Source organism: Burkholderia metallica (genome assembly GCF_902832845.1).
GTDB classification, from domain to species: domain Bacteria; phylum Pseudomonadota; class Gammaproteobacteria; order Burkholderiales; family Burkholderiaceae; genus Burkholderia; species Burkholderia metallica.
The window spans coordinates 285,786-342,660 of sequence record NZ_CADFDB010000009.1 but is presented as its reverse complement, the minus strand read 5'-3'; the positions used below and the strand labels follow the sequence as shown (position 1 = coordinate 342,660).

Genomic DNA, 56,875 nt, shown 5'->3' with positions numbered 1-56,875 from the left:
TCAGACGAGTCTGAAATCGAAAGCTGTTTTCAATGATGGCGTTTGATTGGCCCTATTCCACAGGCGGTATCATCGACGTCGGTCCAACCACGAGGCCGCGCGACGCGCGGCCGGAGATTGCTGATGAACATGAAGACATCGCGGGCGCGTCGCGTGCCCGGGTCCGTGCTGGCGGCCGTAGCCGCCGGTGCGCTGCTGCTGCTCGCGGGCTGCGAGAAGTCCGGTGCGCCGGCCACGCAACCCGATACGGCCGCGAGCGCGGCCGCCGATGCCGCGAACAACGCGGCCAAGGCGCTCGACCAGGTGGCGAGCACCGTCAACCAGCAAATCAACGCCGCGAAGGCCGGCATCGCGTCCGCGGCATCGGCCGTGCCGCCTTTGTCCGCGAGCGGCCTCGCGTCCGCCGCGCAGGCGCAGTTCGACGCGGCCGCTTCCGCGGTCGTCGCGCATGCGGCGTCCGAAGCCGGCGCGAAGATTGCCGAAGCCGGCAAGAAGCTCCAGCAGTGGAGCCAGCAGAATGCGTCGGGCGCCAAGCCTGCGAGCGGGGAGTGATGCGGGCTTGCATGATCCGCAAAATGTAATTATGATGGTTACACATGTCGCCGGCTGCGGGACGAGCCGGCGTCGTCAAGCGAGTGACGAATGAATACCAGCAGCCGGTTCGCGTTTGCCGTTCACGTGCTCGCCTTGCTGTCGATGCAGGAAGGCGTGCCGCTGTCGTCCGACATCATCGCGGGCAGCGTGAACACGAATCCGGCGCTGATCCGCCGGTTGTTGTCGATGCTGGCGGCCGCGGGCCTGACCACGTCGCAACTGGGCGCGGGCGGCGGTGCGCTGCTGGCGCGCGAGCCCGCCGCGATCACGCTGCTCGACGTGTATCGCGCGGTCGACGATGCGCAACTGTTCGCGCTGCACCGCGAGGCGCCGAATCCGGCCTGTCTCGTCGGGCGGCACATCCAGGGCGCGCTGACCGACTACATCGGCGACGCGCAGCGTGCGATGGAAGCGTCGCTCGCCACGCGCACGCTGGCCGACGTCACGGCCGACGTGCTGGATCTGGAGCAGCGCACGCAACAGGCGGCGCGCGCGAGCGGGTGAGGGTAGGCAGGGCAGGAAGCCGGACGGCGCGACGCGCGGCGACCGGCGCAACGGGGGCTTTGCCCCGTTTTTTTTCGGTCTTATATGTAATTAACTGTGTTACATATTTTCTTACTGGAGAATCGATATGACGCAACGTACTTTGAACATCGCACTGTTCGGCGCCACCGGCACGATCGGCTCGCGCATCGCCGCGGAAGCCGCACGACGCGGCCATCGCGTGACCGCGCTGTCGCGCAACCCCGCCGCGGCCGGTGACGGCATCACCGCGAAGGCGGCCGACCTGTTCGACGCGGCGAGCATCGCGGCCGCGCTGCCGGGCCACGACGTCGTCGCGAGCGCGTACGGTCCGAAGCAGGACGATGCGGCGAAGGTCGTCGCGGCCGCGAAGGCGCTCGTCGCCGGCACGCGTCAGGCGGGGCTCAAGCGGCTCGTGGTGGTGGGCGGCGCCGGCTCGCTCGAAGTCGCGCCCGGCAAGCAGCTCGTCGACAGCGAAGGTTTCCCGGAAGCGTACAAGGCGGTCGCGCTCGCGCACCGCGACGCGCTCGACTACCTGAAGACGGCAGGCGATCTCGACTGGACGTTCTTCGCGCCGGCCGCGCTGATCGCGCCGGGCGAGCGCACGGGCACGTTCCGCACGGGCGTCGGCAAGCTGATCGTGGACGCGCAGGGCAACAGCAAGATCTCGGCGGAAGACTACGCGATCGCGTTCGTCGATGCGCTCGAGCAAGACAGCTTCGTGCGCGAGATCGCGACGGTCGCGTATTGAGCGGCGCGCCGGCCGGCGGCGCGCATGCGCGGGGCCGGCCGCGACGTGCGTGAATTTCAGGCGATTCCACCCTGGCGGGCGGGATCGCCTGTTTCGTTTGGGAGCGGGCGCGGCCACGTGCCGGCGGATTCGCGCGTGCGGCGCGCACCGGATCGGTATTTATACCGGTCGACGCGGCGAAGCGGTTTTCATATTGTTCCCCGTTGGGCAGTTTGAATAGAATAAATTTCTATCTACGAGGGACTGGAGAAATGGACGCCATCGATCGCAAGCTGCTGGAGCTGCTGCAGGCGGACGCCACGCTGCCGATCGCGGAACTGGCGCAGCGCGTGAATCTGTCGCAAACGCCGTGCTGGAAGCGTGTGCAGCGGCTCAAGGAAACCGGCGCGATTCGCGCGCAGGTCGCGCTGTGCGATCCGCGCAAGCTCGGCGTCGGCACGACCGTGTTCGTCGCGATCCGCACGAACCAGCACACCGAGGAGTGGGCGCAGCATTTCACGCAGGTCGTGCGCGACATGCCTGAAGTGGTCGAGGTGTACCGGATGAGCGGCGAGACCGATTACCTGCTGCGCGTCGTCGTGGCCGGCATCGACGACTACGATCGCGTCTACAAGCAGCTGATTCGCGCGGTGCCGCTGTTCGACGTCAGCTCGTCGTTCGCGATGGAGCAGATCAAGTATTCGACCGCGCTACCGGTGCGCGATCTTGCCGAGCCGGCGTAGCGCGGCAACGAGCCGACACGACCCGACACGCGCGCGGATGGCGCCGCGGATTCAGCGGCCGCGCGCCAGGGCGCGCGCGCGTTCGTCGGCCAGCGCGTCGCGGCGCACGAAATCCGCGACGAACGGGCTGGCCGGATGGTGATGCAGCGCGTACGGCGTATCCCATTGCGCGAGCTGACCGTCCTTCATCACGCCGATCCGGTCGGCGATCGCGAACGCTTCGGCCTGGTTGTGCGTGACGAGAATCGCAGTGTGGCCCGTGCGCTTCAGGATGTCGCGCAGCTCGAACGCGAGCCGCTCGCGCGTATCGACGTCGAGATTCGAGAACGGCTCGTCGAGCAGCAGCAGTTCCGGCGACGGCGCGAGCGCACGCGCGAGTGCGACGCGCTGCTGCTGGCCGCCGGACAGTTCGTGCGGATACGCGCCACCGGAATCGGCGAGGCCGACGAGTTCGAGCATTTCCGCGACACGCATGCGCCGTTCGGCCTTCGGCATGCGCCGCAGGCCGAAGGCGACGTTGTCGGCCGCGCTCAGGTGCGGGAACAGCGCGTAATCCTGGAACATCATGCCGATGCGGCGCCGCTCCGGCGGCACGTCGAACGACGGCGCCGCGACCGGCGCGCCGTCCAGCACGATGCGCCCCATGCGCACCGGTTCGAAGCCGGCAATCGCGCGCAGCACGGTGGTCTTGCCGCAGCCCGACGCGCCGAGCAGGCAGCCGATGTCGCCGCGCGGCAGCGCGAGGCTCAGCCCGTCGACCACGGTGCGGCGGCCGTGCGGCGTGTCGTAGGCGAGGCAGAGGTCGTCGAGTTCGAGCAGGTTCACGGTGTCAGGCTCCGATCTTGTGGCGGGTGCGGGCGAGCAGGATCACGGGCACGAGCCCGGCCAGCACGATCGCGAGCGCGGCGACCGCGCCTTCTTCATAGGTGCCGCGTGCGGCTTCCGCATACAGCCAGGTCGCGAGCGTGTCGAAGTTCAGCGGACGCAGCAGCAGCGTTGCCGGCAATTCCTTCATCGTGTCGACGAACACCAGCAGCGCGCTCGTCGTGAGCGCGGGCCGCAGCAGCGGCAGGTGCACGCGGCGCAGCGTGCCGCCGGCCGTCTCGCCGAGCGAGCGCGCCGCCTGTTCGAGCGACGGCGGGATGCGTGCGAGGCCGGCCTCGATGCTGCCGGCCGGGATCGCGAGAAAGCGCACGGTGTACGCGATCACGAGTGCGGCTGCCGAGCCCATCAGCATCAGTCCGTCTCGGCCGAGCGCGGCGCCGAACAGCCGGTCGGCCGCGGCGAACGGCAGCAGCAGGCCGATCGCGAGCACGGTGCCCGGCACCGCATAGCCGAGGCTCGCGATTCGCGCGCAGACGCGGGCCGGGCCCGCACGGGCGCTGTCGCGTTGCGCGCGCGCGGCCCATGCGACGACGAGTCCGCACGCGAGCGTCGCGACGGTGGCGGCGGTGGCGATCGTCAGCGTGTTCGCGAGCCCGGTCATCAGTTGCGCGGACACGCCGCCGACGAGGTGCAGCCGCTTGGCCGTTTCGAGCGCGAGATACGCGGCCGGCGCGCCGAAGTCGAGCAGCACGGGCAGCCAGCCGAGCACGGCGGCGCCGAACGCGGCCGCGCCCGTCAGGCGGCGCGGCGCGATCGGCCGCATGCGGCGGCCGTGCGCGTAGCGCTGGCGGCGGCGCCCGTAGCGTTCGAGCACGATCATGCCGACGACGATCGCGAGCATCGCGAGCGCGATCTGCGCGGCGCCGGCGAGATCGGAGCGCGTGATCCACGTCGTGTAGACGGACACGGTCAGCGTCTGCACGCCGAGGAATTCCGACGCGCCGATGTCGTTCAGCGTTTCGAGCAGCGCGAGGCTCACGCCGACCGCGATCGCGGGCCGCGCGAGCGGCACGACGACGCGCCAGAACGTCGCGATGCGTCCCGCGCCGAGCGTGCGCGCGGCTTCGAGCAGGCTCGCGGACTGCGTGACGAACATCGCGCGCGTGCTCAGGTACACGTACGGATACAGCACGAAGCCGAGCACGAAGATCGCGCCGGGCAGCGAGCGCAGGTCGGGCAGGCGGAACTGGCGCGGGCTGTCGAAGCCGAGCAGCCAGCGGATCGCGCCCTGCACGGGGCCGATCGGGTGCAGCAGGTCGAGATACGCGAACGCGACGATGTAGGTGGGCACCGCGAGCGGCAGCAGCAGCGCCCACGTCAGTATCCGGCGGCCGGGAAAGTCGTAGGCGGTGACGAGCCACGCGCAGCCCGTGCCGACGATCGACACGATCGCGCCGACGCCCGCGAGCAGCCCCAGCGTATTGACGAGCGCCTGCGGCAGTACGAATTCGGCGAGATGGCGCCAGTGCGCGAGATCGGCGTCGAACGCGGCGGCCACGAGCACCGCGAGCGGCGCCGCGACCGCCGCGGCGATCGCCAGCGCCGCGAGCAGCCACAGGCTGCCCGCGCGCGGCAGCAGGCGCGGCCGGCCTCGCCGGTGGCGCGCGCCGGCGGCGGTTGCGTCAGTTGTCAAAACCGACCTTGTCGACGAGCTGGCTCGCCTGCTTGCGATGCTTCGCGATGTCAGCCAGCGGCAGCGGGTCGATCTTGAGCGTACCGAAGCTCGCGATCACCGGATCGAGCTTCACGTTCGCGCGCACCGGGTATTCGTAGTTCGCCTGCGCATACAGCGCCTGCGCTTCCGGCGACACGAGGTATTCGAGCAGCTTCACCGCGTTGGCCTTGTGCGGCGCGTGCTTCGCGACCGTCGCGCCGCTGATGTTCACGTGCGTGCCGCCGCTCTTCGCGTTCGCGAACGTCGGCCGGACGACCTTGATCGCGTCGCCCCACTTGCGCGCGTCGCTGCCGGCTTCCGCATGCTTCATGTGGCCGACGTAGTAAGCGTTCGCGAGGCCGACGTCGCAGATCCCGCCGAGGATGTCGCGCGCGACGTCGCGGTCGCCGCCCGTCGCCTTGCGCGCGAGGTTCGCCTTCACGCCGCGCAGCCACTTCTCGGTCGCCGCTTCCCCGTCGTGCGCGATCATCGCCGCGACGAGCGCCGTGTTGTACGGATGTTGGCCCGAGCGGATGCAGACCTTGCCCTTCCATTTCGGGTCGGCGAGATCCTCGTAGCGGAACGCATCGACCTTCAGGTCCTTCTCGACGTACAGCACGCGGTCGCGCAGCGATAGCGCGTACCAGTCGCCGTTCGCGCCGCGCAGGTTCGCGGGAATCGCGTCGTCGAGCGCCTTCGAGCGCACCGGCTGCGTGAGCCCACCGTCGACGAGATCGAGCAGGTTGCCGACGTCGACCGTCATCAGCACGTCGGCCGGCGACTGCGCGCCTTCCGCCTTCACGCGCTCGAGCAGGCCGTCCTTCACGAACACCGTGTTGACCTTCACGCCGCTCTGCTGGGTGAATGCGTCGATGAGCGGCTGGATCAGCTTCGGCTCGCGGGTGGTGTACAGGTTCACTTCCTCGGCAGCGTGGGCGAGCGGCGCGAATGCGGCGGCGGCAACGGCGAGGGCGCCGGCGAGCGGCAGCAGGCGGATGCGCGGTTTCGACATGAAGACTCCGGATGGGCAGGTGGACGATGGAAACGTTCCGGGGGGCGCGCCTGCCGGCCGAGCGTCCCGAAACATTACAAAATGAAAGACTTCGGATTCTAGATCGAAATGGGAACGATTATCAAATGAAAGCTTGCGGCGGACGGTGGGGCAGTGAGGCGCGGGGATCGGAAACGGGGCGTCGCGGCGGTGGCGCAAGCGCGTAGAATGCCCGCTTCGACGAATTTGACCGGAGACGTACCGACCATGAACGATCAGCGCAAGAAGAACCCTGTCCGCAACGTGAGCATCCTGATCGTCGTGGCCGTGCTGCTCGTGATCGGTACGATCCTGTACAACGCGATTTCGCAGAAGCGCGCTTACGACGAGGCCCATCCGGCCGAGGCCGCGAGCGCGGCGTCGCACTGACGTGCCGATGCGCGGCCCGGTGGGCCGCGCATGCGATGGGAAGGTGAGAGGGAGAATCCTCCGGCCGGCGGCGCGGCAGAGGTCGTGCGCGGCGGGAGTCGAAGCGGGCGCCGGAACCGGCGCGCCGCATACGCAGATCAGCCGTGCGTCAACGTGACGCAGGGGCGAATTTCGGGCGGATCCGTGCGTAGAACACGGCCGCGAGCAGCGCGAGCCAGGCCGCGCCGACATACAGCGCGACGCGCGTGTCCTCGAACCAGCCGAGCATCACGATCACGAAACCCATGAACGCGATCGTCAGTGCCGGCGCGACCGGCCACAACGGCACCTTGAACTTCAGCGCCGCGACTTCGGCGCCCGACAGCCGGCGGCGCATCGCGACTTGCGACAGCAGGATCATCAGCCAGACCCACACGGTCGCGAACGTCGCGATCGCCGCGACCATCAGGAACACGTCCTTCGGCATCAGGTAGTTGAGCAGCACGCCGACGAGCAGCGCACCCGCCATCACGAGCACCGTGACCCACGGCACGCCGTGGCGCGACGTCGTCATCAGCACGCGCGGCGCCTGGCCCTGGCGCGCCATCCCGAACATCATCCGGCCCGCGCCGAAGATGTCGCTGTTGATCGCGGAGATCGCCGCGCTGATCACCACCAGGTTGAGGATCGTCGCGGCCGATTTCACGCCGAGCGCCGAGAAGATCTGCACGAACGGGCTGCCGTCGCTGCCGACACCCGTCCACGGGCTGATCGACATCAGCACGACCATCGTCAGCACGTAGAACAGCAGGATGCGCGCGGGCACCGCGTTGATCGCGCGCGGAATCACGCGTTCCGGGTCCTTCGCCTCGCCGGCGCTCATCCCGATCACCTCGATCCCGCCGTACGCGAAGATCACGACCGACAGCGACGCGATCAGCCCGCCGACGCCGTTCGGCAGGAAGCCACCGTGGTTCCACAGGTTCGCGAACGTCGGCGCGTCGGCCGAGTGGCCGAAGTGCATGCCGGTCAGCAGGATCGCGACGCCGCCGCCGATCATCGCGACGATCGCACCGACCTTGATGATCGACAGCCAGAACTCGAGCTCGCCGAACACCTTCACGTGGCACAGGTTCAGCCCGCAGATGATCGCGACGACGCCGAGCACCCAGATCCATTGCGGGACATCCGGAAACCAGAAGGCCATGTAGATGCCGAACGCGGTGATGTCGGCGATCGCGACGATCACCATTTCGAGCGTGTAGGTCCAGCCGGTGACGAAGCCGGCGAACGGGCCGAGGTTTTCGGTCGCGTAATGGCCGAACGAGCCTGCGACGGGTTCGCGCACGGCCATCTCGCCGAGTGCGCGCATCACCATGTAGACGGCCGCGCCGCCCAGGATGTACGCGAGGATCACGGCCGGGCCCGCGAGCTGGATCGCGGACGCCGAACCATAGAACAGGCCCGTGCCGATCGCCGAACCCAGCGCGAGAAAGCGGATGTGCCGCGCGCTCAGGTGGCGCTGCAAGTTTTTCATCGTGTCTCCGATATTCGTTTTGCGACGGACCGGGCAAGCGGAGCCGGTCCGATTGGCTCAAGTTGTCTATACAACTTAAATGTGAACGAATGATAACAAGTCGGGGCGGGTAACCGGAATCGGGTATTCCCTGACTGGCGCGACGGGCGCAACAGCGGGTGGGGCGCGTGCGCAGCGACGGCGCAGGCCGGGTGAAACGGGCGCGTCATGCTTCGGAACATACGGAATCGGGGAACGTCGGGGCCGGTCCGCGGCATGCGCGGACCGGCCGCCGGCGGCGGCACACGGCGCGCGGATGTTCAGGCGGGCAGGCGGATCACGCTCGCGTCCTTGCGGATCAGCAGCGACGACGCGAGCATCTGCTTGCACTGGTGGGCGAGCACCTTCAGGTCGTGCGTGAGCTCGGCCCCCACCGCATCGGATTTCTCAGCGGACACGACCATCGCGTCGAGCTCGCGCGTGAGCTGCTTCGTCGCGTCGAGCTGGTCGGCGGGCGGCGGCTCGCCGGCCTCGGCCTTCTCGAGATTGTCGAGCACCGCGGCGAGGCCGCGATGCAGCGCGTCGTCGTGGAGGAGGTTGCCGTCGGCCGCGCAGGCCGTGCGGATCAGCGGCGCGGCGGCCGTGATCTGCGCGCCGAGCACGTGCGTCTGCACGAGCAGGTCGTTCAGTTCGGGCACGAAGCGCTGGTGCGCCTTCGGCTCGATCATCATGCGCTGGAACGCCTGCCCGAGATTCGCGAACGCGATGTGCACGTCCTTGCGCGCAAGGCGGTAGCGGTAGTCGTCGTCGAGGGCCGCGGCCGGCGCCTCGATGGCCGCGGCGACGACCGGCACGACGGCCGCGCCGTCGGCGGCCGGCACCGGCGGCGGCGACACGCCGCGCCCGGCGCGCCACACGGCCTCGAAATACTTGCGGGTGGCGGTCAGCATGTCGGCGACCTGCTTGCCCATCAGCCGGTACTCCCAGTACGGGAAAAGACGGCTCGCGGCGATCGCGATCATGCAGCCGACCACCGTGTCGATCGCGCGCTCGCCGATGATCCGCATGCTGCCCGGCGCGAGCAGGTGGAACATCAGCAGCACGTACGACGACGTGAACACGACGCTCGCCGCGTAGTTGAACAGCAGCAGGCTGTAGCTCATCACCATCGACGCGAACATGATCGCGATCAGCAGGTGCGGCTCCTTCACCGTGTAGATCAGCGCGATGCTCGCCGCGCAGCCGATCAGCGTGCCGATGATCCGCTGCGCGTTGCGCTGCTTGGTGAGCGAGTAGCCGGGCTTCAGGATGATGATGGTCGTCATCACGATCCAGTATGCGTTCGTGAGCGGCAGCAGCCGGCCGAGCCAGAATCCGACCGCCACCGCGATCGTCACGCGCAGCGCATGACGGAAGCTCGGCGAGCGCATGTTCAGGTTCGAGAAGATCAGCAGCGGCGACATCCGGCGGCGCTGCAGGAAGCGCGTGAGCGCCTTGTCGATCTTCAGTTCGGTCTGCTGCGGATCGGCGTGGCCCGACAGGTTGCGGCGCATCCGGTCGATCAGGCGCGTGGCGCTCCAGATGCGCCGGAACGTGGCCAGCACGGCCGCATACGCCTCCGCGTTGGTGGCCGCGAAGTTCTTCTTGCGCATCAGCTCGATCTCGTACTCGATCGCGCGCAGCTCGGCCTTCACGCTGACCCGCGAGTGCGGCGCGCGGTTCTCGAGCACCGCGAGCCCGATCTCCTCGAGATCGGCGGCCGCCTTGCGGATCAGGTCGCGGTAGAAAATGATCAGGTCGGAGCCGCCGAACGTGTTGCGCACCAGCGGGTAGTCGGTGTGCGCGCCGACGAACAGCTCGTGCAGGTCGACGCTGTTGATGAACAGGTTGTACATCGCCGTGCGGCCGGGGTCGAGCTTGCCGCGCCGCAGCTTCGGCAGGTTGCGCAGCACAATGTCGCGCGCGGTTTCCTGCGTTTCGACCGCCGTGATTTGCTTGGCGACGAGATTGCGGTAGCACTCGTCGAGATCGGCATCGAGATCGTAGAACTGCGCGCGCGCGAGCAGGTAGTCGGCGCACGCGAACAGGCTCTCCGCGAGCGCCTGCTGCTCGATCCGGCGCGCTTGCCAGCGCGACACGAGCGTGGCCCAGTACGTGTACCAGAGGCCGCCCGCGAGAATCCAGCCGGCGTTGACGAACGCCTGCAGCGGCGTGAATTTTTCCTCGAGCGTCATCACCATCATGAACAGCGTCGCGAAGCTGATCTGCGGCCAGCGGTTGCCGTAGACGACGATCAGCGACAGCACGAAGGTGAGCGGCACGATGGTGAGCCACAGCACGAAGATGTTCGGCGTGGCGAGGCCGGTGGCGAGCGCAGCCAGAAAACCGATCACGCTGCACGCGAGCATTTCGTTGTGCTTGTACTTGAGCGGGCCCGGCATGTCGACGACGCACGCGCCGAGCGCGCCCGTCGAGATCGTGAAGCCGAGCTCCCGGTTGTGAAACACGATCAGGCACAGCACGGCAGGCAGCGAGACGCCGACCGCGATCCGCAGGCCGCCGAAAAAATACTGGCTGTAGAAAAACTTTCTGATTTCGACCGAATAGCGCATCGATGGGCTGAATGGCAGACGAAGACGCCCGGGGGCGGCATCTTGACTGGCGACGAGTCTATCGTATTTCGCGGTCCGCAAAACCTGGCCATCCGGCCGATGCTCGCGGCGGCGGGCCATTTGCTATCCTTCGGGAACCTGTTCGCCCGCTCCGGCCGGCGCGAGAATCCGACCTGCCTCATGCTCCATCTGTTCTATTCGAATCGTCACGAAACGCTGGCCGACGCGCTGCTCGAGGATCTGGCCGCGTTCCCGGCCCGCAACGGCCCATGGGCGCCGCAACAGGTCATCGTGCCGAGCGCGGCGCTGCGCCGCCGTCTCGAGCTCGACATCGCCGCGCGCAACGGCGTGTGCGCGAACGTCGAGTTCACGTATCTCGCGCAGTGGCTGTGGGCGCAGATCGGCCGCGTGCTGCAGGTGCCCGAGCGCTCGCCGTTCGCGCCCGACCGTCTCGTATGGCGCTGCTACCGGCTGTTCGCGCGAGCGGCCGACGGCGCGCCGTGGCTCGCGTCGCCGCGGCTCGCCGCGTATCTGTCCGCGTCCGACGATGCGATGCGCTACGAGCTTGCCCACCGCGTCGCGACCGTGCTCGACCACTACCTGACCTATCGCCCCGAATGGCTGGCCGCATGGCAGGCCGGCGAATCCGTGCTCGCGGGCGACGCCGCGCCGCGCGGGATCAGCGACGCCGCACGCGACGACGAGCGCTGGCAGGCCGCGCTGTGGCGCGCGCTGCTCGCCGAGCTGAGCGACAGCGGCACGCCGCCCGCGCACCGCTTCCTCGTCGAAGCGCGCCATCTCGATCCCGACACCGTCGCGCGCGCGGACTGGCCCGAATCGGTCAGCGTGTTCGCGCTGCCCACGATGCCGCCGCTGCATGTCGCACTGCTGCGCGAGCTGTCGCGCTGGATCGACGTGCGCATCTATGCGCTGAACCCGTGCCGCGAATTCTGGTTCGACATCGTGACCGCCGCGCATGCCGAGGCGCTCGATGCGGCGGGGCGGCTCGACTACCAGGAAGTCGGCCATCCGCTGCTCGCCGAATGGGGCAGGCAGACGCAGGCGCAACTGCACATGCTGCACGAGCTGACCGAAAGCGCCGCGTCGGGCGATGCGTCGCGTTTCGTCGAGAATCCCGAGTCCACGTGGCTCGCGCGCGTGCAGAACGCGATCCTCGAACTGCAGCCGGAGGCCGAAACCGGCGGCACGCCGGCCGAGCGAGGAATCGAGGTGCACGTGTGCCACAGCCTCGCGCGCCAGCTCGAGGTGCTGCACGACCGGCTGCTTGCGTGGTTCGACGCCGACCCGAGCCTGCAGCCGTCCGACGTGCTCGTCGCGGTGGCCGATCTCGCCGCGGCCGGCCCGTTGATCGACGCGGTGTTCGGCACGGCCGGCGCAGGCGGCGCGCGCGTGCCTTACCGGATCACCGGCCTGCCGCCGTCGCAGGCGAACCCGGTGGCGCGCGTGCTGCTCGACTGGCTCGCGTTGCCGGAGCGGCAGGTCGGCGCGCCCGAGCTGGTCGAATGGCTGCGTGTCGACGCGGTGGCCGCGCGCTACGGCATCGATGCGGCCGCGCTCGAAACGGTGCAGACCTGGCTCGCGGCCGCCGGCGCGCGGCGCGGGCTGTCGCCGCGCGCGAGCGACGACGCGGCCGTGCCGGCGCCGCGCCATACGTTCTCCGATGCGCTCGCGCGGCTCTTTCTCGGCTATGCGATGCCGGAGGGCGCGGCACCGGTCGGCGCGTGGCTGCCGATCGAGGCGGCCACCGGCAGCGAGGCCGAACTGCTCGGCCGGCTCGCCCGTTTCACCGACGATCTCGACGGCTTCGCGCGGCGGCTGGCCGACGCGCATACGCCGCAAGGCTGGAGCGAACTGTTCGCCGACACGCTCGCGCGTTTCTTCGATTCGGGCGCCGCGTATGCGGATGCGCTCGCGGGCGTGCGCGATGCGCTCGACGCGATGCTGGCCGCGATGACCGAGGGCGCGCCCGACGAAGCGTTGCCGGCGGCCGTCGTCCGGGCGGGGCTGACCGCCGCGCTCGACGATCCGGCGCGCGGCGGGGTGCCGTGGGGCGGCGTCACGTTCTCGTCGCTGACCAGCCTGCGCGGCCTGCCGTATCGCGTCGTCTGTCTGCTCGGGATGGACGACGGCGTGCTGCCGAGTCTCGCGCGCGCGGACGAATTCGACCTGATGGCCGTGCTGCCGAAGCTCGGCGACCGGCAGCGCCGCGACGACGAGCGCAATCTGTTCCTCGACCTGCTGCTCGCCGCGCGCGACCGGCTGCTGATCTCCTACACGGGCCGCAGCATTCGCGACAACGCACCGTTGCCGCCCGCGGCACTCGTCGACGAGCTGCTCGATCATCTCGCGCTCGTCGCGGCCGGGCCCGACGCCGCGCCGGATGCCGTCGATGCCGCGCGGCGCGCGTTCGTCGTCGAGCATCCGCTGCAGCCGTTCGCGGCCGCGTATTTCCAGCCCGGCAGCGCACTCGTTTCGTATGACGCCGAGCGTGCGACGCTTGCGTCGCTGCTGGCCGCCGAGGCGTCGCGCGACGGGCCGCGCGAGCGGCCGTTCTTCGCGCAGCCGCTGCCGCCCGAACCGGTTGAGCCGGTCGCGTTCAGCGAATTCGAACGTTTCTGGCGGCATCCTGCGCGCGCGCTGCTGCGTGCGCGGCTCGGCATCGTGCTCGCCGACGCGCAGGCCGAGCTGCTCGACACCGAGCCGTTCGCGCTCGATTTCGCCGGCAGCGACGCGCTCGCCGAGCGCGTGCTGCCGTTGCTGATCGAATCGGACGGCGCCGGCATGCACGATCACGCGCTGCGCATTGCGGACGCGAGCCCCGAACTGCCGGGCGGCGCGACGGGTGCCGTATGGCGCGATCAGGCGCTCGGCTCGATGACGCAGCTCGCGTCGAACGTGCGCCGCGCACTGGCCGACGGCATCGAGCGGCGGCCGTTCTCGCTCACCGTCGTGCCCGCGTGGCCCGACACCGAGCAGGCGTTGTTCGGCGCGGACGATGCGCTGCTGTCGCGCGACGCGGTGAGCGCGCCGCTCGACCTGCACGGCACGCTGAACCGGCTCACGCCGGCCGGGCAGATCATCTACCGCTATGCGCGGCCGAGTGCGCGCGACTACCTTTCCGCGTGGCTCGCGCATCTCGTCTATTGCGCGATCGAACCCGACGGCCCGCGCCGCACGCTGTGGTTCGGCAGCGGCGGCGCGTTCGAGCTGACGCCCGTCGCGGCGCCGCTCGAGCAACTCGCGCCACTGGCTGCGCTGTTTCGCGCGGGGCGGCGCATGCCGCTGCGGTTTTTCCCGCGCAGCGCGTGGGCGCGGGTGTCCGACGGCGAGGCCAAGGCCGCGAGCGTCTGGATCAACGAGCGCGTCGTGAGCGAAGCCGACGATCCGGCCATCGCGATCGCGTGGCGCGGTGCGCATGCATCGCTCGACGAGCCGTTCGGCACACTGGCTCGGCTCGTGTTCGATCCGCTCGTCGAGCATCTGAAGGAGGTCGCATGAGCGCCGTGTCGCAGCCGCAGCACGCGCTCGAACTCGACGTGTTCGCGTGCCCGCTCGACGGCGTCAACCAGATCGAGGCGTCGGCCGGCACCGGCAAGACGTGGAACATCTGCGCACTGTACGTGCGCCTGTTGCTGGAGAAGGATCTCGGCGCGGACGAAATCCTCGTCGTGACCTTCACGAAAGCGGCGACCGCCGAGCTGCACGAGCGGATTCGCAGCCGGCTCGCGCAGCTTGCCCATGCGCTCGACACAGGCGACGACGGCGGCGACCCGTTCATCTCGCGCCTGCTCGAAACCACGCTCGGCGCAGCCGGCATGCTCGACCCCGACACGGCCGCGAAGCGGATCAGGCGCGCGTTGCGCGCATTCGACCAGGCCGCGATCCACACGATTCACGCGTTTTGCCAGCGTGCGCTTCAGGAAGCGCCGTTCGCGGCGGCGATGCCGTTCGCGTTCGACATGGAGGCCGACGATGCATCGCTGCGCTTCGAGTTGGCGGCGGATTTCTGGCGCACGCGCGTCGAACCGGCCGCCGCGCGCTGGCCGGGCTTCGCGACCTGGCTCGTCGAATCGGGCGCGGGCCCGGCCGCGCTCGATGCGCAGCTCGCGCGCCGGCTGAAGAAGCCGCTCGCCGCGCTGCGCTGGGACGGCGTGGCCGAGCCGGACGAATCGGCCGAAGCGGCCGCGGCGGAATGCTTCGCCGAGGCGGCGCGAATGTGGGCGGCCGAGCGCGATGCGATCGACGCGTTGCTGCGCGCCGCGCAGCCCGCGCTCAACCAGCGCTCGCACAAACCCGAAGCGGTTGCCGATGCACTCGCCGCGTGGGCCGCGCACTTCGCGCAGGGCGACGCGACGGCGGCGCTGCCGAAGGTCGCGCTCAAGCTCACGCAAACCGCGCTGGCGAAGGCGACGAAGAAGGGCGGCACGACACCCGAACACGCATTCTTCGACGTGGCCGACGCGCTCGAAGCGGCCGTGGCCTCGGCCGAGGCCACCCAGCGCGCGCGCTGGCTCGCGCTGATCGCCGCATGGCTCGACATGGCGCCGGGCGAACTGGCCGAGCGCAAGCGCACGCGGCGCGTCGTGTCGTTCGACGATCTGCTTGCCAACCTGTATCACGCGCTGCACGCGCACCCGTGGCTTGCCGACACGCTGCGCGCGCGCTATCCGGCCGCGCTGATCGACGAGTTCCAGGATACCGATCCGCTGCAGTTCGCGATCTTCGACCGGATCTTCGCGCCGGGCGGCCCGCTGTTCCTGGTCGGCGACCCGAAGCAGGCGATCTACAGTTTCCGCGCGGCCGATCTGCATACGTATCTGGCGGCACGCGCGCGTGCGAGCGCGTGCTATACGCTCGCGGTCAACCAGCGCTCGACGCCCGCGATCGTCGATGCGTGCAACCGCTTCTTCATGTCGAATCCGCGCGCCTTCGTGCTCGACGGGCTCGACTATTACGCGGTGCGCGCAGGCACGCGCGTGCGTGCGCCGTTCGTCGACGAAACCGATCCGGGCCCGGCCGGCGATTTCCGGGTGTGGGCGTTGCCGGGCGGCGAAGGTACGCTGCTCAAGCGCGACGCGCAGGCGCAGGCCGCCCAGGCCTGCGCGGCCGAGATCGCGCGGCTGATGCGCGGCGCGCGCGAAGGGCGCGTGCGGCTCGGCGCGACGCCGGTGTCGCCGGGCGATGTCGCGGTGCTCGTGCAGACGCACCGGCAGGGCAGTCTCGTGAAGCGCGTGCTGGCCACGTGGGGCATCGGCAGCGTCGAACTGGCCCAGGCATCGGTGTTCTCGACCGGCGACGCCGAGCAGCTCGAACGCGTGCTCGCGGCAATCGATGCGCCGGGCGACCTCCGGCGTCTGCGCGCCGCGCTCGCGTCCGACTGGTTCGGCCTCGATGCGGGTGCGCTGTGGCGAATGGAGCAGGGCGACGGCGACGGGCAACGCGATGCATCCGCTACTGACGGCGCCGACGCGATGAGCTGGGTCGAGCGCTTCTCGCGGTATCGGCTGCTGTGGCGCGAACGCGGCTTCGCGGTGATGTGGCGCACGTTCACGCGCGAACTGCGGATCGCCGAGCGGCTGATGGCCGGTGCGGACGGCGAGCGGCGCGTGACCGACATCAATCATCTGGCCGAGCTGACGCAGGCACGCGCATCGGCGCAGCCGGGCATCGCACCGACGCTGCGCTGGCTCGCCGCGCAACGGCTCGACGGCGGCGGCGAGGAAGCGCAGCTGCGGCTCGAATCGGATCGCAACCTCGTGCAGATCGTCACCGTGCACAAGTCGAAGGGCCTCGAATACGCGATCGTGTTCTGTCCGTTCCTGAACGACGGCGGGTTGCGCGAGCCGCCGCCGTCCGCGCTGCCCGATGCGCGCGAATATCACGACGAGGCGGGCGACGCGGTGCTGCATTACGGCTGCGACGACGAAGCCGCCGCGCATGCGGCGCGGCAGGCGCTGCGCGAGCAGGCCGCGGAACGCGCGCGGCTCGTCTACGTGGCGCTCACGCGCGCGGTCTATCGCTGCTATGTCGTCGCCGGGCCGTACCTGGCGTCGCGCTCGACGCGCGAAGCGCGGCGCAGCGTGCTCAACTGGCTCGTCGCGGGCGCCGGGCAGTCGTTCGATGCATGGCTCGACGAGCCGCCCGATGAAGCCGCGCTCGATACCGCATGGCATGCGCTTGCGGGCGGCCCCGTGAGCGTCGCGCCGTTGCCGGCGCCGGGGCGCCCGGAGCGGCTCGCGGCCGGGCACGACGCGTCGCAGACGCTCGCGGCGCGCCAGGCGACGCGCGTGCTGCGCGATGCGTGGCGGATGGCGAGCTTCAGCTCGCTGACCGCGTCGATGGCGCGCGAGGAGGCGGGCGTCGCGGCCGTGCCCGACGACGAACTGCGGCCCGATCACGATGCGCTGGCCGCGGTGGCGCCGGATGGCGAGTGGCTGTTGGCCGATCCGGTCGCGCCCGAACCGCCGGACGACGACATCCTCGTGTTCCCGCGCGGCGCGGCGGCCGGCGAGTGCCTGCACCGTCTGTTCGAACTCAGCCGCTTCACGGAGCCCGAGTCGTGGCCCCGGGCCGCGCTCGGCGCGCTGCACGACCGGCCGGTCGAGGCCACGCCCGAGCTGGCGACACGCCTGCCGGCGATGATGGTGCGGCTGGTCGACGACGTCGTGCACACCGAGCTCGTGCCGGGCATGCGGCTCGCCGATCTCGATCCCGCGAAGCGGCTCGACGAAATGGGGTTCCTGTTCCCTGCGCCGGCGCTCGACCTCGTGGCGCTGCGCCGGCTGCTGGTCGCGCACGGCTACCCGGACGTTGCACTGGAGGCGGGCATGCTCGCCGGTTTCATCAAGGGTTTCATCGACATGATCGTCGAACACGACGGCCGCTTCTGGATCGTCGACTGGAAGTCGAACCATCTCGGCACGACGCTGGACGCGTACGGTCCGCGCGCGCTCGACGTCGCGATGGCCGATCACGCGTATCACCTGCAGGCGCTGCTCTATACGGTCGCGCTGCATCGCTACCTGCGCGGGCGGCTGCCCGATTACGACTACGACACGCATATCGCGGGCTATCTGTACCTGTTCGTGCGCGGTGTGCGGCCCGGCTGGCGCAGCGGCGGCGAGCCGGCCGGCGTGCATGCGCGGCGGCCCGCGCGTGCGCTCGTCGAAGCGCTCGACCGGATGATGGAAGGGGGCCGCGCATGAACGCCTCCGACGATATGCTCGAATTTACCGGCGGCCTCGTCGCGCGGCTGCCCGAACCCGCCGATTTCGGCATCGCGCTTGCGGAAGGTTTCGCGCGCCGCATCGGCGATCTCTCGCGCCGCGCCGGCGCGCCGGCCGCGGCCGCGCGCTGGGCCGCGCGCGCCGCGTTCGCGACGAGCCGAGCGACCGCCGGCGGCCACGTGTGCGTCGCGCTCGGTGCGCTCGCGCAGCGCTACGAAGCGCCGCCGGATGAGGTTCGCGCGGCGCTTGCCGCGAGCGGCGTGGTCGCGTTCGGCACGCTCGCGCGCGGCGACGAGCGGCCGCTGATCGTCGACCGTCACGATCACCTGTACCTGTCGCGCTATTTCGACTACGAGCGTCGGCTTGCCGACGCGCTCGTCGCGCAGGCCGGCACGGCCGTGCCGGACGAAGCGCTTGCGCCCGACCGGTTGCGTGACAGCCTCGCGCGTTACTTCGGGCCGCCCACCGGTGAAGTCGACTGGCAGCGCGTCGCGGCGATCGTCGCGCTGACGGGCCGCGTGACGATCGTCAGCGGCGGCCCGGGAACGGGCAAGACGACGACCGTCGTCGGCGTGCTGGCCTGCCTGCTCGACGCGCACCCGGCGCTGCGCGTCGCGCTGGCCGCGCCGACCGGCAAAGCCGCGCAGCGGATGCAGGAAGCGCTGCATGCGCGGGCCGGCGACCTGCCTCCCGAACTCGCGGCGCGCCTGCCCGATACGTCGTACACGCTGCACCGGCTGCTGGGCGGCGGCGGTGCGGCCGGCTTTCGGCACCATCGCGACAATCCGTTGCCGTACGACCTGATCGTCGTCGACGAGGCGTCGATGATCGACGTCGCGCTCGCCGCTCATCTGCTCGACGCGCTCGCACCGGGCGCGCGGCTCGTGCTGCTCGGCGACAAGGACCAGTTGGCCGCCGTCGAGGCGGGCGCCGTCTTCGCGGAGCTGAGCGCGCGGCCGGCATTTACCGCCGCGGCGCGTACGCGTATCGCGCAGGCGCTCGGCATCGACGAGGCGGCGTTCGTCGCGGCGTTGCCGGTGCGGGACGACGCCGCGACCGCGGCCGTTCCCGCGGCGCATCCGGTTTCCGCCGCGGTCCCGGCGCCGGCGCCTTCCTCTGCGCGTGCAACGGCTGCCCGCAAACCGGCGTCGAGACGGAAAACCGATACACGGCAGGCATCGCTCTTCGACGACGAACCGCAGGACGACGAAGATTCGTCGACCGATGTCGCGCCGCCGCCGGCTGCAGGCCCCGTGCCGGCCGAAACCGGCGACTCGGGGGAGGCTGTCAAAGCCGCCGAAGCCGCCGCATGGATCGAGGTCGGCGAACTCGCGTGGCTCGACGCCATCGAGTTGCCGCCGTTCGACACAGGCGACGCGGCGCTTGCGTCGGTCACGTCGATGGCGCCGGACGCAACCGCCGCGGCGTCCGCGCCCGCGGCCGCACCGGCCCCGCTTGCCGACTGCGTGGTCTGGCTCGAACGCAACTACCGCTTCGGTCTCGATTCGCCGATCGGGCGGCTGTCGCTCGCGATCCGCAGCGGCGACGTGCAGGCCGCGCTCGACGCGCTGCCCGCCGACGAGTCGGCTGCCGCGTCGTTCCACGACGATGCGGGCGAGTCGCTCGCGTCGTCGACGGTCGAGCGGCTCGCGCGGCGCTTCGGTGCCTACCTCGACGCGTTGCGCGACGCGCTGGCCGCGCCGGTGCCCGATCCGCTGCCGCTGTTCGACGCGCTCAACCGGTTCCGGATCCTGTGCGCGACCCGCAGCGGCTTGCGCGGCGCGGAGCACGTCAATGCGCTCGTGGCCGCGCACGTGCGCCATGCGGCGCGCGTGCCGCTCGCGGTCGGCGCGCACTGGTTCACGGGGCGGCCGATCATGGTGACGCGCAACGACTATGCGCTCGGCTTGTTCAACGGCGATATCGGCGTTGCGCTGCCCGATGCGCATGGCGTGCTGCGCGTGTGGTTCAGGCGCGCGGACGGCACGGCTCGCGCGGTATCGCCGGCCGCGCTGCCCCCGCACGAAACCGCTTTCGCGCTGACGGTCCACAAATCGCAGGGCTCGGAATTCGACGAGGCCGCGCTCGTGCTGCCGGCGTCGTTCGGCCGCGTGCTCACGCGCGAACTCGTCTATACGGCCGTCACGCGTGCCCGCACGCGCGTGCAGGTGATCGGGCCGCGGCGTGTGCTCGCGCAGGCGGTCGCGACACGCACGCAGCGCGACTCGGGGCTCGCGGCGCGCGTCGACGAGGCGCTCGAGCGGCGCCGGACGGAGGCTTCGCGATGATGATCCGCTATACGCTCGATCCGGCCGAAGTCGAATGGACGGCCGTGCGCGCGCAGGGCGCGGGCGGGCAGAACGTGAACAAGGTGTCGAGCGCGATCCACCTGCGCTTCGATATCCGCGCGTCGTCGTTGCCGTCCGTCATCAAGGAGCGGCTGCTTGCGCTGCCCGACCAGCGCATCACGCGCGATGGCATCGTCGTGATCAAGTCGCAGGAATATCGCACCCAGGAGAAGAACCGCGAAGCCGCGCTGGCGCGCCTCGATGCGCTGATCGGCGGTGTCGCGTACACGCCGCGCGCGCGGGTCGCCACGCGGCCGACGCGCGCGTCGAAGGAGCGGCGCCTCGAGCACAAGTCGCGCCGCAGCGCGGTGAAGTCGGGACGAGGGAAGGTGACCGACTGACGAATGGGCGAGCGACGGATGGGCGACGGGCGCGACAGTCGTTCGCTCGCCGACGCACCGGCTACCGCATTACGGCTCCTGCGCTGTCGAGCACGAGGGCGACACAGAACACGACGAGTCGAGCGACGGACGGGCGACGGTCGCGCCGGCCGTTCGCTCGCCGACGCACCGGCTACCGCATCACGGTTCCCGCGCTGTCGAGCACGAAGTCGACGCAGAACACGACGAGCCGGCTCTGTGCGCGAATCGCGACGGCGGCCGTGTAGCAGTCGCGGCCTTCCGTCAGCGAGAAGTGCGGGCCCATCAGCGCGACGCGTCCGGGTGCGGCGATCGCGCGCTGGAAATACGGGCGCCGTGACCAGTTGCTGTGGGTTTCCGGGAACAGCGGGGCGAGGCGGGTGGTGCCTGCCTGGCCGTCGTCGGCGTGCGCGCCGATCGACGGCAGGAACTGCTCGCCGGTCTCGTCGGTGACGAACACGCGGCGCGCAGCCGGCTCCGCGAATACGCGTTGCGCGGCGTCCTGCAGGTTGCCGCTCGCGGAAAATGCGGCGGCGCCGGTCAGCACGAGTCGCTCGATCGCGTCGAAACCCGGCTGCTCGGCGACGACCGGTGCGTGCCGGCGCGCGATGAAGCGCTGCCACGCGGCGTCGAGCATCGCGGGTGCCGCCGCGCTTGCATGGGCGATCGATGCATCGGGCTGGCCGAACCGGAAACCCTGCACGAAATCGATGTCGGCTTCCATCAGCGCCTGCAGCGAGTCGTCGCTCTCGACGCCCTCGGCGAGCACCATCGCGCCGGCCTGATGCAGCATCGATACGAGGTGATGCATGATGCGGCGATCGTCGGCCGAACGGGTCGAGCGTTCGACGAGCGAGCGATCGAGCTTGACGATGTCGGGGCGCGCGCGCCACACGCGGTCGAAGTTCGAGAATCCCGTGCCGAAATCGTCGATCGCGATCAGGAAGTCGCGATGCTGGATCATGTCGATCGTGCGGGCGAGCGCGGCTTCGTCGCGCGCCGGCTGTTCGACGACCTCCAGCACGATGCGGTTCGGCGGCAGGGCGAAATGCCGGCACAGCGCTTCGACGAATTCGCGCTGCACGAGGCCCGAATCGAGCACGCGCGGCGTGACGTTCAGGAACAGCCAGCCGTCGCCGATGCCCTGCGCGACGAAGTTGGCCGTATGCAGGCAGCGCGCGAGCCGGTCGAGCAGCAGCGCGTCGGCGTCGGCGCGCGTCTTGTCGAACAAGGCGGCGGGCGAGACCAGCGCGCCGTTCGAATCGACGACGCGCAGCAGCGCCTCGTAGCCGACGACCCGCTTGTGCGTGATCGACAGCACGGGCTGGAATACGCTGCGCAGTGTCGTGTTGCGATAGGTGGCGAGCCAGCCGCCGGGCGTCGCCGTGAGGCGTTCGAGCAGGGAGTCGAGCGAGAGGTCGCGGGCGGGCTTCATGTCAGTGCCCGGGGGCGGGCGGCGCAGCGGCGCCACGCTGAAGCAGTCGCACGCGCCGGCGGACGCGAAAGGACGTGGAACATCGTGACCGCCTTCTGCGGGTAAGTGTTCCGAGTGTAACGGGAATGGCGTCGCTCGCGTATCAGGGTAACTCCAGACGCACACGGATAGGCGCTCGCGGCCGGGGCGCCCGCATGCGCGCCGCGCATGACCGCCGCGTAGCAACGGGTACCGCTGGCGCACATGACGATCCGGCGGCATGGCATGGCATGGGGCATGGCACGACACGACTCGACTCGACACGGCGCGCGTGGTGTGACACGGCATGACATGTCATGACATGTGGTGACGCACGGCGTGACGAGTCGCGGCGAAGCGGGTGGGTGATGTGAGGCGCGGCAAGTCAGCGCAGACAATACGAGACGGCAAATCCCGGCGGCTGGATCAGCCCCGAGCGAACGTGGCCGTCAGAGGAGTGCCAATGCCATCCGTACCACACCGCTGAACCGTCCCCCCGTCCATCAGACACCGCGCCCCACCTGCTGCCGGTGCCTGCGCCCAAACGAATCGTCAGGTCGCTTCGCCGCTGCGCGGCTTCATTCCGGGAATCCGCTTGATCACACCGGTCGCGAGTGCGGTGCCGACGAGCACGATCGCGCAGCCTTCGATCATCACGACCGATACGTGTTCGCCGAGGAACAGCGCGCCCCACAGCAGCCCGAACACCGGAATCACGAACGTGACGGTAATCGCGCGGGCCGGGCCGATGTGCGCGATCAGGTAGAAGTAGATGAAATACGCGATGCCGGTGCATGCGATACCCAGCGCGAGCACGGAGCCCCATGCGTGCGCGCCGATCGGTGCGGCCGGCCAGGTCGCGATCGCGAACGGCAGCAGCAGCACGGTCGAGCCGATCATGCTGCCGGTCGCGTTGACGAGCGGATCGATGCCGCTCAGCTTGCGCTTCGTGTAGTTGGCCGCGATCCCGTACAGCAGCGTCGCGCCGAGCGCGGCGGCCGCGGCGAGGGCCGTCGCGCTCGCGCCGGTGCTGCCTTGCGCGTTCGCGATCTGGTTCCACACGAGCGTGAGCACGCCGCCGAAGCCGATCACGAGGCCGAGCACGCGCGGCAGCGACAACCTGTCCTTCAGCCACAGGTAGGCGACGAGTGCGCCCCATAGCGGCGCCGTCGCGTTGATGACCGACGTCACGCCGGCCGACAGCGTCAGTTCGGCAAACGCGAACAGACAGAACGGGATGCCCGAGTTCAGCGCGCCGACGACGAACAGCGGCCACGCGTGACGGCGCAGCCGGGCGCCGAGTTCGGCGGGCGGGAAGCGCGTCAGCGCGAAGCCGATCAGGAACAGCGCACCGATGCCCACCCGCAGCGCCATCAAAGGCGCGACGCCGAAATCGGCGACGCCGACCCGGATGAACAGGAACGACGCGCCCCACAGGGCGGCGAGAAAGGTCAGCAGAAGCGCATTCTTGGGTGACATCGGGAGGAGGGGCGAGGGACGGGATGCGGTGGATCTTACACCGCGTTACCGCGCCATCGCTTCACGTCCGGATGAAACGACAAGAACGGGACAAGAAGCGGGAAGCGCCGCCCGCCGCCGACAGGCGCCGGCAGCCAAGCGACGTCGCCGTTCAGTGATGGCGCCAGCCGCCGCGCCCGCCGAAGCCGAAATTGAGCGACAGCGCCGGTCCCCAATAACCGCCCCACGCGGGCGCATACGCAGGCGCGGGATAGTAGTAGGCGGGGCCCGGATCGACGTAGACGGGCGCCGGCTGCACCGGTGCCGCCGCGTAATAGCCGCCGGCCGGATAGTAGCCGTACGGGTAATAGCAGCCGGTGAGTGTCGCGGCGGCGAGCGCCGCGACGACGAGGGTCCTGTTCATGATGTCTCTCCGGCGGGGCCGGCAATCGGCAGATGCTTAAGCTTAGGCCGCGCGGCGACGACACGGTGCGCAAAACGGTAACGGATCATTTCCGCGCATCGGCTGCGGAGTCGGCCGGATCGTGGCGCCGCATGCGAAAACGGCGCTTCCGCGCTGCGGAAACGCCGTCTGGCCAAACCCTCCCGCGCCGTGTCGGGCGACGGGTGCGCGCCGGGCAAATGCCGCGCGTGGTTACTTGCCGACCTGGTTGCCGATGATGCCGCCGGCCGCCGCACCGCCGAGCGTCGACAACGCGCTGCCGCCGATCGCCGCGCCGGCGACACCGCCGACGCCCGCGCCGATGGCCGTATCGCGCTGGCGTCGCGACATCGAATCGCAGGCAGACAGGCTGGCTACCGTCGCGACGAGGAGAGCGTATACCCCAAAACGCCGAATCGTATTCATGATCGTTGTCCTTGTGGTAGTGAACGGAAAGTGAACGAGAAGCGCGCAACCGGCAGGCGGCCGCGCATGAAACCAATCTACTCGCCGTGCCGGAACGCCGCTGTAAGGACTTGTTAAGGCTCTCGGGGTTTCGTAATCAATTGTTTCGTTTGCAGGCGCGGGCACGCGCGATGCTGGCGCAAAAAAGCCCGCTCGAAAGCGGGCTTCGTCGATCGCATCGCGAGGCGATCCGGCGCGGATCGCCGCATGCGCTTACTGACGGTGATAGATCTCGGCGCCGGTCTTGACGAATTCGACCGCCTTGACTTCCATCCCCTTCTTCAGCGCTTCGGTTTCCGACACACCCTGCTGCGCCGCAAACTCACGCACGTCCTGTGTGATCTTCATCGAGCAGAAGTGCGGGCCGCACATCGAGCAGAAGTGCGCGACCTTCGCCGAATCCTTCGGCAGCGTTTCGTCGTGGAATTCGCGCGCCTTGTCCGGGTCGAGGCCGATGTTGAACTGGTCTTCCCAGCGGAACTCGAAGCGCGCCTTGGACAGCGCGTTGTCGCGGACCTGCGCGCCCGGATGGCCCTTGGCCAGGTCGGCCGCATGCGCGGCGAGCTTGTACGTGATGATCCCTTCCTTCACGTCGTCCTTGTTCGGCAGGCCCAGGTGCTCCTTCGGCGTCACGTAGCACAGCATCGCGGTGCCGAACCAGCCGATCATCGCGGCGCCGATGCCCGACGTGATGTGGTCGTAGCCCGGCGCGATGTCGGTGGTCAGCGGCCCGAGCGTGTAAAACGGCGCTTCCTTGCACCAGTCGAGCTGGAGATCCATGTTCTCCTTGATCAGTTGCATCGGCACGTGGCCCGGGCCTTCGATCATCACCTGCACGTCGTGCTTCCATGCGATCTGCGTGAGCTCGCCGAGTGTTTTCAGCTCGCCGAGCTGCGCTTCGTCGTTCGCGTCGTAGATCGAGCCGGGGCGCAGGCCGTCGCCGAGCGAGAAGCTCACGTCGTACGCCTTCATGATCTCGCAGATCTCTTCGAAGTGTTCGTACAGGAAGCTTTCCTTGTGATGCGCGAGGCACCACTTCGCCATGATCGAACCGCCGCGCGACACGATGCCCGTCATCCGGTTCGCGGTGAGCGGCACGTACTGCAGGCGCACGCCCGCGTGGATCGTGAAGTAGTCGACGCCTTGCTCGGCCTGCTCGATCAGCGTGTCGCGGAAGATTTCCCAGGTCAGGTCCTCGGCCTTGCCGTTGACCTTTTCGAGCGCCTGGTAGATCGGCACCGTGCCGATCGGCACCGGGCTGTTGCGGATGATCCACTCGCGCGTTTCGTGGATGTGCTTGCCGGTCGACAGGTCCATCACCGTGTCGCCGCCCCAGCGGATCGCCCACGTCATCTTGTCGACTTCCTCGCCGATCGACGACGTAACGGCCGAGTTGCCGATGTTCGCGTTGATCTTCACGAGGAAGTTGCGGCCGATGATCATCGGCTCCGATTCCGGGTGGTTGATGTTCGCGGGGATGATCGCGCGGCCGCACGCCACTTCCGAGCGCACGAATTCCGGCGTGATCTCGGTGGGCGCGTTCGCGCCGAAGGCCGCGGCGCCGAACGCCTGGCCCGGGTGCTGGCGGCCCATCATCGCGGCGAGCTTCGCGCCGTTCGGGCCGCTCGCCTTCAGGCTCTCGAGGTACTCGGCGCGGCGCTGGTTCTCGCGGATCGCGATGAATTCCATTTCCGGCGTGATGATGCCCTGGCGCGCATAGTGCATCTGCGTGACGTTCTTGCCGGCCCGCGCGCGGCGCGGGTTGCGGTGCAGGCCCGGGAAACGCAGGTCGGCGGTGGCCGGGTCGGCCGCGCGCTCGAGGCCGTACCGGCTCGACAGGCCGTCGAGTACCTCGGTGTCGCCGCGCGCGTCGATCCACCCCTGGCGCAACGCGGGCAGGCCCGCGCGGATGTCGATCTTCGCGTCCGGGTCGGTATAGGGGCCCGACGTGTCGTACACGTAGATCGGCGGATTCTTCTCGCCGCCGAAGCCGGTCGGCGTGTCGGCCTGCGTGATTTCACGCATCGGCACGCGGATGTCGGGCTGCGAGCCGGTGACGTAGACCTTGCGGGAATTCGGCAGCGGGGCGACGGCCGCGGCATCGACATGAGCGTCGGCGGACAGAAACTTCGGATTGGCGTTCATGCAATCTCCTGTGTGAGCGCCGGACACGCGCTGCGGCGCTTGCCCGGAGCCCTTGACGAATGTGGGGCTCGAGCTAAGCAGGAGACGAGGTTTGGTGAGGCGGCGGATTCGTCAGAAGGATGGCGGCGGAATCCGTACGCTTCCCTGCGCTGGCATTATCCAGATCAGGTTCAAAGGGTATTTCTCACCCGCAATGCCGGTCGTTCGACCGAACGCATCGCAGGACCCCCGCGTTAGCAAGGGCACACGATACACCGGCTTTGCGGCGGTTTCAACCGGTAGCGCGGCGGTTCGCCGGGACGGGCCTGGGCGCGCCGGCGCTGCGTGCCGGCGGTGCACCGCATCATCGATCGCCGCCGCTCGCGCCGGCAGCGCGGCCGGCGGCGGCGCAGCAGTGCAGCATCGGGGCGGCGCCCGGCCGGCCAAAAAATATTTTCGGGCCGGCTGTCATTTCTCGCGACGTCGTCCGTCTATTGGGCTCCTCAAACCCATGTTTCGGAGAGTAATCATGAAAAACGTACTGATCGCAGCCTGTGTCGCCGCTTTCGCCACGCTTGCAACAGGCGCGTATGCGCAGAACGACGCGATGTCCCAAAACGGTTCGTCGATGTCGAAAGACGCGATGGGCCACGACGCGATGGCAAAAGACGCAATGGGCCACGATGCGATGGCGAAGGATGGCGCGATGAAGAAAGGCGCGATGAAAAAGCATACGATGAAGAAGGACGCGATGTCGCACGACGCGATGGGCAAGTCGTCGGGCGACAAGATGGCGCCGTCCAACTGACGGCGCGGGCGCGGGCGGCCGGCGCGTGTTATCCGCGACACGGCCGGCCGCCCGCGTCCCGTGTCGTCGCGTTGCGTTTCTTCGACCCGTTTCGGGAGTCCTCATCATGCAAACCGTCCCCGCCACGAACCGCGCGCCCGCCGCGCCGCCCGCGCGCCCGATTCATCCGTTGTGGGTGCGCGCGAGCCACTGGCTCAACGCGCTCGCGGCGATCCTGATGGCGCTGTCGGGCTGGCGCATCTACGACGCGTCGCCGATCTATCCGTCGTTCACGTTTGCGCACGGCATCACGCTCGGCGGCTGGCTCGGCGGCGCGCTGCAATGGCATTTTGCGGCGATGTGGCTGCTTGTCGCCAACGGGCTGTTCTATCTGACGATGGCAATCGCGACCGGACGCCTCGCGCGCAAGATGCTGCCCGTCACGCCGGCGTCGGTGTGGCGCGACGTGCGCGCCGCGTTGCGCGGGCACCTCGCGCACGACGATCTGAGCGTCTACAACGCGGTACAGCGTGCCGCGTACCTGATCGCGATCGTCGATCTGATCCTGCTGGTGCTCTCCGGGCTGACGATCTGGAAGTCGGTGCAGTTTCCGCTGCTGCGCGAACTGTTCGGCGGTTACGACAACGCACGCGTCGTGCATTTCTGGGCGATGTCGCTGCTGGTCGCGTTTTTCGTCGTGCACGTCGGAATGGCGCTGCTCGTGCCGCGCTCGCTGCTCGCGATGCTGCGCGGCCGCTGATCCGGCGAATCCCGGACAAAGGAAATCATCATGTCGGAATCCGAAATCAAGCGCGACGGTTCGCGCTGGGCGCTCGACCGCAAGTCGCTCGAAATCGACGTGCGTCGCGAGCTGGAGATGCCGTCGCGGCGGCTGTTCAATCGGCGCATCCTGACGCTCGGCGGCCTGACGATGCTGACCGGTTGCACGCTGCACGACGATGCATCGGTCAACACGTTTCTCGAACGCGTGTCGCGGATGAACGACCGCGTGCAGGCCTGGCTCTTCAGCGGCGAGCGGCTTGCGCCGACCTACACCGAAGCCGACATCACGCGGCCGTTCCCGTTCAACGCGTACTACGGCATCGACGACGTGCCGCACGTCGACGCATCGACGTACCGGCTCGTGCTGTCGGGCCGAGTGACGGGCAAGCGCGTGTGGACGCTCGACGAACTGTACGCGCTGCCGCACGCGGAGCAGATCACGCGGCACATCTGCGTGGAAGGGTGGAGCGCGATCGGCCGCTGGGGCGGCACGCCGTTCGGCGCGTTCCTCGCAAGGGCGGGCGCCGATACGCACGCGAAGTACGTCGGCTTCAAGTGCGCGGACGATTACTACGAAAGCATCGACATGCCGACCGCGCTGCATCCGCAGACGCTGCTCGCATTCGATTACGACGGCCATCGTCTGCCGCCGGAGTTCGGTTTTCCGATGAAGCTGCGGATGCCGACCAAGCTCGGCTACAAGAATCCGAAGCACATCATGGAAATCTTCGTGACCGACACTTTTCCGGGCGGCTATTGGGTCGATCAGGGATACAACTGGTTCGGCGGATCGTGACGCGGGCCACGCGGGGCGCCGGGTGTCGTGCCGAAACGTCAGTCGCCAGCCTTTCAGCGAGGTCTGCGGTCGCCTTTCGAATCCTTAATGCATAATGCTCGACGTGCGTGGCCGGCATGGCCACGCACGCTTTTTTTGTCCGTCCGTGGCCGGATCGCCCGGGTCCGCTTTTCGTCGCCGTTCGCACCGTCATGTCGTTCCGCACGTCTTTGTTCGCCGCTCCGGTCCCGGTCGGCGTACTTGCCGGCCTCGCCGGTTTGTCCCGCCCGCATCCGCGGCGGGTTGCCGGGGGCTCCGAACGATGACCCCGCTCGACCGCCTTCTCGATTTCCTCGCCCGCCTGCCGATCCGGATCCGCCTGCCGCAAAGCCGCGGCGGCCGCGTCGCACTGGCCCTCGTGTTCATCTATTTCGTCTGGGGTTCGACGTACAGCGGGCTGCATTTCGCGCTGCAGTCGTTCCCGCCGCTGCTGTTGTCGGGGCTGCGCAACCTGCTGGGCGGCATCGGCCTGTTCATCTTCGCGCTGCGGCGCAAGCCCGAATGGCCCACGCTGCTGGAAATCCGCAATTCGGCGATCGTCGGCACGATGCTGGTCGCGCTGTCGTCGGGCACGATCGCGCTCGGGATGCGGACCGTCAGCAGCGGCTCGGCCGCGGTGATGGTCGCCACGGTGCCGCTGTTCGCGACCGTGATCGCGGCGGTCGCCGGCCGGCCGGTGACGAAGGGCGAGTGGGCGGCCGTCGCGCTCGGGATGGTCGGCATCGTCGTGCTGAACTCGGGCGGCGCGGGCGCCGCGAACTCGGCGCTCGGCACGATCTGCGTGCTGGCCGGCGCGCTGTTCTGGGCGGGCGGCGCGCATCTTGCGACGCGGCTCAAGCTGCCGTCGGACCTGTTCCTGTCGACGTCGCTGCAGATCGGGCTCGGCGGCCTGCTGTCCACGCTCGCCGCATGGCTGATGGGCGAGCGCATCGAGCAGGTCGCGGTGGGGCCCGTGTTCGCGTTCCTGTACCTGATGGTGTTCTGCACGATGGCCGCGTATGTCGCGTACGGCTACCTGATCCGCCATACGAGCCCCATCATCGCGAGCAGCTGCATGTACGTGAACCCGATCGTCGCGGTCGCGCTCGGCGCGTTGATACTCGGCGAACCGGTGACGACGGCGACCGTGGTCGCGACCGTCGCGATCCTCGGCAGCGTCGGGTTGTCGTTCCTGTTCGATCCGGCCCGCCGGCCTGCGCCGTCCGCGGCGGCCGACGCTTCGTCAGCGGTGGCCGGCGCCACCGCCGAATCGGACGCGGTGCCGGCAGCGATGCCGGCAGCCGCAGCGGATCAGTCCGCGATGCCCGATCCCGCGCCGATCCTTACGCCTTCCGCCGTACCGCTTGCCGTGCCGGCGCCCGGCGCCGTCGTGGACCCGGCCGCGGTCATGGATCCCGCGCAGGCATTCGCGCCGCCGCCGGCCGACGAACCGGCCGCATCGCGCGCGAACGCGTGACGCCGGCGCGTCCGGCCGGGTTCAGCCGCGTCGTGCGCCGCGGTAGTGGGACCAACCGGCGAGCGCGGTAAAGACGAGGCCGGCCGCGCACATGCCGATCCAGCCGAATGCGTGCCACGCGGCGACGCCGGCCGACGAGCCGAGCGCGCCGCCGATGAAGTAGCACACCATGTACACGGTGTTCACGCGGCTGCGCGCGTCGGGCTTCAGCGCGTAAATGCGCGACTGGTTCGAGATCTGCGCGGCCTGCACGCCGACATCCAGCACGATCACGCCGATCACGAGCCCGACGAGGCTCGTCCCCGACAGCGCGAAAATCACGAACGACGCCGCGAGCAGCGCGATCGCGAGCGAGATGATCGTGCGCGGGCCGCGCTTGTCGGCGAAACGGCCTGCGTACGGGGCGGCCAGCGCGCCGGCCGCGCCGACGATGCCGAAGAGCCCCGCGGCCTGCGGGCCGAGATGGAACGGCGCGCCGGCCAGCAGCAGCGTGAGCACCGGCCAGAACGCGCTGAACGCCGCGAACAGCGCGGCACCCGTCAGCGACGCCTCGCGCAGCCCGCGCAGTTCGACCGCCAGATGCCACATCGAGCCGAGCAGCTTGCCGTATGACAGCGTCGATGTCGGCGTGCTGCGCGGCAGCCGCAGCACGATCACCGCGGCCAGCGCGACGAGCGCCGCCACGGACGCGCCGAACACGGCCCGCCAGCCGAAATATTCGGCGACGAAGCCGGCCGCGGTGCGCGCCAGCAGGATCCCGAGGAGCAGGCCGCTCATCACGGTACCGACCGCATGGCCGCGCTCGGCCGGCGGCGCGATCTCGGCCGCGAACGGCACGGCCTGCTGCGCGATCGTCGCGAGCACGCCGATCGCGAGGCTCGCGACGGCGAGCACCGTCAGCGACGGCGCGGTCGCGGCGACGATCAGCGCGATCGACAGGCCCGCGATCTGCATCAGGATCAGCCCGCGCCGATCGAAGCGGTCGCCGAGCGGCGCGAGCAGGAACATCCCGGCCGCGTAGCCGAGCTGCGTGGCGGTCGGCACCGCGCCGATCCAGGACGCGCCGTCGGGAAAGGCCGAGCGGAAGCTGTCGAGCAGCGGCTGGTTGTAGTAGATGTTCGCGACCGACACCCCCGCGATCGTCGCGAGCAGCAACAGCAGGCTGCGCGAGTAATGGGGCGAGACGGCGTCGGTCGGGCGGTCGGTGGAGGCGGAGGACATGGCTGCGACGGAACGGAGTGGGGCGGCGCGCGGGCGTGCGGCGCAACGGCGGTTGCGCGGGCGGCCTGGGTGCCGATCGAGGCTGCCGATCATACCCGAGCACCGGGAATTCTGCCGGCCGGGCGGATAGGGAGCCGGGCGGCCGGAAGGCGGAAGGCAGACAGCAGACAGCAGACAGCAGACAGCAGACAGCCGCGCTCGCGGCATCGCCGCCCGCGAGCGCCCGCTATCGGTCGCGACCACCCGTCCCGCAACGCGCCCGGCCCGAGCCGCCCACGACGCGCGACCGATGCGCACGGTCAGTCGACCAGTTCCCCGCTCGGTTCATAGAACGGATAGGGTCCGTCGCCTTCGTCCACATACACGTGATGGGACGTCATCCCCGCGTCCGGCGCATGGAAATGCACCGCGAACGCGGGCGGCTCGAGCCGGAACGCGGACGGTGCGTCCGCGCGCAGGTCGAACGCCACCTGGTGCCCGGGCGCCGGCACCGCCGACGCGAGCGTGCCGCCGAAGCGCGTGAACATCGTCCGGTGCACGTGCCCGCACAGCACGCGCTCGACGTTCGGGTAGCCGCGCAGCAGCGTATCGAGTTTCGCGGCGGCGGCGGGCGCGAGGCGCAGCGCGTCCATGTGGCCGATCCCGGATGCGAACGGCGGATGATGCAGCGCGACGATCACCGGCCGGTCGCGCGCCGCGTCCAGTTGCGCGGCGAGCCACGCAAGCCGCGCATCGCACAGATCGCCGTGGCTCGCGCCGGGCACCTGCGAATCGAGCGCAAGCACGCGCACCGCGCCGACGTCGATCGCATACTGCACGAACGCGCCGTCGTGCAGCTCGGGGCGATCGGCGAACGCGCGGCGCAGTCCCGCGCGATCGTCGTGATTGCCGACCATCAGGTAATACGGAATCTCGAGCGGCGCGAGCAGGTCGCGCAGATGGCGGTATTCGTCGTCGTGGCCGAAATCGGTCAGGTCGCCCGTGACGAGCACCGCGTCAGGGCGCGGCTCCAACGCGTTCAGCTTCGCGATGCAGCGCGCGAGCGCGGCGGCCGTGTCGACGCGCCGGTACGCGAGCTGGCCCGGACGCTTGATGTGAAGGTCGCTGATTTGAGCAAGCAGCATCGTCGTTCCTCGGAATTGTCTGGTTATCGTGGGGCGGTATTACGCGGCGAGTGCGATCAGTCCTTGCGCGTCGATCGCGATGCCGACCGCCGTGCCGCGCGCGAGCTCGATGCGGCCCGGCACGTCGATCACGAGCGCGTCGGGCGCCGCATGCTCGATCGTGAGCCGCGTGCGCTCGCCGAGAAACGCGCACGCGCCGATCGCGCCGCGCAGCGGTGCATGCGCGGGATCGGCGAGCTGCGCGTCCTCCGGCCGGAAGAACCACTCGTCGGCGGCGTGCGGCGTGACGATCGAGCCGCCCGTCGTCACGAGCGCGCCGTCGCGCCATTGTCCCGCAACCCGGTTCAGCGTGCCGATGAACTGCGCGACGGTGCGGTTCGCCGGCCGGTAATAGATGTCTCGCGGCGTGCCGATCTGCTCGATGCGGCCCGCGCCCATCACGACGATCCGGTCGCCGAGCTCCATCGCCTCGGCCTGGTCGTGCGTCACGTAGACGGTCGTCACGCCGAGCTCGCGCAATAGCGCATTCATGTCGCGGCGCAGCACGTCGCGCAGCTTCGCGTCGAGCGCGGTCAGCGGCTCGTCGAGCAGCAGCACGCGCGGGCGGACCGCGAGTGCGCGTGCCAGCGCGACCCGCTGGCGCTGGCCGCCCGACAGCTGGTCGACCGGTTTGTCCGCATGCGCGTCGAGCCGCATCATCGCGAGCAGTTCGTCGACGCGCTCGCGCAGCGCGCGCGGCTCGGTCTTGCGGATCTTCAGCCCGTAGCCGACGTTGCCGCGCACCGTCAGGTTCGGAAACAGCGCGTAGTTCTGGAACACCATGCCGACCTGCCGGCGCTCGATCGGCAGCGCGGTGACGTCGTCGTCGCCGAACGCGATCGTGCCGCCGGCATCCGGCGTGTCGAGGCCGGCGATCAGGCGCAGCGTCGTGGTCTTGCCGCAGCCCGACGGGCCGAGCAGCACGAGCGTTTCGCCTGCGCCGATCGACAGGTCGAGCGGTTCGAGCACGCGCGTGCCGCGGAACGTTTTCGCGCAGCCGGTCAGGGTGATGGGAGTGGAATCGAGTTTCACGTGTGCGAATGGTTCAGCGGTTCAGCGCAGGTTCAGCGCGGGCGTTGCTTGAGCGCGCGCGTGCCGGAAGGATCGACGCCGAGCCACTGCATCGCGACGAGCAGCGGCAGCGTCATCAGCAGGAACAGGATCGTGTACGCGCTGCCGACTTCGAGGCGCAGCGACGCGTACGTATCGGCGAGCCCGACCGGCAGCGTCTTGGTGTCGGGCGTATGCAGCATCCACGTGAGGTTGAATTCGCCGATCGACAGCGTGAGCACCGCGAGCGCGCCGGCGACGATGCCGGGCCGCAGGTTCGGCAGCACGATCGTCACGAAGCGCGTGACGAACGACGCGCCGAGGCTCGCCGCGCCTTCCTCGAGCGTGCGCAGGTCGGCGCCGGCCGCGACGGCTGCCACCGCGCGCACCATGAACGGCAGCGTGAACACGACGTGGCCGACCACGATGAACCACAGGCTCATCCGGAACGCGGTGAAGCCGCCGTACACGACCAGCAGCGCGAGCGCCGATGCGAGACCGGGCAGCGCGACCGGCAGCACGAGCGCTTCCTCGATCGCGCGTGCGACCCGGCTCCGGCTGCGCGCGAGCGCATAGCCGGCCGGCACGCCGATCGCGAGCACGATCGCGAGCGTCGCGAACGCGACGTACAGCGACAGCGCGACCGAGCCGTGATATTGCTGCCACACCTGTTCGAGCCAGCGCAGCGTGAGGCCGCTCGACAGCCCGCGGAAATAGTTGACGGTCAGCCCTGCGAGCACCGACATCACGACGGGCACGATCAGGAACGCGCCCAGCAGCAGCGTGATGCCCCATTGCAGCACGGCGATCGCGCGCGCACCCGCGACGCGCGGCGCGTGCCGGGCAGCGCGCCTGGCGTGAACGGAAGCCGGCGCGGGGGCCGGCGACGGCGCGGAAGAACCGGAAAGCGATGGCATGCGGGAATCCTCAGGCCGCGGCGGCGGCGGTGTGACCGGTGAAGCGGCGCGCGAGCGCGAGCACGACCCACGTGACGATGCCGAGCACGATCGACAGGCCGGCCGCGGTTGCGATGTTCGCGTTCAGCGTGAACTCGGTATAGATCGTCATCGGCAGCACGTTCAGGTCGGTGGCGAGCGTGAACGCGGTACCGAACGCGCCCATCGCGGTCGCGAAGCAGATCGCGCCGGCCGCGATCAGGCCCGGCGCGAGCGCGGGCAGCACGATGTCGACGAAGATGCGCCACGGCGATGCGCCGAGCGAGCGCGCGGCTTCCTCGAGCGACGCGTCGAGCTTCGACGCGGCCGCGATCACGGTGACGATCACGCGCGGAATCGAGAAGTACAGGTAGCCGACGAACAGGCCCGCCACCGAGTACGCGAATACCCACTTGTCGCCGGTGAGTTTCGCCGACAGCATCCCGATCAGCCCCTGACGCCCGGCGAGCATGATCACCATGAAGCCGACGACGACGCCCGGGAACGCGAGCGGAAACGTGAGCAGCGCGAGCAGCACGCGCTTGCCCGCGAATTCGCGGCGCGCGAGCAGCAGGCCGGAGATCGTCGACAGCGCGAGTGTCGCGAGCGTGACGCCCGCGGACAGCGCGACCGTCTCGCCGAGACTCTTCATGTAACGCGCATTGCCGAGCAGCGCCGCGTAGTGCGAGAAGAACGCGCCGTCGGCGGAGACCTGCACGAGCGAGGCCATCGGCAGCAGCCAGAACGCGGCGAACACCGCGAGCGCCGGCGCGACGAGCGCGACGCGCCAGCGCAGCGGGAAAGTCAGGTCGAGCATCGCTTGTGTTCCGCGCCTTACTGCATGACCTGCAGGTATTGCTGGCCGAACGCCTGCTGGCCGGCCGCCATCTTGCCGAAGTCGACCGGCTTCGCGCGCGCATAGTCGCTCGCCGGCAGGAACTTCGCGGCGATGTCCGCACCGAGCGCCTGTGCGCGCACCGGGCGCAGGTACGCGCTGGCCCACAGCTTCTGGCCTTCGTCCGACAGCACGAAGTCCAGCACCTTCTTGCCGTTCGCGTCGTGCGGCGCGCCTTTCACGAGACTCATCACGTACGGCACCGCGATCGTGCCTTCCTTCGGAATCACGAATTCGACGTTCGCGTTGTCCTTGTACTTCGCGCGATACGCGTCGAAGTCGTAGTCGAGCAGGATCGGAATCTCGCCGGACAGCACGCGCGCGTACGCGGTCTGCTTCGGCACGATCGGCGCATTCGCCTTCAGCTTGCGGAACCAGTCGAGCGCCGGCTTGAAGTTGTCGAGGCTGCCGCCGAGCGCCTGGTTCACCGCGACCGCGCCCGCATAGCCGACGAACGCGCTCGACGGGTCGAGATAACCGACCATGCCCTTGTATTCGGGCTTCAGCAGATCGGCCCACGAGCGCGGCACCGGCTTGCCGTCGAGCGCGTCCTTGTTCACGAAGAAGCCGAGCGTGCCCGAGTGGATCGCGAACCAGTAGCCTTGCGGGTCCTTCAGGTTCGCGGGGATGTCGTTCCAGTGCGCGGGCTTGTACGGCGCGATCACGCCCTTGTCCTTCGCCTGGAACGCGGACGACACGCCGAGGTACACGACGTCGGCCACCGGGCTCTTCTGCTCGGCGATCAGCTGCGCGATCGACTGGCCCGAGTTCTTGTTGTCGAACGGCACGCGAATGCCGGTCTTCTGCTTGATCGCGGCGATCTGCGCGGCCCAGTCGGCCCATTCGGGCGGGCAGTTGTAGCAGATCGCCGTTTCGTCGGCATGGGCGGCGGGCGCGCCGGCGACGAGCGCGGCGCAGGCGAGCGGCGCGGCGAACGCGCGCAGCAGCGAGGTCAGGCGAAAGGACACGGTGGGTCTCCGGGCGAGTGTGAGGCGCTGGGTGGCGTGGGGGGTGTGCGGGGCAGGCGGCGCGCGTTCAGGCCTTGCGCAATTGCAGGTCGGCGGCGGGCAGTGCGACGGTCGCGCCGTCGCGCACCGCGTGCGGCAGGATCAGCGACGTGCGTTCGATCGCCGCGCCGCCGATGCATTCGACGAGACGCCGCCATGCGTGGCGGCCGATGTCGCGGTTCGGCGTCGCGACGCTCGCGAGCGGCGGCGCGAGCAGTTCGCCGATGGCGATACCGTCGAAGCCGAGCACCGACAGGTCGTCGGGAATCGAGAAGCCCGCGCGGCGCAGGCCGCGCATCACGACCATCGCGAGCAGGTCGTTGCTGCAGAAGAGGGCGGTCGGGCGCGTCGCGTGCGCGGTGAGATGCGCGAGCACCGCATCGGGCAACTCGGGCGCGTTGAAGTCGACTTCGACCGGCGGCAGCGTGGCCACGCCGCTTTCCTCGAGCGCTTGTGCATAGCCGAGATGGCGCTGGCGCGCCCGATCCGACGCGGCGAGGGAACCCGCCAGCATCAGCACGCGGCGGTGACCGCGCGCGGTCAGCAGCCGCACGCCGTCATACGCGGCGCTGCGGTTGTCGACCGACACCGACGGTCGGCGCTGCGTGTCGTTGTGCATCAGCACGTAGTGCGGGCCGTCGTGGTCGAGCATGTCGAGCAGCGGGTGCGTATCCGCGTCGGCGACGGTGAGGATCAGCCCTTCGACGCGCTGCTCGCGCAGTGTCTCGATCGCATGACGCTCGCGCGCCGCGTCGTATTCGGTCGTCATCAGGATCAGCTTGAAGCCGGCCGCGGTCGCCAGCTCGTCGATGCCTTGCAGGCAGTCCGCGAACACGGGGTTCGACAGCGTCGGCACGACGACGCCGACGAGCCGCGTGCGCTCGCCGCGCAATTGCCGGCCGAGCGGGCTCGGGCGGAATTGCAGCGTGTCGATCGCGGTGCGGATCGTTTGCAGCGTGGCGGGGCTGACGGTATGCGGGGCGTTGATCGCGCGCGAGACGGTGGCGATCGAGAAGCCCGCGAGGGCAGCGACGTCCTTGATGGTCGAGGTCATGAACTCATGCGATGTAAACGTTTTCGGCAGGAAAATTATCGAAAACGTTTGTGACCTCGCGATGACGCAGGCGACGCTTGTTTCGCAGGAAGTACGACACAAACGTCTGACGGATCGGGCCGTCGGACGACGCGAACCCGATTGTATCGGGGATGGTGCGACGCGGGACGAAATCGTCGTCGGCGGGGTGCCGGCGTCGATTACCGCAGATGAATCGGTGTGATGGGGCGCGGTATCGCGATGCGGCGCCGCGGAATAAGGGAGCGCATGCGCAAGCAATGGTAGAATCGCGTCCGCCCTGTTGCCGGGGTGATGAAATTGGTAAACATAGCGGACTTAAAAGTTTGAGTGCCCGGCCGGAAACGGTCGGTGCAGAACCCTTCAAATTCGGCGAAACCCCTGATGCACGCATCGAGGCAACGCCGAGCCAAGCCTCGCGGCATCCGCGAGGAAGGTGTAGAGACTAGACGGGGGGCGCCTAAGGCGCACGGGCAGAGCTCACGCCCGCGCGCGACGGTGAAGGCATAGTCCAGCGCACGAACGGCATCGCTCGAACGACGCCGGCTTCGAAAGAAGCAGTGTGACGAAAATCCGCCGCCTTAACTGGCTTGCCGGTTCGAGTCCGGTCCCCGGCACCATCGATTGCGTCGATGCGATTCGATGAAGGCGAAAAAAACCCGCGAGAAATGCAGCGCTCGCGGGTTTTTTATTTGGCGCACGCACACGCGGCGATACGCCGGCGCGGCGCGCGATGTGCTTGCCTGCGCCGAAAACCGCGCCATGTGATACTGGCACGCACGTTGCACCGCACGCCGGCGCCGCCCCCGGCCAACGCGTGCCGCCGACCGCTTTCTTCATCGTTCGCCTCTCGCAATCCCTCCCGTCATGACCGACTCGACCCATCACTATTACGAACCGTCGCAAGGCCACGGCCTGCCGCACGATCCGTTGAACGCGATCATCGGCCCGCGCCCGATCGGCTGGATTTCCTCCCGCGGCAGCGACGGCACGCTGAACCTCGCGCCGTACAGCTTCTTCAACGCGTTCAACTATCATCCGCCGATCATCGGCTTTTCGAGCACCACCGCGAAGGACAGCCTGCGCAACGTGCAGGAAACGGGCGAGTTCGTGTGGAACCTCGCGACGCGCGACCTTGCCGAAAAGATGAACCAGACCTGCGCAGCGGTTCCGTACGACGTGAACGAGTTCGACCTCGGCGGCCTGACCGCGCTTTCGTCGCGCCTGGTCAACGTGCCGCGCGTGGCGGAAAGCGGCGTGAACTTCGAATGCAAGGTGACCGACGTGATCCGGCTGCGCGATCATCGCGGCGTCGACACGCCGGCCACGCTGGTGCTGGGGGAGGTCATCGCGGTCCATATCCGCCACGACTTGCTGAAGGACGGCATCTTCGACACGTTCGGCGCGGGCATCATTCTGCGTGCGGGCGGCCCGTCGGCCTACGCGCACGTGAAGCCCGACAGCCGCTTCGACCTCTTTCGTCCCGGCGCGTGACCGATCGCGCGCCGCGGTAAGCCGGCCATCGGGCGCACGCGCGCCCGGCCCGAAAAGACCCCGCCCAGATCGACGATCTCGCGGGGTCTTTTGCTTCGACCCCTCGCAGGTTCGCAGCGCGCAATGCGTCCGCCACCGGACGCCCGACGCTCGTCACAGGCCCGACGACGATGCGCTGCAGCAAACACGTCCTTCGCCGCCGCCGGCTGCCGCAGTCGCGTGCCGCCGACCTGCGCCATGGTAAATCTGCTCACCACGAACGAGCGGCTTGGGCATCGACGCCCGCCGCGACAACGCATAGATTTCCAAGGTTGGCGTGCTTATCCGCGCGCCAGCCCGCGCGCAGGCCGGCAACCGGTCGCGCGTTCCCAATCAGCGTGAGACACAATCGAGCGTGGAGACGACACGATGAGCCTGTCAGAGCCATTGCGTCTGCATGTGCCGGAGCCCACCGGGCGCCCGGGCTGCAAGACGGACTTTTCCTATCTGCATCTATCGCCGGCCGGCGCGGTACGCCGCCCGCCGATCGACGTTGCCGCGGCGGACACCGCCGATCTCGCCCGCAGCCTCGTGCGCGTGCTCGACGACAGCGGCAAGGCCGTCGGCCCGTGGGCGCCGGAGCTCGACGATGCGCGGCTGATCGCCGGCCTGCGCGCGATGCTCAAGACCCGCATTTTCGACGCGCGCATGATGATCGCGCAGCGTCAGAAGAAAATCTCCTTCTACATGTTGAGCCTCGGCGAAGAGGCGATCGGCACCGCGCACGCGATGGCGCTGCGCCACGGCGACATGTGCTTCCCGACCTACCGGCAGCAGAGCATCCTGATCGCGCGCGACGTGCCGCTCGAGCGGATGATCTGCCAGCTGATGTCGAACGAAGGCGACCCGCTCAAAGGCCGCCAGCTTCCGGTGATGTACTCGGACCGCGAAGCGGGCTTCTTCTCCATCTCCGGCAACCTCGCGACGCAGTTCATCCAGGCGGTCGGCTGGGCGATGGCGTCGGCGATCAAGGGCGACACGAAGATCGCGTCCGCGTGGATCGGCGACGGCGCGACGGCCGAAGCCGACTTCCACACCGCGCTCACGTTCGCGCACGTGTATCGCGCGCCGGTCGTGCTGAACGTCGTCAACAACCAGTGGGCGATCTCGACGTTCCAGGCGATCGCGGGCGGCGAAGGCACGACGTTCGCGGGGCGCGGCGTGGGCTGCGGGATCGCGTCGCTGCGCGTGGACGGCAACGACTTCCTCGCGATCTACGCGGCGTCGAGCTGGGCGGCCGAACGCGCGCGCCGCAATCTCGGGCCGACGCTGATCGAGTGGGTGACCTACCGCGCGGGCGCGCATTCGACGTCGGACGATCCGACCAAGTACCGGCCGAGCGACGACTGGTCGCATTTCCCGCTCGGCGATCCGATCGAGCGCTTCAAGCGGCACCTGATCGTCAAGGGCATCTGGTCGGACCGTGCGCACGACGCGTTGACGGCCGAGCTCGAGGCCGAGGTGATCGCCGCGCAGAAGGAAGCGGAGAAATACGGCACGCTGGCCGACGACCGGATTCCGTCGCCGGCGTCGATGTTCGACGACGTGTACAAGGAGCTGCCCGCGCACCTGCGCCGTCAGCGCCAGGAACTGGGAGCATGATCATGGCGCAACACGAGACAGGCACGGCAACGCAGCCGATGACGATGATCCAGGCGCTGCGCTCGGCGATGGACGTGATGCTCGGACGCGACGGCGACGTGGTCGTGTTCGGGCAGGACGTCGGCTACTTCGGCGGCGTGTTCCGCTGTACCGAAGGACTGCAGAACAAATACGGCAAGTCGCGCGTGTTCGATGCGCCGATCTCCGAAGGCGGGATCGTCGGCGCGGCGGTGGGGATGGGCGCGTACGGACTGCGCCCGGTGTGCGAGATCCAGTTCGCCGACTATTTCTACCCGGCCTCCGACCAGATCGTGTCGGAAGGCGCGCGGCTGCGCTATCGCTCGGCCGGCCAGTTCACCGCGCCGATGACGATCCGCATGCCCTGCGGCGGCGGCATCTACGGCGGCCAGACGCACAGCCAGAGCCCGGAGGCGATGTTCACGCAGGTGTGCGGGCTGCGCACGGTCATGCCGTCGAATCCGTACGACGCGAAAGGGCTGTTGATCGCATCGATCGAGAACGACGATCCGGTGATCTTCCTCGAGCCGAAACGGCTGTACAACGGACCGTTCGACGGCCACCACGAACGGCCGGTCACGTCGTGGCTCAAGCATCCGGCGAGCGCGGTGCCCGAGGGCTACTACACGGTGCCGCTGGATACGGCTGCGATCGTGCGTCCCGGCAACGACGTGACGGTGCTGACCTACGGCACGACGGTGCATGTATCGCTCGCCGCGGCCGAGGAGACGGGCATCGACGCGGAAGTGATCGACCTGCGCACGCTGTGGCCGCTCGACCTCGACACGATCGTCGCGTCGGTGCGCAAGACCGGGCGCTGCGTCGTGGTGCACGAGGCGACGCGCACCTGCGGTTTCGGTGCGGAACTGGTGTCGCTGGTCCAGGAACATTGCTTCTACCACCTCGAAGCGCCGGTCGAGCGCACGACGGGCTGGGACACGCCGTATCCGCATGCGCAGGAGTGGGCGTATTTTCCGGGGCCGGCCCGGGTCGGTGAAGCGTTGCGACGCGTGATGGAGGCGTGAGATGGGCATTCATGTCATCAAGATGCCGGATATCGGCGAAGGGATTGCCGAGGTCGAGCTGGTGGCCTGGCACGTGGAAGTCGGGCAGACGATCAACGAAGACCAGCCGCTCGCCGACGTGATGACGGACAAGGCGGCGGTCGAGATTCCGTCGCCGGTGACGGGCAAGGTCATCGAGCTCGGCGGCCGGATCGGCGAGATGATGGCGGTCGGCAGCGAGCTGATTCGCCTCGAGGTCGAAGGCGACGGCAACCTGAAGGCCGGTGCACCGGTGCGGGAATCCAAGGTAGAAACCGCACCGGTCGCGGCAGCGCCGTCGAAGGCGGTGGCCGACGCGCCGGCGGAATCGTCGGCCAGGCCGGCTGCGAAGCACGCACCGGCGCAGCCGCGTCGTGCGAAGCATGCCGACGAGCACACGGAGCACGCAGCGCCGCCGCGCGCGGCGCTGGCGCCGGGCGAACGGCCGCTCGCGTCGCCGGCCGTGCGTCAGCGCGCGTGGGACATGGGCATCGAACTGCGCTATGTGCGCGGCACCGGTGACGCAGGGCGAATCCTGCATGCGGATCTCGATGCGTATGCGCGCACCGGCGGCGGTGCGACGCGCGGGTCGCAACCGCGCGGCTACGACGAACGCCACGATGAAACCGACGTACCGGTGATCGGCCTGCGGCGCGCGATCGCGCGCAAGATGCAGGAAGCGAAGCGCCGCATTCCGCACTTCAGCTACGTCGAGGAAGTCGACGTGACCGAACTCGAATCGCTGCGCACGGAGCTGAACCGCCGCTACGGCGACACGCGCGGCAAGCTCACGCCGCTGCCGCTGCTGATCCGCGCGATGGTGATCGCGCTGCGCGACTTTCCGCAGATCAATGCGCGCTTCGACGACGAAGCGGGTGTCGTCACGCGCCACGGTGCGGTGCACATGGGCGTCGCGACGCAGACGGACGGCGGCCTCACGGTGCCCGTGCTGCGTCATGCCGAAGCGCGCGACGTGTGGGCGATCTCCGCCGAGATCGCGCGGCTCGCCGACGCGGTGCGCACGAACCGCGCGCAGCGCGACGAACTGAGCGGCTCGACGATCACGATTTCGAGCCTCGGCGCGCTCGGCGGCATCGTGTCGACGCCGGTCATCAATCATCCGGAGGTCGCCATCGTCGGCGTGAACCGGATCGTCGAGCGGCCGATGATCCGCGACGGCGCGGTCGTCGCGCGCAAGATGATGAACCTGTCGTCGTCGTTCGACCATCGCGTCGTCGACGGGGCGGACGCGGCCGAATTCATCCAGGCCGTGCGCGCGGTGCTCGAGCGCCCGGCGCTGCTGTTCGTGGAGTGAGCCCGATGAAGAACGAACACACCACGCTGCTCGTGATCGGCGGCGGCCCGGGCGGCTACGTCGCCGCGATTCGCGCCGGCCAGCTCGGCATTCCGACCGTCCTCGTCGAGCGCGACCGGCTCGGCGGCACGTGCCTGAACATCGGCTGCATTCCGTCGAAGGCGCTGATCCACGTGGCCGACGCATTCGAACAGGCGTGCGGCCACGCGGGCGACGGCGCGCTCGGGATTCGCGTGCGCACGCCGGAGATCGACATCGCGAAAAGCGTCGCGTGGAAGGACGGTATCGTCGACCGGCTGACGCGCGGCGTCGGCGCGCTGCTCAAGAAGAACGGCGTGCGCGTGCTGCACGGCGACGCGAACGTGGTCGACGGCAAGACCGTCGACGTCGTGGCCGGCGGCCACACGACGCGAATCGGCTGCGAGCACCTGTTGCTCGCGACCGGTTCCGAACCGGTCGCGCTGCCGTCGATGCCGTTCGGCGGGCACGTCGTGTCGTCCACCGAGGCGCTGTCGCCCGCGACGCTGCCGAAGCGGCTCGTCGTCGTCGGGGCCGGGTACATCGGGCTCGAACTCGGGATCGTCTATCGCAAGCTCGGCGTCGACGTGAGCGTCGTGGAAGCGGCGGAGCGCGTGTTGCCTGCGTACGATGCCGAACTCGTGCGACCGGTCGCCGATTCTCTCGCGCGCCTCGGCGTGCGGTCGTGGCTCGGCCACACGGTGCTCGGGCTGGACGAGCACGGCGCGGTGCGCGTGCAGGCCGCCGATGGCGCCGAGCAGACGCTGCCGGCCGATCGCGTGCTGGTTGCCGTCGGCCGCAGGCCGCGCGTCGACGGGTTCGGGCTCGAGACGCTGATGCTCGATCGCAACGGCCGCGCGCTGCGGATCGACGACGCGTGCCGGACCTCGATGCGCAACGTCTGGGCGATCGGCGACGTCGCCGGCGAACCGATGCTCGCGCATCGCGCGATGGCGCAAGGCGAGATGGTGGCCGAGCTGATCGCCGGCAAGCGCCGCACGTTCACGCCCGCGTCGATTCCGGCCGTGTGCTTCACCGATCCCGAGATCGTGACGGCCGGCTGGTCGCCGGACGATGCACACGCGGCCGGCGTCGATTGTCTGAGCGCGTCGTTCCCGTTCGCGGCGAACGGGCGCGCGATGACGCTGCAGGCGACCGACGGCTTCGTGCGCGTCGTCGCGCGGCGCGACAATCACCTGATCGTCGGCTGGCAGGCGGTCGGGCGCGGCGTGTCGGAACTGGCCGCGGCGTTCTCGCAGTCGCTGGAGATGGGCGCGCGTCTGGAAGACATCGGCGGCACGATCCATGCGCATCCGACGCTCGGCGAAGCGCTTCAGGAAGCGGCGTTGCGCGCGCTCGGACACGCGCTGCATGTGTGACGGGCGGGCCTGACAGGGCGTCGTCGGTGCGTTGCGCACGCCACGGCGGCGCGCCGATCCCGCAACCGGTCTGATCCGGTCGCCCGTCTCCGCGCGCGGGGTCGGGAACGGGTGGAGGAGCCGCGCCAGCCGGGCCGCATTCGATTGCCCGGGCCGGCACCTGACAGGCTCGTAATTTTTCGAGACGAGAGGAGGGTTGTCGGCGCCGCGTCCGCCGACGATCATGTCGATAGCCGGAAACCGGGCCGCTTCGGGCCCGCCAACGCAGGCTCCACACGGAAGAACCGGACATGAAACTGCTGCTCGTCGGCGCGACCGGACTCGTCGGGCGATACGTCCTCGAAGTCGCGCTCGCCGATGCGCGCGTCGATCAGGTGATCGTCCTCGCGCGCCGGCCGTTGTCGCCGCACCCGAAGATGCGCGCAATCGAGGTCGATTTCGATCGTCTGCCCGACGCCGCCGACTGGTGGCATGCCGATGCGGTGATCTGCACGCTCGGCACCACGATGCGAACCGCCGGTTCGCAGGCGGCGTTCCGGCGCGTCGACCACGACTATCCGCTCGCGGTCGCGCGGCTCGCGCACCGCCACGGCACACCGGCTTACGTGCTGAATTCCGCACTCGGCGCGAACCCGGCGTCGCGCATCTTCTACAACCGCGTGAAGGGCGAAGTCGAGCAGGCGCTCGCCGGCGTCGGGTTCGCGTCGCTCACCTATGTACGGCCCGGCCTGATCGGCGGCAGCCGCGACGAATTCCGGTTCGGCGAGCGGCTGCTGGTGTTCGCGCTGAACGTCGCGCGCCTCGTGTTGCCGGCGAAGTGGCGCGTGAATCCCGCGTCGCGGATCGCCCGCGCGATGCTCGACGCGGCGATCGACGCGCGGCCGGGCGTGCAGGTCATTGCGTCGGAGCGGCTCGTCTGACGCGAAGCGGACGGCTCGCGCCGGCTACCGATCGGCGAAGCCGTCGAGGCCGCCGAACCGTTCGGCGAGCGCCGCCGTGAACGCGTCCAGCGCTTCGCTGCCGTCGCAGTTACGCGGGGTCGCGAGCTGGAATTCAACCGTATGGCTCAGCTTGCTCGCGAGCAGCCGGCGCATCTTGCCGGCGGCGACCCATGGCGCCGCGACGTGGTCGGGCAGGAAGCCGACATGCGCGCCGGACAGGATGAAGATCACGTCGGCGTCGACGTTTTCGGAGAACGCGGTCGGCTGCGCGTTGCGAAGCGCCGAGCCCGACGTGGGCGTCTTGTAGAGCCGCGCGACGTTGCTCGCGCGCGCGATGTCGTTGACTGACATGGTTTTCTTCGCGAACAACGGATGGCGAGCGCCGCAATATAGCGACTGGTTTTCGACGAACAGCGGCGCGTAGTGCAGGCCGGCCTGGTGGCCGGAGAAATAGCCGATCGCGAGCTGCAGTTCGCCTTTGAGCAGCCGGCGCTCCAGTTCGTCGGGCGGCACCGCGATCATCTCGATCAGCACGTCCGGCGCCCGTTCGCGGAAGCCGCCGACGGCCGCCGCGATCGATTCGACGATGTCCGGTGCGAGCCGCTCGGACAGCCCGATGCGCAGCTCGCCGAGCAACGTGCCCGACACGTGCTGCGCATCGCGCGTGAACACGTCCATCGCGTGCAGGAGCCGCCGCGTCGAGTGCAGCACGCGTTCACCCTTCGGCGTCAGCCGGAAGCCACTCTTGCCGCGATCGCACAGCCGGAACCCGAGGCGCGTCTCGAGCTTGGCCATCTGCGTGCTGATCGTCGACGGCGCCATGCCGAGCGTGCCCTGCGCGGCGCTGAAGCCGCCGCTTTCGACGATCGTCAGAAAGAGCCGCAGCAACAGCACATCCATGTCTCTCAGGCGGGTCAGCATGGCAATACATCGCGTTTCGTGAAGTTGGCTTATGTTAGTTCATATTTTTCGTCGGATGCGGAAGCGGCAGAATCGGGTACGAGGTCGCCAGCCGCGCGGCCGTTCCCTTCAGACAGGAATCCGACGATGAGCCAGAACGATTTCGCGTTCACGCGCGACAGCCTCTACGGCACGCAGGCCGAACCGACCTTCGCGGGTGCGACGAGCTTCATGCGGCGCCGCTTCAGCCGCGATCTCGACGGCGTCGATCTCGCGATCACCGGCGTGCCGTTCGATTCCGCCGCGTCGCACCGGCCCGGCACCCGCTTCGGCCCGCGCGGGTTGCGGATCGCGTCGACGGGGATTGCGTGGGAGCGCCCGTGGCCGTGGCCGTTCGATCCGTTCGACGTGCTGGCCGCGGTCGACTACGGCGATTGCGCATTCGATCTCGGCCAGCCGGAATCGGTGCCGGGCGCGATCGAGCGGCATGCCGACGCGATCCTCGCGCGCGGCTGCGCGATGCTCACGCTCGGCGGCGATCACTTCATCACGTATCCGCTGCTGAAGGCGCATGCGAACGTGCACGGGCCGCTGTCGCTCGTGCATTTCGATGCGCATACCGACACGTGGCCCGATCGCGACGTGAAGCGCATCGATCACGGCACGATGTTCTATCACGCGGCGCGCGAAGGGTGGGTCGTGCCCGAACGTTCCGCGCAGATCGGCATCCGCACGACCAACGACGAGCCGATGGGCTTCGACATCCAGGATGCGCGCCGCGTGCATGCGTCGACGCCGGCCGCGGTCGCCGCGCGCATTCGCGAGCGCGTCGGCGATCATCCGGTGTATCTGACGTTCGACATCGACTGCCTCGATCCGGCGTTCGCGCCGGGCACGGGCACGCCGGTTTCGGGCGGCCTGTCGAGCCATCAGGCGTTCGAGATCCTGCGCCATCTGGAAGGCATCAATCTCGTCGGCATGGACGTGGTCGAAGTGTCGCCGCCGTACGATCACGCGGAAATCACGTCGCTCGCCGGCGCGACGATCGCGCTGGAGCTGATCTGCCTGTATGCGTCGCGCAGGCGGCGGGCTACGGAACAAGCGAACGATGACTGAACTCACCTGGCGCAAGGCCGCGCCCGACGATGCGCCCGCGTGCATCGCGCTGCGCGCGCTCACGCGCGAGAACGCGTTCACCGAAGCGCAGTTGCGCGCGCTCGGCATCACCGCCGAAAGCTGGGGCGACGGGATTCGCGACGGCCGGTTCTCGGGCCATGTCTGCTGCGCTAACGGGCGCATGGTCGGCTACTGCTTCGGCGATACCGTTTCGGGCGAGATCGTCGTGCTCGCGATCCTGCCGGCATACGAGGGGGCGGGGATCGGCAAGCGGCTGCTGCGGCGCGTGATCGATGATTTCGCGGCGAACGGCTTCACGTCACTGTTTCTCGGCTGTTCGACCGATCCCGCGTCGCGCTCGTACGGTTTCTACCGCCATCTTGGCTGGACGCCCACCGGGACGCTCGACGACGCGGGCGACGAAATCCTGACGCTGCGGATCGGGCCGCCCGCGTGACGGCATGCACGGCGCGGGCGCGTCGTCGATTCGCAAGATTGTTTCGCCATACAAAATGATCGTGCGGTCGCGGCACGTGCGCTGACCTACGATGGAAGCATTCCCTCCATCGACCGACGAGCCGTGTGCACCCACTACCGCGCCCCTGACGAAGATCCGGGCATCAGCGAACTGAAGCTCGGCATAGGCGATCTGTACCGCCGCGACCCGTGGGCGCCCGACGTGTACCCCGACTACGCGGCGCCGATTGCGCGCGCCGACGGCGACGGCCTCGAGGTCGCGGCGGCCGTGTTCGGCTTCTGGCCGAAATTCATGCAGCCCGAGCGGATCGACGAGCACGGCCGCAAGAAAAGGAAGCTCGATACGGTGAACGCGCGGGCGGAAACGGTCGGCGCGTCGCGGCTCTACGGCAACGCATGGCGCAACGGCCAGCGCTGCCTGATTCCGGCGCGCTGGATCTTCGAGCCCTGCTACGAAACCGGTCGCAACGTGTGGCACCGGATCGGCGTCGACGGCTGGCAGCCATACTGCGTCGCCGGCATCTGGCGGCGCCATGAAGACGACGACGGCCGCGAACGCGTGGGCATGGCGATGCTCACCGTCAACGCCGATGCGCATCCGCTGTTCGCGCGGATGCATCGGCCCGGCGAAGAGACGCGGGGCGTCGTGATCCTGCGCCGCGACGATTACGACGAATGGCTGCACGTGCGCGACATCGAGGCCGCGCGGCGCATGCTGAACCTGCTCCCTGCCGACGACATGACCGCCGCTCCCGATCAGGCACCGCCCGCCGGCGCGTGACCTTTCATTTTTCCGACGGCTGACTTGCGATCAAGCCGGGAGGGCGCGTCACGATTATTCGGACAATTTCCAAAATTGACCGATTCCGGGTAATCACCGATACCTCGCAAGTTGTATATACAAGATCATCCGCTGGCTATGTCGGCGCACGTCGTGCCGCGTGCGCGCCAGTGCGCAGACCGTGCGTGCGTGGCGCATGCCGGCGATCCACGGCGCCCCGCACCGCAGAGCCGAAAAGCGCGGCTAGCAGCTTCCCGTTTCGTTCAAACCATGTGTGGTCCTGAGTATCTTGGAGATTTTCCCGTGTCAACGAATCCCAGTGGAAAAGCCGGCGGCCTGATCGAAGTCCGTTCGATCGACTTCATTCCCGACGCCGAGCGCCACGGCGGCTTGCTGAGCCAGTTCACGCTATGGCTGTCGGCCAACATGCAGATCACGGCCATCGTCACGGGCGCGCTGGCCGTCGTGCTCGGCGGCGACGTGTTCTGGTCGCTGGTCGCGCTGCTGCTCGGCCAGTTCATCGGCGGCGCGGTGATGGCGCTGCATGGCGCGCAGGGGCCGCAGCTCGGGCTGCCGCAGATGATCTCGAGCCGCGTGCAGTTCGGCGTCTACGGCGCGATGATTCCGATCGTGCTCGTGTGCCTGATGTACATCGGTTTTTCCGCAAGCGGCTCGGTGCTGGCGGGCCAGGCCGTCGCGCAGTTGCTGCACGTCGACGACGCGGCCGGCATCCTGCTGTTCGCGGCCGTGATCGTCGTGCTGACCGTGTTCGGCTATCGCGCGATCCATGCCGTCGGCCGGATCGCGAGCGTGATCGGCATCGCCGCGTTCGTCTACATGTTCACGCAGCTCTTCGCGAACCACGACATCGGCGCGTTGCTGGCGAACCGGCATTTCTCGGTCGCGAGCTTCCTGCTCGCGATGTCGCTGTCCGCGTCGTGGCAGATAGCATTTGGCCCGTACGTCGCCGACTATTCGCGCTACCTGCCGCGTTCGACGTCGTCGGTCGCGACCTTCGTCGCGGTCGGCCTGGGCTCGGTGATCGGTGCGCAGGCGGCGATGGTGTTCGGCGTGTTCGCGGCCGCGCTGGCCGGCAGCCAGTTCGCGCACCATGAGGTGGCCTATATCGTCGGCCTCGGCTCGACGGGCGCCGTGGCCGCGTTGCTGTACTTCAGCATCGCGTTCGGCAAGGTGACGGTCACCGCGCTCAATGCGTACGGCAGCTTCATGTCGATGGCGACGATCGTCAGCGGCTTTCGCGGCAAGGGGGCCGTGTCGTCGAAGAGCCGTCTCGTGTACATCTTCGGGATGATCTGCGTGTCGACGCTCATCGCGCTCGCAGGCCGCCACTCGTTCCTGAAGGAATTCACCGCGTTCATCCTGTTCCTGCTCGCGTTCTTCACGCCGTGGAGCGCGATCAACCTGGTCGACTACTACTGCTTCACGCGCTCGCGCTACGACGTGCCGGCGCTGTCCGATCCGGACGGCCGCTACGGCCGCTGGAACGTGATGGCGATCGCGATCTACGTGGTCGGCATTCTCGTGCAGCTGCCGTTCATGTCGACGCATATCTACACGGGGCCGCTCGTCGACGCGCTCGGCGGCACCGACATCTCGTGGATTCTCGGCCTGGTCGTGCCGGCCGTGCTGTATTACATCGGCGCGCGCGCGTCGCGCCGCAGCATCCCCGAACGCCTGATCCTGCCGCTCGAACACGGCGAAGTTCACCACTGACGAATCGTCGCGCGCATCGGGCCGGCCGGCTGCCGGCCCGAGTGTCGCGTCGAGCCGGGCGCGGCCTGCGTCGGGCGCGCTCTCAGATTTACTTTCCAGCGATGCCGGTGCGGCATGACTGCCACGCACGGCGTCGTTTCATTCCTGATCAATTGAATAGTATGACTAAATATATGACGGCCCGCGGCAGCGATCGCCGGGCGCGGATCGCGCACGCCGGCTTTCGGGTGACGGTGGCGGCAGTGTGCGTCGCCGGTTCGGGCGCAGCGTTCGCGCAGGACGGCGTCACGCTGTACGGCGTGATCGACGAATTCGCGCAGGTCGTGAATACGGGCAACGGCTATACGGCCGCGATCAATTCGGGCGGCCAGTGGGGCAGCCGGTTCGGGCTGAAGGGCGGCGAGGATATCGGCGGCGGACAGAAGATCGAGTTCGCGCTGGAGAACGGCTTCAACCCGAACGACGGCTCGCTGGCAAGTTCCGGCACGCTGTTCAACCGGCAGGCGTGGGTCGGCGTCGCGGGGCAGTGGGGCAAGCTGCGTGCGGGCCGCCAGAATTCGCCGCTGTTCAACGATCAGGGCGGACAGGATGCGTTCGGCGGCGTCACGCAGGCGTCCGGCATGGACAACCTGACCGTGTTCGCGTTTCGCACCAGCAATACGCTGTCGTACCAGAGCCCCGAGATCGCGGGCTTCCAGGGCGGGCTGTACTTCGGGTTCGGCGATGCGGGCGGCGCGCGCTCGGCAGGCTCCAGCCAGCAGTTCGATCTGACCTACGAACACGGGCCGTTCGGTGCGTTCGTCGCGGGCCAGTGGCTGAAGAACGCGACGGCGACCACGACCGATCGCACGATCATGGCCGGCGCGTCGTACGCGATCGGCAAGGCGAGCGTGTACGGCGGCTTCTCCGCGGTGAAGTGGGCCGATCTCGGCATCGATTCGCGCGTGTACGGGCTGTCGGTCAAATACCAGTTCAATCCGGCGAACTACGTGGCGCTCGGCTACGCGTACCTGCACGACCAGTCGTCGCAGGGCAACCATGCGGACCAGCTCGGGCTGATGTACGAATACGACCTGTCGAAGCGCACGAGTTTCTACGGCGCGCTGTCGTACCTGCGCAACCGCAACCAGGCCGGCTATACGCTCGCCGGTGCGGCGAACCCGGGCCTGCCGCTCGCGTATCCGGGCGCGAATGCGCGCGGCGTGCAGCTCGGCGTCGTGCATCGGTTCTGACGAGACCGACGCGCCGGGCCGCGTGCGCCCGGCGCTTTCCGCGGGCGCCGCCGCGCTATCGCGCCGTCATTTCCCCAGCCGCTCCGCAAGCGAATAGCGCTGCATGCAGCGCTCCATCGCGTCGAGAAACGCGTGCTCGGCCGCATTCATCTTGCGGTCGCGATGCCACAGCAGGAACACGTCGACGTCGACGAGCCCGTCGTCCGGCGGCAGCCGCCACAGCCGCTGCTGCGCGATGTCGTCGCGCACGATGTGCTCGGGCAGGCAGCCGATGCCGTAACCGGCGAAGATCAGCCGCCGCACTTCCTCGAGGCTCGGCGACGACGCGACGATCCGCCCGGTGAAACCCCGCTGGTCGCGAAACACGGTGAGCGGCGACAGGCTGTCGCCGATCTGGTCGCTCGTAAACGACACGAAATTCTCCGCGAGCAGATCGTCCATCCGCAACTGCGTCTGCCCGAACAGCCGGTGATGCCGGCCGCAGTAGATCGCATAGCGTTGGCGCAGGAAACAGCGCATCTCCAGCTTGTCGTGCGGCGTGCGGCACAGGCCGAGCCCGGCCGTGGCCGTCTTCTGCAGCAGCGACGAAAGAATGTCCGACGAGCGCATCACTTCGATCTGCAGATCGATGCGCGGATACGCGCGATGGAAGTCCGCGAGGAATTCGTCGTAGACGGGCGACTCGATGCGGCTCACCGTCAGCAGCCGGATCGAACCGGTGAGATCTGCCGTGCTGTCGTCGATTTCGGTTTCGAGGCGCGAGATGCCGCCGTAGATGTCGCTTGCGATCCGGTAGACGGCTTCGCCGGCCGGCGTCGGCGCGAAGTGCGTGCCGCGCCGCTCGATCAGCTTGCGCTCGAGCGTGTCCTCGAGCCGCCGCAACGCCTGGCTCACGGCCGGCTGCGTGACGTGCAGCCGCGCGGCCGCGCGGCTCACGCTGCGCTCCTGGATGATCACGAGATACGTGCGCAGCAGGTTCCAGTCGAGACGGTCGTTCAGGAACGGCGCGAGGTCGGGGCGCATCGGGTCTCCGGGCGAGTGATCAAGTCGGACATTAGTTGAATTTATACGGCGAATAATAACTTGAAATTTGACTAATGATTTGCGGTCGCCGATAAAGGAGGGGTGCCGCAGCGTGCGGTGCGAGGTCGCGTCAGACGGCCGTCTTCACGATATGGCGTGTCGCGTCGCAGCGGCGCGCGTCAGGAGCCCGCATGACCCAGTCCCTTCCTTCCCCCCGCCAGCCGGGGCGTGCCGCGACGGCCGCATTCATCGGCACGATGATCGAGTGGTACGACTTCTACATCTACGCGACCGCCGCCGCGCTCGTGTTCGGCGAACTCTACTTCCCGTCGCACGACCGCTTCGTCAGCACGATGGCGTCGTTCGCGACGTTCGCGGTCGGCTTCTTCGCGCGGCCGCTCGGCGGCGTGATCTTCGGCCATCTCGGCGATCGCATCGGCCGCAAGAAGGCGCTGATGACGACGCTGATGATGATGGGCGTCGCGACCGTCTGCGTCGGGCTGCTGCCCGACTATTCGAAGGTCGGCCTGCTCGCGCCGGTGCTGCTCGTCGCGCTGCGCGTCGTGCAGGGCATCGCGGTGGGCGGCGAATGGGGCGGCGCGGTGCTGATGGCGGGCGAGCATGCGCCGCAGGGGCGCCGCACGTTCTTCGCGTCGTTCGCGCAGCTCGGCAGCCCGGCCGGGCTGATCCTGTCGCTGATCGCGTTTCGCGCGGTCACGTCGATGGACAAGGCCGACTTCCTCGCATGGGGCTGGCGCCTGCCGTTTCTCGCGAGTTCGGTGCTGCTCGTGGTCGGCATCCTGATCCGGCTCGGCGTGAACGAGTCGCCGGAATTCGCGCGCGTGAAGGAAACCAACCGCACGGTGAAGCTGCCGGTCGCCGAAGTGTTCCGCTCCGCGTCGGGGCTCGTGGCGCTCTGCATCGGCGCGAACACGATCGGCATCGCGGGCGTCTATTTCACGAACACGTTCATGATCGCGTACACGACGCAGTACGTCGGCGTGTCGCGCTCGCTGATCCTCGACAGCCTGTTCGCGGTCGCGATCATCCAGTTCGTCGCGCAGCCGATCGCCGCGTGGATCGCCGAGCGCATCGGCGGCGCGCGCTTCCTGAAGCTCGCGGCGCTGCTCGCGATGCTGTCGCCGTATCCGATGTTCATGCTCGTGCAGGGCGGCACGTCCGCGTCGCTGATCGCGGGCATCGCGCTCGCGGTGGTCTGCATGGCCGGTTTCTATTCGGTGATCGCGGGCTTCGTGAGCGACGTGTTCCCCGCGCACGTGCGCTATTCGGCGATCTCCCTCGCGTACCAGATCTGCGGCGCGCTCGCGGGCGGGCTGACGCCGCTCGTCGGCACGTGGCTCGCGCATCGTTTCGCGGGCCAGTGGTGGCCGCTCGCGGTGTTCTACACGTGTCTCGCCGGCATCTCGCTGCTTTGCATCGTCGCGCTCGACGCGCGTCGAGCGGCGCGGCCGGCTGCTGCCGAAGCGCTCGGCTCGCAGTGAAACTCAACATACGCATTCATCCGGAGTCCCCATGAAAGACCTGCTGGAAATCGACGGCGCCCGCTTGTGGCAGAGCCTCGCCGACATGGCGCGCATCGGCGCGACGCCGCGCGGCGGCGTGCGGCGCCTCGCGCTCACCGACGACGACCGACGCGGACGCGACCTGTTCGCGCAGTGGTGCCGCGACGCGGGCATGACGGTGAGCGTCGACGCGGTCGGCAACCTGTTCGCGCGGCGCGACGGCACCGATGCACAGGCCGCGCCGGTGCTGATCGGCAGCCATCTCGACACGCAGCCCGAAGGCGGCCGCTTCGACGGCGTCTACGGCGTGCTCGCCGCGCTCGAACTCGTGCGCACGCTGAACGACGCGGGCATCGCGACCGTCAAGCCGCTGGAAATCGTGTCGTGGACCAACGAGGAGGGCGCGCGTTTCGCGCCGGCGATGCTCGGCTCGGCCGTGTTCACCGGCGCATTGCCGCTCGACGAAGCGCTCGCGAAGCAGGATGCCGACGGCGTCACGCTCGGCGCGGCGCTCGACGCGTGCGGCTACCGCGGCACGCGCGCGTTGGGCGGCGCGGTCGATGCGTACTTCGAAGCGCATATCGAGCAGGGCCCCGTGCTCGAGGCGAACGGCACGACGATCGGCGTCGTCACGGGCGGCCAGGCGATCCGCTGGCTCGACGTCACGGTGAAGGGCGTGGCCGCGCACGCGGGCACGACGCCGATGCCGTATCGCAAGGACGCGTATTTCGCGAGCGCGCAGATGGCGCTCGAACTCGAACGGATCGTCGCCGGTCATGCGCCGCGCGGGCTCGCGACGATCGGGCAGGTCGGCATCCGCAACGCGTCGCGCAACACCATTGCCGGCGACGTGACGTTCACGGTCGACCTGCGCCATCACGACGATGCGCAGGTCGATGCGATGGAGCGCGAATTGCGCGACGCGTGCGCACGCGTGGCCGCCGCACGCGGCGTGCAGGTCGCGATCGACACCTGCTGGCGCAGCCCGGCGACGCCGTTCGACCGCGACTGCGTCGAACGCGTCGCGCAGGCGGCGCAAGCGTTCGGCTATCCGAACGAGCGGATCGTCAGCGGCGCCGGACACGACGCGATCCTGCTCGCGCGCCGCGTCCCGACCGCGATGGTGTTCATCCCGTGCGTCGACGGCCTGTCGCACAACGAAGCCGAGGATGCGCTGCCCGACGACGTGACGCGCGGCACGAACGTGCTGCTTCATGCGGTACTCGCGCGTGCCGGCGTTTCGACGCGTGCCGCCGTCGCGGCCGCGACGCAGGATGCGTGACGCGGCGAGCCGACGAATCGACGAAGCGACGAATCGAAAAACCGACGAGGGCGAACGATGAAGACCTATTTCCATCCCGAGCAGTTGCTGCACCATCCGCGCAGCTACCTGTCGCGCGGTCAAATGCGCGAGCCGCAGGAAGTGCCCGAGCGCGCGGCGCGGCTCGTCGCGGCCGTCCGGTCGCTCGACTTCGACGTGTGCGAGCCGGCCGACCGCGGCACCGCGCCGATCGCCGCCGTGCACGACATGAACTACCTGCGCTTTCTGGAAGACGCGCACCGCGACTGGAAGCGGATGCCCGACGACTGGGGCGACGAAGTGATGTCGAACGTGTTCGTGCGCGATCCGAACCCGCTGCGCGGCATCCTCGCGAAAGCCGCGCGCTACCTCGCCGACGGCAGTTGCCCGGTCGGGCCGAACACATGGCGCGCCGCGTACTGGTCCGCGCAGGGCGCGCTGGCGGCCGCGGCCGACGTCAACGACGGCGCGCGCGATGCCTACGCGCTGTGCCGGCCGCCCGGCCACCACGCGCGCCGCGATGCGGCCGGCGGCTTCTGCTACCTGAACAATGCGGCGATCGCCGCGCAGTCGCTGCTCGGCCGCTACCGCCGGGTTGCGATCCTCGATACCGACATGCATCACGGGCAGGGCGTGCAGGAGATCTTCTACGGTCGCGACGACGTGCTGTACGTGTCGATCCACGGCGATCCGACCAACTTTTACCCGGTCGTCGCGGGCTACGAGGACGAGACGGGCAGCGGCGCCGGCGACGGTTTCAACCTCAACCTGCCGATGCCGCACGGCGCGCCGGAGTCGACGTTCTTCGAGCGGCTCGACGACGCGCTGCGCGCGCTCGCGCGGTTCCAGCCCGATGCGCTCGTGCTCGCGCTCGGCTTCGACATCTACCAGGACGATCCGCAGTCGCAGGTGGCCGTGACGACCGACGGTTTCGGGCGGCTCGGCGGCGCGATCGGCGCGCTCGGATTGCCGACGGTGATCGTGCAGGAAGGCGGCTATCACCTTGCGAGCCTCGACGCGAACGCGCGTGCATTTTTCGGCGGGTTCGGCGCCGCGCGCTGACCGGCGACGCGAGGGGCGGCGATCGGGTGCGTGCGGGTTCAAGTTTTCCGCACGCTCGCCGATAATTCGCGCATAGGCTGGATGAATGCACGAAGGAGAGCCGAACGATGACAGCCGGCCAAA

General features: G+C 69.0%; 48 protein-coding genes and 1 riboswitch (1 of these 49 running past the window's edge). Of the genes, 29 read left to right on the top strand and 19 right to left on the bottom strand.

All coding sequences use genetic code 11. The features are described 5' to 3' along the window. The first annotated feature begins 123 nt into the window (after positions 1-123). From HWX08_RS24860 to HWX08_RS24845, 4 genes are all read left to right on the top strand, one after another. On the top strand, positions 124-552 hold the full coding sequence (locus HWX08_RS24860) for a BCAL1086 family glycoprotein (protein ID WP_069256216.1): 429 nt from the start codon (positions 124-126) through the stop codon (positions 550-552). A gap of 90 nt (positions 553-642) precedes the next feature. Further along, positions 643-1,098: an Rrf2 family transcriptional regulator gene (locus HWX08_RS24855; protein ID WP_069256217.1), complete on the top strand. Its 456-nt coding sequence runs from the start codon at positions 643-645 to the stop codon at positions 1,096-1,098. Between the two features lie 127 nt (positions 1,099-1,225). Next, positions 1,226-1,867, top strand: coding sequence for an NAD(P)-dependent oxidoreductase (locus tag HWX08_RS24850; protein WP_069256218.1), 642 nt, complete (start codon positions 1,226-1,228; stop codon positions 1,865-1,867). Positions 1,868-2,118: 251 nt separating this feature from the next. Then, entirely contained in the window at positions 2,119-2,589 is a 471-nt protein-coding gene (locus HWX08_RS24845) for an Lrp/AsnC family transcriptional regulator (protein WP_174922027.1), read from the top strand. Between the two features lie 51 nt (positions 2,590-2,640). On the opposite strand, the gene HWX08_RS24840 is transcribed toward HWX08_RS24845, so the two are convergent. From HWX08_RS24840 to HWX08_RS24830, 3 genes are read right to left on the bottom strand one after another with little or no spacing between them, the layout of a single operon-like run. After that, positions 2,641-3,414, bottom strand: a complete 774-nt coding sequence (locus tag HWX08_RS24840) for an ABC transporter ATP-binding protein (RefSeq protein WP_069256220.1) — start codon at positions 3,412-3,414, stop codon at positions 2,641-2,643. A gap of 4 nt (positions 3,415-3,418) precedes the next feature. After that, entirely contained in the window at positions 3,419-5,107 is a 1,689-nt protein-coding gene (locus HWX08_RS24835; RefSeq protein ID WP_174922026.1) for an ABC transporter permease, read from the bottom strand. Continuing rightward, positions 5,097-6,140, bottom strand: coding sequence for a Fe(3+) ABC transporter substrate-binding protein (locus HWX08_RS24830; protein WP_174922025.1), 1,044 nt, complete (start codon positions 6,138-6,140; stop codon positions 5,097-5,099). Before HWX08_RS24830 ends, HWX08_RS24835 begins: the two co-directional genes overlap by 11 nt. Positions 6,141-6,386: 246 nt before the next feature. Here HWX08_RS24830 and HWX08_RS24825 point away from each other — a divergent pair, with 246 nt between their 5' ends. Continuing rightward, positions 6,387-6,548, top strand: coding sequence for a hypothetical protein (locus HWX08_RS24825; protein ID WP_009688068.1), 162 nt, complete (start codon positions 6,387-6,389; stop codon positions 6,546-6,548). A gap of 148 nt (positions 6,549-6,696) precedes the next feature. Here HWX08_RS24825 and HWX08_RS24820 read toward each other — a convergent pair whose 3' ends face one another. Then, a complete protein-coding gene (locus tag HWX08_RS24820; RefSeq protein WP_069256223.1) occupies positions 6,697-8,064 on the bottom strand; it encodes an amino acid permease in 1,368 nt (455 codons plus the stop codon). 299 nt (positions 8,065-8,363) lie between these two features. Next, the gene (locus HWX08_RS24815) at positions 8,364-10,655 is read right to left on the bottom strand and encodes an FUSC family protein (protein WP_174922024.1); all 2,292 of its coding nucleotides are present in this window, start codon (positions 10,653-10,655) and stop codon (positions 8,364-8,366) included. A 180-nt stretch (positions 10,656-10,835) separates the two neighbouring features. Between HWX08_RS24815 and recC the strand changes: the two genes are divergently transcribed. The 4 genes from recC to arfB are packed head-to-tail and all read left to right on the top strand — an operon-like array spanning position 10,836 to position 20,591. Beyond that, positions 10,836-14,174, top strand: a complete 3,339-nt coding sequence (gene recC / locus HWX08_RS24810) for an exodeoxyribonuclease V subunit gamma (protein WP_174922023.1) — start codon at positions 10,836-10,838, stop codon at positions 14,172-14,174. Next, entirely contained in the window at positions 14,171-17,881 is a 3,711-nt protein-coding gene (recB, locus tag HWX08_RS24805; protein ID WP_174922022.1) for an exodeoxyribonuclease V subunit beta, read from the top strand. Before recC ends, recB begins: the two co-directional genes overlap by 4 nt. Continuing rightward, entirely contained in the window at positions 17,878-20,190 is a 2,313-nt protein-coding gene (locus HWX08_RS24800; protein WP_175807097.1) for an AAA family ATPase, read from the top strand. Before recB ends, HWX08_RS24800 begins: the two co-directional genes overlap by 4 nt. Beyond that, positions 20,187-20,591, top strand: a complete 405-nt coding sequence (gene arfB, locus HWX08_RS24795; protein ID WP_174921367.1) for an alternative ribosome rescue aminoacyl-tRNA hydrolase ArfB — start codon at positions 20,187-20,189, stop codon at positions 20,589-20,591. The genes HWX08_RS24800 and arfB overlap by 4 nt, the downstream gene beginning before the upstream one ends. Positions 20,592-20,763: 172 nt before the next feature. On the opposite strand, the gene HWX08_RS24790 is transcribed toward arfB, so the two are convergent. The 5 genes from HWX08_RS24790 to thiC all read right to left on the bottom strand — a co-directional run bounded on the left by HWX08_RS24790 (position 20,764) and on the right by thiC (position 26,572). Further along, positions 20,764-22,044 carry a sensor domain-containing phosphodiesterase gene (locus HWX08_RS24790; RefSeq protein WP_069256228.1) on the bottom strand — a complete coding sequence of 427 codons (1,281 nt, stop codon included), beginning with the start codon at positions 22,042-22,044 and terminating at the stop codon, positions 20,764-20,766. A gap of 570 nt (positions 22,045-22,614) precedes the next feature. Further along, entirely contained in the window at positions 22,615-23,541 is a 927-nt protein-coding gene (locus HWX08_RS24785) for a DMT family transporter (protein ID WP_069256229.1), read from the bottom strand. A gap of 151 nt (positions 23,542-23,692) precedes the next feature. Continuing rightward, positions 23,693-23,944, bottom strand: a complete 252-nt coding sequence (locus HWX08_RS24780) for a hypothetical protein (protein WP_107310044.1) — start codon at positions 23,942-23,944, stop codon at positions 23,693-23,695. Between the two features lie 231 nt (positions 23,945-24,175). Beyond that, positions 24,176-24,388 (bottom strand): glycine zipper 2TM domain-containing protein, encoded by a 213-nt coding sequence (locus HWX08_RS24775; protein WP_069256231.1) that lies wholly within the window; start codon positions 24,386-24,388, stop codon positions 24,176-24,178. A 252-nt stretch (positions 24,389-24,640) separates the two neighbouring features. Next, positions 24,641-26,572, bottom strand: coding sequence for a phosphomethylpyrimidine synthase ThiC (gene thiC, locus HWX08_RS24770; protein WP_069256232.1), 1,932 nt, complete (start codon positions 26,570-26,572; stop codon positions 24,641-24,643). Positions 26,573-26,695: 123 nt separating this feature from the next. Then, a riboswitch (TPP riboswitch) is annotated at positions 26,696-26,812 on the bottom strand. 268 nt (positions 26,813-27,080) lie between these two features. On the opposite strand from thiC, the gene HWX08_RS24765 reads away from it, so the two are divergent. From HWX08_RS24765 to HWX08_RS24750, 4 genes are all read left to right on the top strand, one after another. After that, a complete protein-coding gene (locus HWX08_RS24765; RefSeq protein WP_069256233.1) occupies positions 27,081-27,359 on the top strand; it encodes a pentapeptide MXKDX repeat protein in 279 nt (92 codons plus the stop codon). A 106-nt stretch (positions 27,360-27,465) separates the two neighbouring features. Beyond that, positions 27,466-28,098, top strand: a complete 633-nt coding sequence (locus HWX08_RS24760) for a cytochrome b/b6 domain-containing protein (protein ID WP_069256234.1) — start codon at positions 27,466-27,468, stop codon at positions 28,096-28,098. A gap of 30 nt (positions 28,099-28,128) precedes the next feature. Next, entirely contained in the window at positions 28,129-28,917 is a 789-nt protein-coding gene (locus HWX08_RS24755; protein WP_069256235.1) for a molybdopterin-dependent oxidoreductase, read from the top strand. A gap of 301 nt (positions 28,918-29,218) precedes the next feature. Next, entirely contained in the window at positions 29,219-30,412 is a 1,194-nt protein-coding gene (locus HWX08_RS24750) for an EamA family transporter (protein ID WP_069256236.1), read from the top strand. Positions 30,413-30,433: 21 nt separating this feature from the next. Here the strand turns inward: HWX08_RS24750 and HWX08_RS24745 are convergent, their stop codons facing one another. From HWX08_RS24745 to HWX08_RS24715, 7 genes are all read right to left on the bottom strand, one after another. Then, positions 30,434-31,633, bottom strand: a complete 1,200-nt coding sequence (locus tag HWX08_RS24745) for an MFS transporter (RefSeq protein WP_069256237.1) — start codon at positions 31,631-31,633, stop codon at positions 30,434-30,436. Positions 31,634-31,932: 299 nt separating this feature from the next. Then, positions 31,933-32,757 (bottom strand): phosphodiesterase, encoded by an 825-nt coding sequence (locus HWX08_RS24740; protein ID WP_107310050.1) that lies wholly within the window; start codon positions 32,755-32,757, stop codon positions 31,933-31,935. Between the two features lie 39 nt (positions 32,758-32,796). Beyond that, entirely contained in the window at positions 32,797-33,828 is a 1,032-nt protein-coding gene (locus tag HWX08_RS24735; protein ID WP_174921366.1) for an ABC transporter ATP-binding protein, read from the bottom strand. Between the two features lie 32 nt (positions 33,829-33,860). Next, complete coding sequence (locus HWX08_RS24730) at positions 33,861-34,763, bottom strand: ABC transporter permease (protein ID WP_174921365.1); 903 nt, start codon at positions 34,761-34,763, stop codon at positions 33,861-33,863. A 10-nt stretch (positions 34,764-34,773) separates the two neighbouring features. Further along, the gene (locus HWX08_RS24725) at positions 34,774-35,598 is read right to left on the bottom strand and encodes an ABC transporter permease (RefSeq protein ID WP_069256241.1); all 825 of its coding nucleotides are present in this window, start codon (positions 35,596-35,598) and stop codon (positions 34,774-34,776) included. A 17-nt stretch (positions 35,599-35,615) separates the two neighbouring features. Then, positions 35,616-36,644, bottom strand: a complete 1,029-nt coding sequence (locus HWX08_RS24720; RefSeq protein ID WP_069256242.1) for an ABC transporter substrate-binding protein — start codon at positions 36,642-36,644, stop codon at positions 35,616-35,618. 67 nt (positions 36,645-36,711) lie between these two features. Beyond that, positions 36,712-37,737 carry a LacI family DNA-binding transcriptional regulator gene (locus HWX08_RS24715; RefSeq protein ID WP_174921364.1) on the bottom strand — a complete coding sequence of 342 codons (1,026 nt, stop codon included), beginning with the start codon at positions 37,735-37,737 and terminating at the stop codon, positions 36,712-36,714. A gap of 660 nt (positions 37,738-38,397) precedes the next feature. Here HWX08_RS24715 and HWX08_RS34635 point away from each other — a divergent pair. From HWX08_RS34635 to HWX08_RS24685, 7 genes are all read left to right on the top strand, one after another. Next, positions 38,398-38,523, top strand: a complete 126-nt coding sequence (locus HWX08_RS34635) for a hypothetical protein (RefSeq protein ID WP_257785858.1) — start codon at positions 38,398-38,400, stop codon at positions 38,521-38,523. Between the two features lie 99 nt (positions 38,524-38,622). Continuing rightward, positions 38,623-39,249 (top strand): flavin reductase family protein, encoded by a 627-nt coding sequence (locus HWX08_RS24710; protein ID WP_069256244.1) that lies wholly within the window; start codon positions 38,623-38,625, stop codon positions 39,247-39,249. 408 nt (positions 39,250-39,657) lie between these two features. Next, positions 39,658-40,890, top strand: coding sequence for a 3-methyl-2-oxobutanoate dehydrogenase (2-methylpropanoyl-transferring) subunit alpha (locus HWX08_RS24705; RefSeq protein WP_069256245.1), 1,233 nt, complete (start codon positions 39,658-39,660; stop codon positions 40,888-40,890). A gap of 2 nt (positions 40,891-40,892) precedes the next feature. After that, entirely contained in the window at positions 40,893-41,933 is a 1,041-nt protein-coding gene (locus tag HWX08_RS24700; RefSeq protein ID WP_069256246.1) for an alpha-ketoacid dehydrogenase subunit beta, read from the top strand. A 1-nt stretch (position 41,934) separates the two neighbouring features. Then, positions 41,935-43,266, top strand: a complete 1,332-nt coding sequence (locus tag HWX08_RS24695; RefSeq protein WP_174921363.1) for a dihydrolipoamide acetyltransferase family protein — start codon at positions 41,935-41,937, stop codon at positions 43,264-43,266. Between the two features lie 5 nt (positions 43,267-43,271). After that, positions 43,272-44,663 carry a dihydrolipoyl dehydrogenase gene (lpdA, locus tag HWX08_RS24690; protein ID WP_174921362.1) on the top strand — a complete coding sequence of 464 codons (1,392 nt, stop codon included), beginning with the start codon at positions 43,272-43,274 and terminating at the stop codon, positions 44,661-44,663. A gap of 290 nt (positions 44,664-44,953) precedes the next feature. After that, complete coding sequence (locus HWX08_RS24685; RefSeq protein WP_174921361.1) at positions 44,954-45,583, top strand: NAD(P)H-binding protein; 630 nt, start codon at positions 44,954-44,956, stop codon at positions 45,581-45,583. A 24-nt stretch (positions 45,584-45,607) separates the two neighbouring features. Here the strand turns inward: HWX08_RS24685 and HWX08_RS24680 are convergent, their stop codons facing one another. Next, a complete protein-coding gene (locus HWX08_RS24680; protein ID WP_174921360.1) occupies positions 45,608-46,525 on the bottom strand; it encodes a LysR family transcriptional regulator in 918 nt (305 codons plus the stop codon). Between the two features lie 126 nt (positions 46,526-46,651). On the opposite strand from HWX08_RS24680, the gene speB reads away from it, so the two are divergent. The 5 genes from speB to HWX08_RS24655 all read left to right on the top strand — a co-directional run bounded on the left by speB (position 46,652) and on the right by HWX08_RS24655 (position 51,844). Next, positions 46,652-47,620, top strand: coding sequence for an agmatinase (gene speB, locus HWX08_RS24675; RefSeq protein ID WP_174921359.1), 969 nt, complete (start codon positions 46,652-46,654; stop codon positions 47,618-47,620). Then, positions 47,613-48,077 (top strand): GNAT family N-acetyltransferase, encoded by a 465-nt coding sequence (locus tag HWX08_RS24670; protein WP_174921358.1) that lies wholly within the window; start codon positions 47,613-47,615, stop codon positions 48,075-48,077. Before speB ends, HWX08_RS24670 begins: the two co-directional genes overlap by 8 nt. Before the next feature lie 123 nt (positions 48,078-48,200). Then, entirely contained in the window at positions 48,201-48,878 is a 678-nt protein-coding gene (locus HWX08_RS24665) for an SOS response-associated peptidase family protein (RefSeq protein WP_174921357.1), read from the top strand. 303 nt (positions 48,879-49,181) lie between these two features. Next, on the top strand, positions 49,182-50,612 hold the full coding sequence (locus HWX08_RS24660; protein ID WP_069256254.1) for a purine-cytosine permease family protein: 1,431 nt from the start codon (positions 49,182-49,184) through the stop codon (positions 50,610-50,612). Between the two features lie 161 nt (positions 50,613-50,773). Beyond that, a complete protein-coding gene (locus HWX08_RS24655) occupies positions 50,774-51,844 on the top strand; it encodes a porin (protein WP_174921356.1) in 1,071 nt (356 codons plus the stop codon). Between the two features lie 66 nt (positions 51,845-51,910). Here the strand turns inward: HWX08_RS24655 and HWX08_RS24650 are convergent, their stop codons facing one another. After that, complete coding sequence (locus HWX08_RS24650; protein ID WP_069256256.1) at positions 51,911-52,867, bottom strand: LysR family transcriptional regulator; 957 nt, start codon at positions 52,865-52,867, stop codon at positions 51,911-51,913. Between the two features lie 191 nt (positions 52,868-53,058). Here HWX08_RS24650 and HWX08_RS24645 point away from each other — a divergent pair, with 191 nt between their 5' ends. From HWX08_RS24645 to HWX08_RS24630, 4 genes are all read left to right on the top strand, one after another. Further along, positions 53,059-54,369 carry an MFS transporter gene (locus HWX08_RS24645; RefSeq protein WP_174921355.1) on the top strand — a complete coding sequence of 437 codons (1,311 nt, stop codon included), beginning with the start codon at positions 53,059-53,061 and terminating at the stop codon, positions 54,367-54,369. A 31-nt stretch (positions 54,370-54,400) separates the two neighbouring features. Further along, positions 54,401-55,672, top strand: a complete 1,272-nt coding sequence (locus HWX08_RS24640; protein ID WP_069256258.1) for a Zn-dependent hydrolase — start codon at positions 54,401-54,403, stop codon at positions 55,670-55,672. A 57-nt stretch (positions 55,673-55,729) separates the two neighbouring features. Beyond that, on the top strand, positions 55,730-56,752 hold the full coding sequence (locus HWX08_RS24635; RefSeq protein ID WP_174921354.1) for a histone deacetylase family protein: 1,023 nt from the start codon (positions 55,730-55,732) through the stop codon (positions 56,750-56,752). 107 nt (positions 56,753-56,859) lie between these two features. Continuing rightward, positions 56,860-56,875 carry the 5' end (the start) of a hypothetical protein gene (locus HWX08_RS24630; RefSeq protein ID WP_157126722.1) on the top strand. The gene runs 272 nt beyond the window's last position, so the window shows 16 of its 288 coding nt (coding positions 1-16); its start codon is at positions 56,860-56,862; its stop codon lies beyond the right edge, outside the window.

What these genes read in the sequence shown, in the direction of transcription:
- HWX08_RS24860 (WP_069256216.1), top strand. Translation starts at nt 124, where the DNA reads ATGAACATGAAGACATCGCGGGCGCGTCGCGTGCCCGGGTCCGTGCTG.
- HWX08_RS24855 (WP_069256217.1), top strand. Translation starts at nt 643, where the DNA reads ATGAATACCAGCAGCCGGTTCGCGTTTGCCGTTCACGTGCTCGCCTTG.
- HWX08_RS24850 (WP_069256218.1), top strand. Translation starts at nt 1,226, where the DNA reads ATGACGCAACGTACTTTGAACATCGCACTGTTCGGCGCCACCGGCACG.
- HWX08_RS24845 (WP_174922027.1), top strand. Translation starts at nt 2,119, where the DNA reads ATGGACGCCATCGATCGCAAGCTGCTGGAGCTGCTGCAGGCGGACGCC.
- HWX08_RS24830 (WP_174922025.1), bottom strand. Translation starts at nt 6,140, where the DNA reads ATGTCGAAACCGCGCATCCGCCTGCTGCCGCTCGCCGGCGCCCTCGCC.
- HWX08_RS24825 (WP_009688068.1), top strand. Translation starts at nt 6,387, where the DNA reads ATGAACGATCAGCGCAAGAAGAACCCTGTCCGCAACGTGAGCATCCTG.
- HWX08_RS24820 (WP_069256223.1), bottom strand. Translation starts at nt 8,064, where the DNA reads ATGAAAAACTTGCAGCGCCACCTGAGCGCGCGGCACATCCGCTTTCTC.
- HWX08_RS24815 (WP_174922024.1), bottom strand. Translation starts at nt 10,655, where the DNA reads ATGCGCTATTCGGTCGAAATCAGAAAGTTTTTCTACAGCCAGTATTTT.
- recC (WP_174922023.1), top strand. Translation starts at nt 10,836, where the DNA reads ATGCTCCATCTGTTCTATTCGAATCGTCACGAAACGCTGGCCGACGCG.
- recB (WP_174922022.1), top strand. Translation starts at nt 14,171, where the DNA reads ATGAGCGCCGTGTCGCAGCCGCAGCACGCGCTCGAACTCGACGTGTTC.
- HWX08_RS24800 (WP_175807097.1), top strand. Translation starts at nt 17,878, where the DNA reads ATGAACGCCTCCGACGATATGCTCGAATTTACCGGCGGCCTCGTCGCG.
- arfB (WP_174921367.1), top strand. Translation starts at nt 20,187, where the DNA reads ATGATGATCCGCTATACGCTCGATCCGGCCGAAGTCGAATGGACGGCC.
- HWX08_RS24790 (WP_069256228.1), bottom strand. Translation starts at nt 22,044, where the DNA reads ATGAAGCCCGCCCGCGACCTCTCGCTCGACTCCCTGCTCGAACGCCTC.
- HWX08_RS24785 (WP_069256229.1), bottom strand. Translation starts at nt 23,541, where the DNA reads ATGTCACCCAAGAATGCGCTTCTGCTGACCTTTCTCGCCGCCCTGTGG.
- HWX08_RS24780 (WP_107310044.1), bottom strand. Translation starts at nt 23,944, where the DNA reads ATGAACAGGACCCTCGTCGTCGCGGCGCTCGCCGCCGCGACACTCACC.
- HWX08_RS24775 (WP_069256231.1), bottom strand. Translation starts at nt 24,388, where the DNA reads ATGAATACGATTCGGCGTTTTGGGGTATACGCTCTCCTCGTCGCGACG.
- thiC (WP_069256232.1), bottom strand. Translation starts at nt 26,572, where the DNA reads ATGAACGCCAATCCGAAGTTTCTGTCCGCCGACGCTCATGTCGATGCC.
- HWX08_RS24765 (WP_069256233.1), top strand. Translation starts at nt 27,081, where the DNA reads ATGAAAAACGTACTGATCGCAGCCTGTGTCGCCGCTTTCGCCACGCTT.
- HWX08_RS24760 (WP_069256234.1), top strand. Translation starts at nt 27,466, where the DNA reads ATGCAAACCGTCCCCGCCACGAACCGCGCGCCCGCCGCGCCGCCCGCG.
- HWX08_RS24755 (WP_069256235.1), top strand. Translation starts at nt 28,129, where the DNA reads ATGTCGGAATCCGAAATCAAGCGCGACGGTTCGCGCTGGGCGCTCGAC.
- HWX08_RS24750 (WP_069256236.1), top strand. Translation starts at nt 29,219, where the DNA reads ATGACCCCGCTCGACCGCCTTCTCGATTTCCTCGCCCGCCTGCCGATC.
- HWX08_RS24745 (WP_069256237.1), bottom strand. Translation starts at nt 31,633, where the DNA reads ATGTCCTCCGCCTCCACCGACCGCCCGACCGACGCCGTCTCGCCCCAT.
- HWX08_RS24740 (WP_107310050.1), bottom strand. Translation starts at nt 32,757, where the DNA reads ATGCTGCTTGCTCAAATCAGCGACCTTCACATCAAGCGTCCGGGCCAG.
- HWX08_RS24730 (WP_174921365.1), bottom strand. Translation starts at nt 34,763, where the DNA reads ATGCCATCGCTTTCCGGTTCTTCCGCGCCGTCGCCGGCCCCCGCGCCG.
- HWX08_RS24725 (WP_069256241.1), bottom strand. Translation starts at nt 35,598, where the DNA reads ATGCTCGACCTGACTTTCCCGCTGCGCTGGCGCGTCGCGCTCGTCGCG.
- HWX08_RS24715 (WP_174921364.1), bottom strand. Translation starts at nt 37,737, where the DNA reads ATGACCTCGACCATCAAGGACGTCGCTGCCCTCGCGGGCTTCTCGATC.
- HWX08_RS34635 (WP_257785858.1), top strand. Translation starts at nt 38,398, where the DNA reads ATGAAGGCGAAAAAAACCCGCGAGAAATGCAGCGCTCGCGGGTTTTTT.
- HWX08_RS24710 (WP_069256244.1), top strand. Translation starts at nt 38,623, where the DNA reads ATGACCGACTCGACCCATCACTATTACGAACCGTCGCAAGGCCACGGC.
- HWX08_RS24705 (WP_069256245.1), top strand. Translation starts at nt 39,658, where the DNA reads ATGAGCCTGTCAGAGCCATTGCGTCTGCATGTGCCGGAGCCCACCGGG.
- HWX08_RS24700 (WP_069256246.1), top strand. Translation starts at nt 40,893, where the DNA reads ATGGCGCAACACGAGACAGGCACGGCAACGCAGCCGATGACGATGATC.
- HWX08_RS24695 (WP_174921363.1), top strand. Translation starts at nt 41,935, where the DNA reads ATGGGCATTCATGTCATCAAGATGCCGGATATCGGCGAAGGGATTGCC.
- lpdA (WP_174921362.1), top strand. Translation starts at nt 43,272, where the DNA reads ATGAAGAACGAACACACCACGCTGCTCGTGATCGGCGGCGGCCCGGGC.
- HWX08_RS24685 (WP_174921361.1), top strand. Translation starts at nt 44,954, where the DNA reads ATGAAACTGCTGCTCGTCGGCGCGACCGGACTCGTCGGGCGATACGTC.
- HWX08_RS24680 (WP_174921360.1), bottom strand. Translation starts at nt 46,525, where the DNA reads ATGCTGACCCGCCTGAGAGACATGGATGTGCTGTTGCTGCGGCTCTTT.
- speB (WP_174921359.1), top strand. Translation starts at nt 46,652, where the DNA reads ATGAGCCAGAACGATTTCGCGTTCACGCGCGACAGCCTCTACGGCACG.
- HWX08_RS24670 (WP_174921358.1), top strand. Translation starts at nt 47,613, where the DNA reads ATGACTGAACTCACCTGGCGCAAGGCCGCGCCCGACGATGCGCCCGCG.
- HWX08_RS24655 (WP_174921356.1), top strand. Translation starts at nt 50,774, where the DNA reads ATGACTAAATATATGACGGCCCGCGGCAGCGATCGCCGGGCGCGGATC.
- HWX08_RS24650 (WP_069256256.1), bottom strand. Translation starts at nt 52,867, where the DNA reads ATGCGCCCCGACCTCGCGCCGTTCCTGAACGACCGTCTCGACTGGAAC.
- HWX08_RS24645 (WP_174921355.1), top strand. Translation starts at nt 53,059, where the DNA reads ATGACCCAGTCCCTTCCTTCCCCCCGCCAGCCGGGGCGTGCCGCGACG.
- HWX08_RS24640 (WP_069256258.1), top strand. Translation starts at nt 54,401, where the DNA reads ATGAAAGACCTGCTGGAAATCGACGGCGCCCGCTTGTGGCAGAGCCTC.
- HWX08_RS24635 (WP_174921354.1), top strand. Translation starts at nt 55,730, where the DNA reads ATGAAGACCTATTTCCATCCCGAGCAGTTGCTGCACCATCCGCGCAGC.